41 protein-coding genes (2 of these 41 cut by a window edge) are annotated in these 57,671 nt (G+C 52.6%); 28 read left to right on the forward strand and 13 right to left on the reverse strand.

Annotated features, from left to right (window positions below):
• The 3 genes from LQ777_RS11395 to LQ777_RS11405 all read left to right on the forward strand — a co-directional run.
• A protein-coding gene (locus LQ777_RS11395) for an FAD binding domain-containing protein (protein WP_232562645.1) crosses the window boundary here: on the forward strand, positions 1 to 693 show its 3' portion. Its footprint begins 303 nt before the window's first position; only the last 693 of its 996 coding nucleotides appear in the window; its start codon lies beyond the left edge, outside the window; it ends in the stop codon at positions 691 to 693.
• Between the two features lie 10 nt (positions 694 to 703).
• Positions 704 to 2,935: a xanthine dehydrogenase family protein molybdopterin-binding subunit gene (locus tag LQ777_RS11400; RefSeq protein ID WP_232562646.1), complete on the forward strand. Its 2,232-nt coding sequence runs from the start codon at positions 704 to 706 to the stop codon at positions 2,933 to 2,935.
• 264 nt (positions 2,936 to 3,199) lie between these two features.
• Entirely contained in the window at positions 3,200 to 3,559 is a 360-nt protein-coding gene (locus LQ777_RS11405) for an SPW repeat domain-containing protein (RefSeq protein ID WP_232562647.1), read from the forward strand.
• A gap of 231 nt (positions 3,560 to 3,790) precedes the next feature.
• On the opposite strand, the gene LQ777_RS11410 is transcribed toward LQ777_RS11405, so the two are convergent.
• The 3 genes from LQ777_RS11410 to LQ777_RS11420 form a co-directional block, all read right to left on the reverse strand.
• On the reverse strand, positions 3,791 to 4,168 hold the full coding sequence (locus LQ777_RS11410) for a DUF983 domain-containing protein (RefSeq protein ID WP_232562648.1): 378 nt from the start codon (positions 4,166 to 4,168) through the stop codon (positions 3,791 to 3,793).
• Between the two features lie 114 nt (positions 4,169 to 4,282).
• Positions 4,283 to 5,152, reverse strand: a complete 870-nt coding sequence (locus LQ777_RS11415) for a helix-turn-helix domain-containing protein (protein ID WP_232562649.1) — start codon at positions 5,150 to 5,152, stop codon at positions 4,283 to 4,285.
• A gap of 874 nt (positions 5,153 to 6,026) precedes the next feature.
• Entirely contained in the window at positions 6,027 to 6,227 is a 201-nt protein-coding gene (locus tag LQ777_RS11420; RefSeq protein ID WP_232562650.1) for a hypothetical protein, read from the reverse strand.
• 494 nt (positions 6,228 to 6,721) lie between these two features.
• Between LQ777_RS11420 and LQ777_RS11425 the strand changes: the two genes are divergently transcribed.
• Complete coding sequence (locus LQ777_RS11425) at positions 6,722 to 7,957, forward strand: glycosyltransferase family 4 protein (RefSeq protein WP_232562651.1); 1,236 nt, start codon at positions 6,722 to 6,724, stop codon at positions 7,955 to 7,957.
• Positions 7,958 to 7,962: 5 nt separating this feature from the next.
• On the opposite strand, the gene LQ777_RS11430 is transcribed toward LQ777_RS11425, so the two are convergent.
• Both LQ777_RS11430 and LQ777_RS11435 read right to left on the reverse strand, forming a co-directional pair.
• Positions 7,963 to 9,801, reverse strand: coding sequence for an ABC transporter ATP-binding protein (locus LQ777_RS11430; protein WP_232562652.1), 1,839 nt, complete (start codon positions 9,799 to 9,801; stop codon positions 7,963 to 7,965).
• Between the two features lie 57 nt (positions 9,802 to 9,858).
• The gene (locus LQ777_RS11435) at positions 9,859 to 10,884 is read right to left on the reverse strand and encodes a glycosyltransferase family 4 protein (RefSeq protein WP_232562653.1); all 1,026 of its coding nucleotides are present in this window, start codon (positions 10,882 to 10,884) and stop codon (positions 9,859 to 9,861) included.
• Between the two features lie 283 nt (positions 10,885 to 11,167).
• Here LQ777_RS11435 and LQ777_RS11440 point away from each other — a divergent pair, with 283 nt between their 5' ends.
• Together LQ777_RS11440 and LQ777_RS11445 are read left to right on the forward strand one after the other, a co-directional pair.
• Positions 11,168 to 12,238, forward strand: coding sequence for a glycosyltransferase family 4 protein (locus LQ777_RS11440; RefSeq protein WP_232562654.1), 1,071 nt, complete (start codon positions 11,168 to 11,170; stop codon positions 12,236 to 12,238).
• Positions 12,239 to 12,871: 633 nt separating this feature from the next.
• Positions 12,872 to 13,129 carry a hypothetical protein gene (locus LQ777_RS11445; RefSeq protein WP_232562655.1) on the forward strand — a complete coding sequence of 86 codons (258 nt, stop codon included), beginning with the start codon at positions 12,872 to 12,874 and terminating at the stop codon, positions 13,127 to 13,129.
• 44 nt (positions 13,130 to 13,173) lie between these two features.
• Here the strand turns inward: LQ777_RS11445 and LQ777_RS11450 are convergent, their stop codons facing one another.
• Positions 13,174 to 15,972 carry a M14 family metallopeptidase gene (locus tag LQ777_RS11450; RefSeq protein ID WP_232562656.1) on the reverse strand — a complete coding sequence of 933 codons (2,799 nt, stop codon included), beginning with the start codon at positions 15,970 to 15,972 and terminating at the stop codon, positions 13,174 to 13,176.
• A 550-nt stretch (positions 15,973 to 16,522) separates the two neighbouring features.
• On the opposite strand from LQ777_RS11450, the gene LQ777_RS11455 reads away from it, so the two are divergent.
• From LQ777_RS11455 to LQ777_RS11530, 16 genes are all read left to right on the forward strand, one after another.
• A complete protein-coding gene (locus tag LQ777_RS11455) occupies positions 16,523 to 18,181 on the forward strand; it encodes a TldD/PmbA family protein (RefSeq protein ID WP_232562657.1) in 1,659 nt (552 codons plus the stop codon).
• Positions 18,182 to 18,286: 105 nt separating this feature from the next.
• Positions 18,287 to 19,648, forward strand: coding sequence for a TldD/PmbA family protein (locus tag LQ777_RS11460; RefSeq protein WP_232562658.1), 1,362 nt, complete (start codon positions 18,287 to 18,289; stop codon positions 19,646 to 19,648).
• A gap of 87 nt (positions 19,649 to 19,735) precedes the next feature.
• On the forward strand, positions 19,736 to 21,376 hold the full coding sequence (locus LQ777_RS11465; RefSeq protein ID WP_232562659.1) for a TldD/PmbA family protein: 1,641 nt from the start codon (positions 19,736 to 19,738) through the stop codon (positions 21,374 to 21,376).
• A gap of 19 nt (positions 21,377 to 21,395) precedes the next feature.
• Positions 21,396 to 22,745 carry a TldD/PmbA family protein gene (locus tag LQ777_RS11470; RefSeq protein WP_232562660.1) on the forward strand — a complete coding sequence of 450 codons (1,350 nt, stop codon included), beginning with the start codon at positions 21,396 to 21,398 and terminating at the stop codon, positions 22,743 to 22,745.
• 87 nt (positions 22,746 to 22,832) lie between these two features.
• Positions 22,833 to 24,473: a TldD/PmbA family protein gene (locus tag LQ777_RS11475; RefSeq protein WP_232562661.1), complete on the forward strand. Its 1,641-nt coding sequence runs from the start codon at positions 22,833 to 22,835 to the stop codon at positions 24,471 to 24,473.
• A gap of 15 nt (positions 24,474 to 24,488) precedes the next feature.
• Positions 24,489 to 25,826: a TldD/PmbA family protein gene (locus tag LQ777_RS11480; protein ID WP_232562662.1), complete on the forward strand. Its 1,338-nt coding sequence runs from the start codon at positions 24,489 to 24,491 to the stop codon at positions 25,824 to 25,826.
• A gap of 282 nt (positions 25,827 to 26,108) precedes the next feature.
• Positions 26,109 to 26,780, forward strand: a complete 672-nt coding sequence (locus LQ777_RS11485) for a Uma2 family endonuclease (RefSeq protein ID WP_232562663.1) — start codon at positions 26,109 to 26,111, stop codon at positions 26,778 to 26,780.
• Between the two features lie 37 nt (positions 26,781 to 26,817).
• Positions 26,818 to 27,435: a DUF4159 domain-containing protein gene (locus tag LQ777_RS11490; RefSeq protein WP_232562664.1), complete on the forward strand. Its 618-nt coding sequence runs from the start codon at positions 26,818 to 26,820 to the stop codon at positions 27,433 to 27,435.
• 201 nt (positions 27,436 to 27,636) lie between these two features.
• On the forward strand, positions 27,637 to 28,620 hold the full coding sequence (locus tag LQ777_RS11495; RefSeq protein ID WP_232562665.1) for an AAA family ATPase: 984 nt from the start codon (positions 27,637 to 27,639) through the stop codon (positions 28,618 to 28,620).
• Positions 28,621 to 28,767: 147 nt separating this feature from the next.
• Positions 28,768 to 29,634: a DUF58 domain-containing protein gene (locus tag LQ777_RS11500; RefSeq protein WP_232562666.1), complete on the forward strand. Its 867-nt coding sequence runs from the start codon at positions 28,768 to 28,770 to the stop codon at positions 29,632 to 29,634.
• A gap of 97 nt (positions 29,635 to 29,731) precedes the next feature.
• Positions 29,732 to 30,922 carry a BatA domain-containing protein gene (locus tag LQ777_RS11505; protein ID WP_232562667.1) on the forward strand — a complete coding sequence of 397 codons (1,191 nt, stop codon included), beginning with the start codon at positions 29,732 to 29,734 and terminating at the stop codon, positions 30,920 to 30,922.
• Entirely contained in the window at positions 30,919 to 33,174 is a 2,256-nt protein-coding gene (locus LQ777_RS11510) for a hypothetical protein (RefSeq protein ID WP_232562668.1), read from the forward strand. Before LQ777_RS11505 ends, LQ777_RS11510 begins: the two co-directional genes overlap by 4 nt.
• Complete coding sequence (locus tag LQ777_RS11515) at positions 33,171 to 34,799, forward strand: hypothetical protein (protein WP_232562669.1); 1,629 nt, start codon at positions 33,171 to 33,173, stop codon at positions 34,797 to 34,799. Before LQ777_RS11510 ends, LQ777_RS11515 begins: the two co-directional genes overlap by 4 nt.
• A 160-nt stretch (positions 34,800 to 34,959) precedes the next feature.
• The gene (locus tag LQ777_RS11520) at positions 34,960 to 35,205 is read left to right on the forward strand and encodes a 4a-hydroxytetrahydrobiopterin dehydratase (protein WP_232562670.1); all 246 of its coding nucleotides are present in this window, start codon (positions 34,960 to 34,962) and stop codon (positions 35,203 to 35,205) included.
• Entirely contained in the window at positions 35,199 to 35,762 is a 564-nt protein-coding gene (locus tag LQ777_RS11525) for a hypothetical protein (protein ID WP_232562671.1), read from the forward strand. Before LQ777_RS11520 ends, LQ777_RS11525 begins: the two co-directional genes overlap by 7 nt.
• Before the next feature lie 26 nt (positions 35,763 to 35,788).
• The gene (locus LQ777_RS11530; protein WP_232562672.1) at positions 35,789 to 37,189 is read left to right on the forward strand and encodes a hypothetical protein; all 1,401 of its coding nucleotides are present in this window, start codon (positions 35,789 to 35,791) and stop codon (positions 37,187 to 37,189) included.
• Positions 37,190 to 37,265: 76 nt separating this feature from the next.
• Here the strand turns inward: LQ777_RS11530 and LQ777_RS11535 are convergent, their stop codons facing one another.
• The 7 genes from LQ777_RS11535 to LQ777_RS11565 form a co-directional block, all read right to left on the reverse strand.
• Entirely contained in the window at positions 37,266 to 38,330 is a 1,065-nt protein-coding gene (locus tag LQ777_RS11535) for a glycoside hydrolase family 43 protein (RefSeq protein ID WP_232562673.1), read from the reverse strand.
• A 69-nt stretch (positions 38,331 to 38,399) separates the two neighbouring features.
• Positions 38,400 to 39,923: a RagB/SusD family nutrient uptake outer membrane protein gene (locus LQ777_RS11540; protein WP_232562674.1), complete on the reverse strand. Its 1,524-nt coding sequence runs from the start codon at positions 39,921 to 39,923 to the stop codon at positions 38,400 to 38,402.
• Positions 39,924 to 39,941: 18 nt separating this feature from the next.
• Positions 39,942 to 43,391: a SusC/RagA family TonB-linked outer membrane protein gene (locus LQ777_RS11545; protein WP_232562675.1), complete on the reverse strand. Its 3,450-nt coding sequence runs from the start codon at positions 43,389 to 43,391 to the stop codon at positions 39,942 to 39,944.
• A gap of 57 nt (positions 43,392 to 43,448) precedes the next feature.
• The gene (locus LQ777_RS11550; RefSeq protein ID WP_232562676.1) at positions 43,449 to 44,504 is read right to left on the reverse strand and encodes a FecR family protein; all 1,056 of its coding nucleotides are present in this window, start codon (positions 44,502 to 44,504) and stop codon (positions 43,449 to 43,451) included.
• A gap of 81 nt (positions 44,505 to 44,585) precedes the next feature.
• On the reverse strand, positions 44,586 to 45,179 hold the full coding sequence (locus tag LQ777_RS11555) for an RNA polymerase sigma factor (protein ID WP_232562677.1): 594 nt from the start codon (positions 45,177 to 45,179) through the stop codon (positions 44,586 to 44,588).
• Positions 45,180 to 45,440: 261 nt separating this feature from the next.
• Positions 45,441 to 48,179 carry a glycoside hydrolase family 78 protein gene (locus LQ777_RS11560; RefSeq protein WP_232562678.1) on the reverse strand — a complete coding sequence of 913 codons (2,739 nt, stop codon included), beginning with the start codon at positions 48,177 to 48,179 and terminating at the stop codon, positions 45,441 to 45,443.
• Positions 48,180 to 48,323: 144 nt separating this feature from the next.
• Positions 48,324 to 49,391 (reverse strand): cellulase family glycosylhydrolase, encoded by a 1,068-nt coding sequence (locus LQ777_RS11565; protein ID WP_232562679.1) that lies wholly within the window; start codon positions 49,389 to 49,391, stop codon positions 48,324 to 48,326.
• A 90-nt stretch (positions 49,392 to 49,481) separates the two neighbouring features.
• Here LQ777_RS11565 and rsmI point away from each other — a divergent pair, with 90 nt between their 5' ends.
• From rsmI to LQ777_RS11595, 6 genes are all read left to right on the forward strand, one after another.
• Positions 49,482 to 50,219, forward strand: a complete 738-nt coding sequence (gene rsmI, locus LQ777_RS11570; protein ID WP_232562680.1) for a 16S rRNA (cytidine(1402)-2'-O)-methyltransferase — start codon at positions 49,482 to 49,484, stop codon at positions 50,217 to 50,219.
• A complete protein-coding gene (locus LQ777_RS11575; RefSeq protein ID WP_232562681.1) occupies positions 50,212 to 51,465 on the forward strand; it encodes a lipoprotein N-acyltransferase Lnb domain-containing protein in 1,254 nt (417 codons plus the stop codon). Before rsmI ends, LQ777_RS11575 begins: the two co-directional genes overlap by 8 nt.
• A gap of 103 nt (positions 51,466 to 51,568) precedes the next feature.
• The gene (locus tag LQ777_RS11580; protein WP_232562682.1) at positions 51,569 to 52,861 is read left to right on the forward strand and encodes an acetylxylan esterase; all 1,293 of its coding nucleotides are present in this window, start codon (positions 51,569 to 51,571) and stop codon (positions 52,859 to 52,861) included.
• Positions 52,862 to 52,952: 91 nt separating this feature from the next.
• Positions 52,953 to 53,885, forward strand: coding sequence for a D-2-hydroxyacid dehydrogenase (locus tag LQ777_RS11585; RefSeq protein ID WP_232562683.1), 933 nt, complete (start codon positions 52,953 to 52,955; stop codon positions 53,883 to 53,885).
• A 157-nt stretch (positions 53,886 to 54,042) separates the two neighbouring features.
• Complete coding sequence (locus LQ777_RS11590; protein ID WP_232562684.1) at positions 54,043 to 56,766, forward strand: DNA gyrase/topoisomerase IV subunit A; 2,724 nt, start codon at positions 54,043 to 54,045, stop codon at positions 56,764 to 56,766.
• Between the two features lie 211 nt (positions 56,767 to 56,977).
• Positions 56,978 to 57,671, forward strand: the 5' portion of a protein-coding gene (locus LQ777_RS11595) for a SanA/YdcF family protein (protein ID WP_232562685.1). It continues 2 nt past the right edge of the window; only the first 694 of its 696 coding nucleotides appear in the window; it begins with the start codon at positions 56,978 to 56,980; only part of the stop codon is in view: it crosses the right edge, with 1 base visible at position 57,671.

The following is a 57,671-nucleotide window of genomic DNA, read 5'->3' on the forward strand; positions in this document are numbered from 1 at the left end:
CAGCTGCGCAATATGGCTACGAATGGTGGCAATTTGTTCCAGCGTACGCGCTGCTACTATTTCTATGATGTAGCCATGCCGTGTAATAAGCGTGAGCCGGGTTCAGGATGCGGTGCTATCGGAGGCTACAACCGCATCCACGCAATTCTAGGAACGAGCGATGCGTGCATTGCGACCCACCCTTCGGATATGTGCGTAGCACTGGCTGCTCTTGACGCAACCATACGCATCAAAGGGCCAAACGGCGAACGTACCGTTCCCATTGCTGACTTTCACCGGTTGCCCGGCGACGAACCGCAGTACGATAATACGTTGAAGTCTGGTGAAATCGTAACGGCGATTGATCTACCCGCCAAAGGATTCTCGGAAAACCACGCCTACCTTAAATTACGGGACCGGGCGTCGTATGCATTTGCGCTTGTATCGGTAGCGGCAGCGCTGGAAATGGATGGCGATACAATCACAGATGCTCGGATAGCGTTGGGAGGAGTAGCCCACAAGCCCTGGCGCAAACCCGAAGCCGAAGCCTTACTGATTGGCAAGTCCGCAACGAAAGAAAACTACCACCTGGTGGCCGAAGCGTTGCTGGAAGGAGCGAAAGGGTTCGGCCACAATACCTTCAAGATCGAAATGGCGAAACGAGCGATTGTCCGAGCGCTCGGTATTGCCGCCAAACAGGAACCAACCGACTGAACATAATCCTATGAGCAATGCAATTGGAAAGCCCCTCAGCCGTGTTGATGGTCGGGCAAAAGTAACAGGAAGTGCCAAATATGCTGCCGAATATAATGTGCCGGAGTTGACCTACGGTTATGTTATCTCGAGTGCTATAGCCAAAGGTAAAATCACCAGTATTGACGATAGCGAAGCACTAAAGCTGGACGGTGTTTTAAAGGTGTTTACGCACGAGAACCGACCACATACCGCCTGGTTCGATATCAGTTACAAAGATCAGGACGCGCCACCGGGCTCACCGTTTCGCCCTCTGGAAGATGCGACCATCAAGTACAGCGGTCAGCCGATAGCGCTGGTCGTGGCTGAGACGTTTGAATTAGCGCGCTATGCGGCTGGCCTGATCCAGGTTCAATACGAAACAGAAGAACACAACACCGATCTAGAGGCTCATTTGTCCAAAGCACACAAGCCATCTGTTGGTGTTGCGTCCTTGTTGAAACCACCACCGCCAAAACCACGGGGCGACTTTGATGGTGCTTACAGCAGTTCCGACGCAAAAGTTGCCGAGAGCTACGTCCACGCCGTTGAGCACCACAACCCGATGGAGCTGTTTGGCTCGACGGTTGTCTACGAAAAAGACGGAAAGCTGACCATCTATGACAAAACCCAGGGAGCGACGAACAGCAAGATGTACGTAACCCAGGTATTTGGTCTTTCTTCGGATGATGTACGAGTCATTTCTCCGTTCATGGGCGGGGGCTTTGGGTCGGGGTTGCGGCCCCAGTATCAGTTGTTTTTTGCGGTTATGGCCGCGCGTGACTTGCAGCGTTCAGTACGCGTTTCGTTGACGCGCCAGCAAATGTTTACGTTTGGTCACCGTCCGGCAACGGTTCAGAACATCGCGCTTGGTGGTTCGAAAGATGGTAAGCTCAATGCGTTATACCATCAGGCCTTCGGCGAAACATCGCAGTTTGAAGACTATACGGAAGTGGTCGTTAACTGGGGTGGTATGTTGTACCCGGTCGAGAATGTCACGCTTGACTACAAACTGGTTTCGCTTGATTTCAATAGCCCCCTCGATATGCGGGCACCCGGTGGTGTGACAGGCATGGCAGCCCTTGAAGTAGCTATCGATGAATTAGCCTATAAGATCGGGATCGATCCGCTGGAGTTTCGGTTAAAAAACTATACCGAAAAAGACATGAACGAGGATCGGCCTTATTCCAGTAAGGAACTACGGGCCTGCTTTCTGCAAGGTGCCGAACGGTTTGGCTGGTCCGACCGCAATCCACAACCCCGCTCCATGCGCAAGGGACATAACCTGATCGGGTGGGGAATGGCTACGGGGATTTGGGATTCTAACCAGATGCCCGCTCGTGCGGAAGCAGTACTAACGGTCAACGGCAGACTACGCGTCAGCAGTGCTTCGGCGGATATCGGTACCGGAACGTACACGATCATGACGCAAATTGCAGCCGAAACGTTAGGGATGCCCGTGGAGGATGTGTTTTTCAAACTGGGTGATTCCGAGATGCCGTTTGCTCCGATTTCGGGAGGGTCCTGGACCGCTGCCACTGTAGGCTCTGCCGTGAAGAACGTCTGCGAAGAACTAGGCAAGAAGCTGTTTAAGCTAGCGAAAAAAATGCCCAATTCGCCGTTTGCCGATGTGAAGCACGAGCAAATCGAATTTGCGGACAAACACCTTCGGTTGAAAAGCGACCCGTCGGTAGCGGTTTCGTTGCAGGCTATTGTCGATCAGAACAATGGTCGGGCCGTCTCAGAAACGGCCACATCACTGCCTAATTTGCTAGAACAACGTAAATACACCCGTAGCACTCACTCGGCGGTGTTCGTTGAGGTGCAGGTGGACGAAGACCTCGGAGCCGTGAAAGTTACCAGAGCCGTAACCGCTGTGGCTGGGGGACGTATCCTGAATCCGAAAACGGCGCGTAGTCAGATTATCGGTGGTATGGTGTGGGGTATCAGTAAGGCTTTGGAAGAAGAAAGCGCTGTTGATCATCGGTTTGGGCGCTTTATGAATCATAACCTCGCCGAATACCACGTAGCGGTCAACGCCGATATTCACGACCTGGACGTAATTTTCGTCGATGAAGTGGATACGATTGTTAACCCATTAGGCGTCAAAGGGTTGGGGGAGATCGGTATTGTTGGTATGCCAGCCGCCGTTGCCAATGCCATCTACCACGCTACCGGCAAGCGCGTGCGGGATTTGCCAATCCAGATTGACAAACTCTTGTAGCGGAGTTGGCAATAGCTAGCCTAAAAGCGGACTCCTATCTGTGTTTTCCGGTAGTCGTATCAGGTTTACGAGGAAGCGCAGACAGGAGTTCGCTTTTGTATTGATGAAACCCCATAAAGTTACGTCATCAGCGACTTCTTAGGCTTACCCACAGCCTTACTTGTTCAAACTGCTTAGGTAGCCATCGGTTTACCAATATGGTAAATCATCGTCTAAGAGCGTTTCATCAGATGTTCGTGGAACGCTTCGTAAAGCTAAAATTGTATGGAAAAACCAATCACCCGCAAGCAACACGGCTTCACGGATTATAGCTACATACCACTGGTAGCAGCTGCCCCCGTGCTGGCTAGCTTCGAGAACGAACCAACGGCCGTTACATTAACTCGGGTTTTAAGCGGCAGTATTCTCGCGTCGAGCTTGTTCACACGTGCTGAATGGGGTCTTGTCAAAGCATTACCCTTTAAGGCGCATCTGGCTGCTGATACGGCTGTTGGCGTACTGGCGGCATCGGCTCCCTGGCTATTTGGCTTTGCAAACAATACGCGCGCGCGAAACACATTCCTAGCGATAGGCGCTTTTGGGATAATGGCCGGGTTACTGTCAAAACCTGAAGAAATGCCTTAGGTAGTCAAGAATAGAGCTGACTACACAAGAGCCAATTTATCATTAATCAATCGATGCGCTAATGCATGATCGTGCCGATGAAAAATAGATAGCGTGGATGTAAGGTCTGCTCAATCTTCTTTATCTGGCAAGACAGGCGGCTATTAAAACAAACTAGGTACCCGCTTCGCGAAGCGGGTACCTAGTTTGTTTTTGATCGATTATCAACCAGATCGGTAGATTATTTCCTTATTATATAGGTTTGTGAACAGGTTTGGGGGATACGAACAGAGCTAGCCAGGTTCGGCGCGCCAATCGGAAGAAATAGGGTGTGAGCAAAATGATGGAAGGAATCAGTCCCATCAAATAGTAATCAAGATCAACGTTAAGCCAGCTCACCGCTACAAAGAAGGTCAGTAGGATCCAGAGGGTGAAAAGCGCATAACTAACGAACATGGACGCCCAATAAAATCCGGGTTCAGGCATAAAGTTCTCGCCACAGTGGGGGCAACGCTCGTGCATCTGGTCGAAATGACGGCTAAAGGCGCTTTTTGTGACAAAGAAGTCACCCTCCTGGCAGCGAGGACATTTATTGAATAAGATGCTGTATATACGACTATGAGTTGACATGACATGGAACGTTTAGGGTTCGATAAACCTGTTTTTTAAACGGGTTTCTATGTCACAAAGGTAGGTACAGGCCCGGTTTACTAAAAAGACAAACCAAGCCAAGTATGGTACAAATCAACGATGGATCGATGCGTTTTGGCGAAACTCGGCGGGCGTTTGCCGCGTGTGTTTTTTGAAAAACCGGACGAAGTAGGAAGGGTCTTCAAAGCCTAATCGGAAAGCAATCTCCTTGACCGATTGATTGGTATGCGTTAACAAGCGTTGAGCTTCAACGATCAGGCGTTCGTACAACAACTGGCTGGCCGTCTTACCAAGTACACTTTTGCAGATGTGATTCAGGTAATTAGGCGACAAATTCATCTGGGCTGCGTACTCGTTGACTTCACGAACCGTCAGAAATTGATGTTCCAGCAAATCTTCGTATTGACGGATGTGGTCATAAAACAATGTATCGGCTCCCGGCCACTGCTGGTTGTAAATTCGATTAGCCGTTTCTAGCATCAGATGCAGATAGGACAAAAACACATCGGACCGGTTTGCCTGATGCTGGTCATACTCGTCCCAGGCATGCGTAAACAAATCACCCACCAGCTTTCGTTGGTCCGTTACGTTCAGGAGCGGCTGATGTTGGTGGGAGTGGTAAAAAGGGTACTCGTGCAGTCGGTTGCCAAAGCGGCTACGCAGGAAATTAGCTTCAAAAAACAGGTCATAGCCTTGAATATCGGCTGATAACTGCCAACTGTGCACTTGCCCCGGCGTGAGAAAATAAAGCTGGAAAGGTTTGACTTCGTGGGTCTTGAAGTCGATGGTATGAGTTCCGCTTCCGTGCGTGATCCACATCATCAGGTAAAACGTGTGCGAATGCGAATCGCCAATCCGTTTGAATTCCTGGACCAGCTTCTCCAGCCGGGTCATGTAAAACGGTGCGTTAGGTTCGTGGCGGGGAAATGACGCTAGTTTATAGACCGGGACAGATTTTGCCATACAGATTACGCGAATTAAACGGGGCTATTTAGTCATGCATGGTAAGCTTGTCTCGTTTGAAACGTCTTGAGTGCATTGCCGCTCTTACCAAGTTGGCTTGACAAGATAAGGCATTACCTTGTTCAGAAGCATAGCGACGATTTTCCCAGTCCTATAACGCTGTACAATCCGTGCTTGGATGGCTGTTAGTCCGGCCAGTCGATACAGCGTAAAGACTCGTTCTAGAGGCTAAGGTTCATAAAAACAACCGCTCCTTACAAAGTCGTTTATCAACAATAAACGACTTTGTAAGGAGCGGCCAACTACTGGTTTCGTAACGACGTGTATAGGACTTATCCGCGAAATTGTTGAAAAGAACTAGCGAAGTGCGAGCAAGGCTACTAAGCGGTTATCTTTACCGAGAGCGCACTAGAAGAACGTTGACTGATTGCTTTATCAAGAAGCGGAACAAGGGTTATTTAGCGCCTTAATGATCTTTCCTGTCAAATGGCCGGAGTCATCATACTCCGCCTGATACACAAACTTCTTAGAGCAAAATAACTTTCCACCTATTGATTTGACCTGGACAGGTTGTCCGTCTACGACAATACGAATAGGATATTTTCTTGGGGCTGGCATGCAGTAAAGTCTTTATGTCAATAGTACACAAAGACTCCAACGGATATGCTTTCTAAATCGTGCGTGGATCACCGCATAAACGTTGAGTAATCCTAGCTTTTCCTGCTATCTATCAATTACGACCGGTGTTGATAGCGCAGAAAGATTCTTCAACGACGGTTTGAGCGTTGTGATTAAACGGCTACTGGTAGGAAAATTTTAGAGCCGCACAGGCGTGATTGAAACGCCCTGACCGAAAGATAAGGGTAAATAAACGTCATTCCCGCACTGGTAAGCCGTATAGCATTAGACCAGCTACGAGAGCTACGGCTAGTCCACCGTACGAGCAGGCTATTAGCGCGTGGTGAATACGGTCGCGTCGGGTCGTCTGGTTGCCGAACGCGTGCTGGATGTTGACCAGACTCATACCCAGTTGACTGATGGCTGCTAAACCAATGAAGTAGAACCGTATATCCATGAATGGCGTGTATAAACGACTAGCCAACAAATCATCCTGTTCGGCTCTGCAATATCATCGTATAAAGCGATCCGTACGTTTGTACTTAATGCCTTTTTCCTTATTTGTGATCCACTATTTTTTATACGGCTACGGTGTTTGATAAATAGCTATGCTGTCGATTTAAACATAGCATCATAACGTTTCGGCGTTAGCAATGTTGACGGCTTACTCAGGATAGATGGTCGATCTCAGGCAGAGGATCTGGGCTTGACTTAGATCAGGAGTAATTCAGCGGCTAATTTCGTTCAAAATGAAATTTCGAATCACGGATGACGTACTTTTGAGACAGATTAGACAGTGGCGGTCCTCGTAAAAAGTAAGGCAAATAACGTGTTCAAGGCTGTTTGGATAGCCGTTCAACCGCCCGTTATACTAGGGTGTCGTTTGTTTCTCCCTATACACCGACTGCTCCAGGAGGCCGTACGGTTTTTAGAATTCGTTATAATCAATATATGAAAAAAATTGCATTTATTGTTCAGCGTTATGGAGTCGAAGTTAATGGTGGTGCCGAATATTACTGCCGTATAATGGCCGAACGGCTGGCCAAAACGTATGAAGTCGATGTGTTGACCAGCTGCGCATTAGAATACGTCACCTGGGCCAACTGGTATCAGCCGGAAACCGTCATGATCAATGATGTTCGCGTTCACCGGTTTGCTACGGAGTACGAGCGGCAGGTGAAACAATCATCACGCATCGAGCACAAACTCAAAAAGTGGTCGCGACCCGAGGAGTGGGAGGGATTCGGTTGGCTAAAAATGTGGGCTCGTGCGCTCGTTGGGAAAACGGTTCGTCGCTATAGCCGGTTGTGGCCAAAATACCAGGGGCCGTACACGCCTGACCTGATTGACTATCTGAAGAAAAACCATCAGCAGTACGATGCAATGATCTTCATTACCTACCTGTATTATCCTACGATTGCCGGGCTGAATGTAGCCCCCAAGAAATCAATTTTTATTCCGACCGCGCACGATGAACCGCCAATCTATTTGCCGCTCTTTCGTCCGCTATTTAAGAAGCCGCGCGCTATCCTGTTCCTGACCCCCGCCGAGAAAACGTTCGTCAACCGGCAGTTTCAGAACGACGCGATCTACAACGATGTCGTTGGCGTCGGTATCGAACCGGCTACGGTTGTCTCGGACAAATCCGTAGCGGAACTGCTAGGGACAGCAGCCGACTACGTACTGTACATTGGCCGGATCGATGTGGCGAAAGGCTGTGATGCCTTGTTCGAGATGTTTATGCGGTACAAACAAGCAAATCCCTCGTCGCTAAAGCTGGTGCTGGTTGGTCAGTCGTTTATGCCCATACCCGAACATCCTGATTTCATCGCTGCCGGATTCGTGGACGAACCGACGAAAGCATCCTTGTTAGCAGGGGCAAAAGCGTTGATTATGCCATCGCCTTACGAAAGCTTGTCGATGGTCACGCTGGAAAGCTTCGCGGTGGGCATTCCTGTCATTGCCAATGCCGATTGTGCCGTACTTCGTGATCACATTGAAGGCAGTCAGGCTGGCTATTCGTACCAGAATTACGATCAGTTCGAACAGGCTATTAACCAGGTCCTGACGCAGGACACAACCGCAATGGCTGATAACGCCCGTTCTTACGTCCAGCAATATTACACCTGGAGTGCCGTGCTTGCTAAGTTTGATAAAGCCGTAAATTACGTAGCGAACGGGCGGTAGTACCGTTATTGAAGTACTTCGTGCATGGTATTAAGCCGCCGGTAAATGCTGTCTTTGTTGCTGATGAGGTCGTAGTGATTACCACGTTCGATAATCTCGCCCCCTTCCATAATCAGGATCTCATCAGCTTCTTTGATGGTGCTGAGCCGGTGAGCAATGACCAGGGTCGTGCGTCCTTCCATCAGGTTGTCCAGTGCCTCCTGAACGGATTTTTCAGATTCAATATCCAAGGCTGACGTTGCTTCGTCGAGAATAAGAATCGACGGCTTTTTGAATACCGCACGGGCAATGCTCAGCCGTTGACGCTGACCGCCACTCAGTCGAATACCCCGGTCGCCGATATTGGTATTATAGCCATCTTCCGTATTCATGATGAAATCATGGGCATTGGCTATTTTGGCCGCTTCGATAACGTCTTCCAGACGGGCATCCGGTTTTCCGAGAGCGATGTTGTTGAAGATTGTGTCGTTGAACAGAATGATTTCCTGCGTGACAAAGCTCATCTGCGCCCGCAACGATTCCATCGTGTACTCGCGTACGTCGATGCCATCGATTTTGACGCTACCCTGCGTTGCTTCGTAAAACCGGGGGATCAGATCGGCAATGGTCGATTTTCCGACGCCTGACGGACCGACCAGTGCAATTTTCTTGCCTTTTGCAATGCGAAGATCAATGTTTTTCAGAACCGGTTTGTCGCCGTACTGGAAGCTAACGTTTTCAAAGATAATATCCCGACGAAAGGGTTCCATCGCCTGGGCATTGGGCTTATCCAGGATTTCGATTGGCTTGTCGAGAAGTTCAAGAATGCGTTCACCGGCGGCTTGTCCCTGCTGAATATTGGTCAGGGCAACAACGATGGCTTTGGCCGGACGGATGACCTGCGAAAAGATAGCGATAAACGCAATAAACGAACTAGCCTGTAAATTGCTTTCGCTGTTCAGGACCAGACTTCCCCCGTAGACGAGAATACAGGCTACCACAAATACGCCGGAAGCTTCAGAAAAGGCTGGAGCCAGTTCCCGGCGCTTAAACCCTTCTAAACTGGCTCTCCGGTAAAAATCGTTTTCGATACTGAACCGTTTCAGTACAAAGGACGTCGCGTTAAACGACCGGATGATGCGCATACCGAGCAACGTCTCATCCATGAGCGTGAGCATCCGCCCCATCGACGACTGCACGTCCTGCGCTTCTTTTTTAAGTTTCTTGGTTACAGCGGCTATACCAACGGCAGAAATCGGAATGATGATCAGCGTAAAAAACGTTAGCTGGGTCGAAATGGTAAACAGCGCTATAAAGTAACCGATAAACATGTACGGCTCTTTAAAGATAACTTCGATGGAGCTGCTTGCTACGCCTTCAATCGCGTATACGTCGCCGTTGAGCCGGGACAGTAGATCGCCTTTATGCTCTTTGGTAAAGTAACCCAGATGCAGGTGGTTAATTTTTTCGAACAGTGCTTCCCGAAGGCGCTTCACCAGCAAGGTTCGGGTGCTGAGCAGGCATCGTTGCGCCAGAAACCGGAACAGATTGGTCATCACCACCGCCACTACAATCATACCCGCCAGAAAATAAAGGGCATAAACCGGGTTGGTCGTCTTGAAATTGTAGATCAGGTGGTAAAACGCGTCTTTAAAGTAAGTAGGATCAAACCGAAACGCAGGCATCGACGCATATTTTGTGGCGTCGCCTGTGTTGATGGGGTCAAACAAAAAATTGAGCAGAGGTATGATCAACGCAAACTGAAAGACGTTGAAAAATACACTAATAATGGTGAAGATAAAGAAGGGGACAATGAACTTTCCATAAGGCTTGGCATACACCATTAGCCGTTTATAAATCTTCATTCGTTGACGTTAATGTGACATAACTGCTAAGATAGCAAGATTGACGCTAATTTCAGCTTATTCAGCCAACGAGCGGTATACGTCAATGTACTTCCGGGCCGAATCTTCCCAGTTAAACGTTGCACTGTATGCCTTCATGGCTTCTTTCATCTGGCTGCCCGCATTCTTGTACTGCCGCATACCAGCCGCGAAATCGTCGTGCATGTTTTCGAAATCGTGAAAGTAAAACGCCATGTCTTTTCCTATTTCGGGCAGGGCCGTATGCCGGGAAAGAAATACCGGCTTACCAACCGACATAGCTTCGGTCACGGGCAGGCCAAAACCTTCGGCCAGCGACGGCATTACTACCGCCTGACAGTTATGGTAATACCACGATTTTTCGCCTTCCGTGATCTCATCGACCAAGTGCATTCGGTCTTCTACGTTTAGGTCAGACGCGTGTTGTCGCAGAAAACGGGCGTAGTCTTTATCCTCATGCCGACCGGCCAGTACCAGTTCCAGGCGTGGGTTGGATTGCAGCAGCGGCAGAATGCGGTGCTGGTTCTTTTTCCGGGCGATCACCCCAATGTTAAACAGGAAAGGATCAGTGGGCCGGTACGATTTGGCCTCCAGTTCGGGCGTAGGCAAACCGTTGGTGCCATTATAGATCACATGAACTGGTTTTCCTTTGGTGTCGCAGTGCGTTAGTACGTCCTTTTTGCTGAACTCAGATATGCAGACTATCGCATCGCTCCGGTCAATGTTCTGTTGGAGATAAGCCAGACAGCGCGCTTTTTTCTGCTCGGTCTTATCTTCGTGCAGAAAGTTGAGATCATGAATCGTCAGCAGCACCTTTATCTTCTTGTTCCTGCGGGGCAGATACTGCGAACTCTGATACGTGCTGTGCCAGATGTCAAACTTGCTCAGCGAAGGCATAAAGAACTTCTGTAGCGAATGCTGAGCAATGTAGGGCAACGAAGGATCAAGCGTCGAGCGGACATGCTCAGGGATAAATAAGGATATATGCTCTTGGCTTTTGTTTTGCAGAATGGCTTTGCCCAGATTAAGGCAATAGTAGTACAGTCCTGTGTTAACGTACTTCATTCTCTCGCAATCGAATATAATACGAATCATAACACAATAGTCTCACAAGGTTGTATAATTGTTCCAGAAGAACTAAAACGCACCATCGATAAAAAAGTTAACCTCACACTACAACGGTTTCATGCGAACATGGACCCCTGTTTTTACTAGGATACCGAAAGCGAGGTAAAGGTTGGAGCGACTCGTTGCTCCGCCGTGAATAATACCTGCGAATGGTGACTAATGTTGCACAAAATCAAAAAATGCGATTCTGGGGTACTCCCCCTGCTTATTTCTCTGCTTTATGTCCCGAATTATTCTTGATTGCGAGTTAATGAAGTTCCCTCACTCCGGCCTGTTTCAGTACTGCCAAAACCTGGGAGAACACGTCAATAAACTACTCGCTGAAGAAAATCAGCCCTTTATGCAGATGTATATTCCGCCCAGGAAGAAACTTACCCTTCCCTGGGAACCCTATCATCTGGTAGAACAGAAGTGGCATAAACTCGTTAAACCGTTTCTGCGGGGCTGTCAGGTCTGGCACGCACCGTTCCAATCCGGACGGATTGTGCCCAACAAAAGGTTGTATCCCGCCATAAAGGTAGTGCTAACGATCCATGATTTAAACATGTTACACGAAGGTAAGTCCGATACTTACCAGCAGAAAAGCCTTGCTCGTACCCAATCATTGATCAATCGAAGCGATGCAATCGTCTGTATTTCAGAGTTTACGAAAGGTGATGTGCTGTCTCATTGCTCTGTCGGCAACAAACCTATTCATGTTATTTACAATGGCCTCAACAAGAAAACGGCGTCGGTAGATAAGCCCGTAGCGTATAAACCTGACCGGGCGTTTTTGCTGGGCATCGGATACCTGAACAGTAAGAAGAATTACCACGTTCTGTTGCCTTTGTTACAAGCCAATCCCGACCTGGAAATGATTATTCTGGGCCGCCACGATGACCCGCAGTACGTAACCATGATGCACGAAACGGCTCAGCAGATGGGGGTTGAGAATCGATTACACCTGCCCGGTACGGTTTCGGAAGACGATAAAATCTGGTACTTAAAGAACTGCAACGCTTTTCTGCATCCGTCGCTTGCCGAGGGTTTCGGTTTACCCGTGATCGAAGCGATGCAATTCGGAAAACCGGTGTTTCTTTCCCGGCTTACGTCGCTACCGGAAGTGGGCGGAGATGCGGCATTTTACTTTCCTGATTTCGACGCCAGCACCGTCCAGGCGGTGTACCAACAAGGGATGCAGGCTTACAAGCGATCGAACATGGCGAATTCCATCATAGAGCACGCCAACCGCTTTAGCTGGGATAAAACGGCAAGGCAGTATCTGGAGGTGTATCAGTCACTAATTAGGTAGTAGTGCTAGGCCTTCAGTGTAGGTTGATTACATGTTTTAAGGGAGTAAAGTCGTTTATTTTGTTTATATGAAGATTGTTTTAATAATAAAATGTTGATTTAGTATTTATTTGCGTAAATATGAAGGATTATCTAATTGGCATAAGTATTATATGCCAATTGTGCTTGGTCGCCAATTACGTTCACGAAGCAATTCAGGCTAGATCAGACATGCGCGAACGTATTCTGGCTAGTATCAAAGCACTGGTTTGCGGGTTTATCGCTGTGTTGCTGGCGATTGGATTAATCAAGTTCGGCTTTTCGCAAAGCGCTACTTAAACTCTCTCCGTTGCGGTTAGGAAATTACTGTGCACAACAACGGCTGTGTGCTATTCCTCACGAATGGTAGCCTGTCTTTTTTCTTTCTATAAAAGTTTAGCAGTATAAGCCTTTTTTGTACATTTGTATATACTTTGCGTGCAGATGGTCACCCAGCGTCTTTGGCTGCGTTGTCCGAAGCATTCCTAGTCGATTAGCTTCTTCTTTTGAGTCGTTTATACGACACTTCCTTGTAACCAATGTTCTGGTTTTTCAGAACGCCTACCACCTACACTATTCCTGAATTGGTCTTTGCTAAACCTTTTTGAATTAGGTCATGCACAACGCTGAATTGAATGGGACGCCCTGCCCGGTGTGTGGGCATGAGCAAACCTGGTGGCGACATTGTTCGAATTTATGCGACAATGGCTATATCGACGATGCGAGTGATTCGCTGCTTTACAGTTGGGTAGCCAGCCCGGTACCTTGCTCCGAATGTCGCGGAACAAGCATTGAGGTGTGGTGTCAGGGATGCGGAGTAAACATATCGGGTATCCGAATCCCTGAAGAAGATTTCTACAACGAAAAAGCCTGATTGACTCAATCAGGCTTTTTCGTTTTTAGAGCGGCTGGTCTTGCTTACTGACCAACGGATATCGCGTATAACTGGTTAAACAATAGTTTGAACGTTCCTTGTGCCTGAGCCCGGAAGGTAATTTCCGGACCAAAAGCGTAGAGCTTGCCCGACCCAACCGGGGCCATGAACGCGGCAACACCGTCCTGTAAATAGGACTGACCCCAGGCCCAGCCGCTACGCAGCGGCTTATTCGTGGAGAACCAGGCCAGCGGCTTCACAGTGCCTTTAGCAATAGCATCCGGGGCTAGTTTAAACACGGGACTAGCATCGAAATACACGTCCGTCTGAGAAGGCATACCCCAGGTAGCCTGTTGCGTCGAATCCAGTGTGACGCGTAAAATGCTGCCTGGGATGTAATATTTTTCAGCGGGTAGCGGACGCTCCTGGCCCGCATTGGTCATTTCAACCAACGCGTTTTTAACGGGTAAGCCCAAATGATAAGCCAGATTCGTGCTGGAACCGATGGTTACCACGCTACCGCCTGCTTCAAGAAACTTCTTTAGCTGAGGAATCGATTTGTCGGCGGTAATCCGGCCTACCCACGGGCGATACTCGGCGGGTAGCTCTTCCGTTTTTGGCTCCCGCATCTGGTATTCGCCTTCGCCACGGGTGCCACCACCTGAGTTGCTCACGGGTGGGATCGCCCGCGTAACAAACACAATGACATCGTACTTTTTGCGAAGATCACCGGCGTCGATGTCCTGTGCGCGAATAATGTTCATGGGAAAATGATACTGTTCCATCAGCCAGCGTACCCAGCCCGACGGCATCGAACCGCCGTACGTATCCCAGAGAGCGATTCGCATCGGCGAAACTTTGACCAGCGCCCCCGAAGGTCGCTTGGCGATTCCCGTTGCATCGACACCAAATTCTCTGGTCGCTTTTTCCAGAGCGGCTTTCGCTTTCGCCGACGCCGGAATAAAGAATGTCCCTGGTTCGACGGACGATTTGCCGGTGCTTCCCGACGGGAGCCGGTAAACGTCAACGCCCGATTTGAGCAGATCATTGACCGCAATAAACGAGTTGTTGGCTTGTGCATTCAAGACATAACCCGCGCCCGCCGACGCGTCCATACGGCCTTTTGGTGTTTGCAGTTCGCCGTAAGGCAGTTTTTTGAACGGACCATCAAACGCGTCCAGAATCCGGTCGAACTGAACGTTCATCTGGTAAGCCAGCGTCCAGCCAGCGGCATCGTACGGACGGATGGGCGGGCCACCTGGATACGGAAAATCATTGGGGTGATCCTGCGGTTCGAACATATCGAGTATGTGCGGACGGAACGCCTGGTCGGTCTTGACAACGTATGAACCCGCTGGGTACTTCTTGCCCGCTACGGTAAAATCGGCGGTTGCCTGCTGGATAAGAATACCTGTCTTGATCAGGGCATTCACAAAGTTAACGGTGGTTGCCGGATCGGTTTGATTCGCTGTAATGATGAAACCACGCGGATCGCGCAGCTTCGGATCTTTCAGGACTGCATCGTAGTATTTGATTGGCATACCACCCCCGCGCGAGCCTTCGCTGGCTGCCGGGCGTGCTGAGGAGTCGGAACGGGGCTTCTTCAGATCCGTCTGATAGGCTTGCGTGATGGCATCAACCCGTTTTGGGGAAAGTGTCCAATAATCGCTGCTGCCGCGCTCAATGGAATTTTTGCCCATCCGGTAAATGTTGAGCAGCAGTTCATCACGATGGCGGGCTGCATAATCGAGCGTTGCGTAGTTGAGCGAGAGCGAGTAATCAATCGACTGTTTGAAGTGCCACTTTTGCGGAGTCACCGGAAACGGGGTGTTGCCGTTCGGGATCAGCCGTTGTGGAACCAAAGGCACGGTTTCGGGGGTCGGGTTGCCAATAATCTCGGTTAGTAGGCCGATCATGTTGTGGAAGTGCGTTGTTGTGCGCAAACCGCCGTTGTACCAGGTTGAGAAAACAGAGCCGCCCAGCCGCGTAAAACCGGGTTTATCTTCCGCGTTCAACCGGTTGATCATGGCCGCGCCCAAGGCGTCGATACCCGTAATCATCAGCGGGTCGAAGACGTAGTTGAACGGATCGCGGTACGGCGGACCAGCCAGTACCGAACCTGCCGGGCCGCGCTGGTGGTGGTTGTACATGATCTGCGGAATCCACTCGACAAACAACTGCCGTCCGATATTCTGCGATTCTTTCATGTTCATAATAAAGAAGTCGCGGTTGTTGTCGTGCCCAACGTATTTCTGGTACAGCCGGGGCAAATAATCCAGCGTACGCTTTTCGGGTTTTGGCTCACGCATGTACCAGTTGCTGACAATTTCCTGCCCATCGGGGTTGGCGTGGGTCAGCAGAATCACGACATTATCCAGAATGCGAAGCGTTTCGGGGTCTTTCCGGCTGACCAGCTGCCAGGCTGTTTCGATCAGCTGATGCGTACCAACCGTTTCGGTAGCGTGAAGACCCCCGTCAATCCAGACGATTGCTTTGCCTTCGGTCGCCATCGCCATCGCCTGTTCCTTGGTAATGCCTTCTGCCCGGGCTAATTTCTGTGAGATCTCTTTGTAGCGGTCCAGTTTCTTGATATTCTCCGGTGACGATACAATCAGCATGTACTGGTGACGACCTTCTTCGGTCATGCCGATATCAACCAGTTTCGTGCGGTCCGACGTAGCCAGCTTTTTAAAATACGCTTCGGTCTGCGTGTAGGTTGCCAATTGATAGTCATCGCCGATGGTAAAGCCAAAATGCTCTTTGGGTGATGGAAGTGTTTGTGACCATCCCGTTGTCTGAACAAACAACAGTAGGACAGTAACCAATCGGAAAAATTGGAACATAATAAACGAAGTTAGTTGAGGGGGTTATCGATAGCGGTAGCCGTTACGGGTCCGTGTGGAAGTCATACGAAGCAGACTGCCCAATTCCGTCGTATATCTTCTTTTTAGAGTCCAATAACTGCTAATCAGCGGGTTATTGCGTATAAACTTAGTTAAGAAAAGGGGAGCTTACTCTATCTTTTAGAAATAGATTCCTGAATTTTTTTTGTTGATGGTCCCGCTGAAATAGATCTTTTGGCCAGCCGGGTGGACCAACCGTATAAGTATAATTCCGGGGCGGTCGTTTCAGTAAATTATTAGTAATTTCCTTTAAAACAATCACTTACTCGAAAAGCGGATTTTCCTCTTCTCCGACTTATTACTCATAACAAAGAAGACTACTGTTTAAAGTCGAAAAGGGCCATAAACTCAGATGAATATTTGGTAAGTGTATTGCCGTTCATCATAAAAGTTTGGTAATTGATCGTATTTTTGACCATATTCGCGTTTCTGATGCCCGTAAGCCCGACGGAATGCGATCAGAGAAAGCCAGTTTTTTATTATTCATCACATGAACAGAAGAGATTTCATTCAATTGTCTGGCATGGGTATGGGAGCTTTACTGACCGCCGGAATTCCGGCCAGTGGGGTGCCTATATTGGGCCATTCCGTGCCGTCCGAGTACTTGCTCGAACCGGGTGTGGATGTGGCCACCAAAAAACGGTTTGCCGACATCGCACTGAATGCGGCCAAAAGCAAAGGCGCCACCTACACCGACGTGCGCATTGGACGGTACTTGCAACAGTACATGTTTACGCGCGAAAAAAAGGTGCAGAACATTGTCAATGCCGAATCCTACGGCATCGGTATCCGGGTGATTGCCAATGGAACCTGGGGCTTTGCCGCTACCAGCGACGTGACTCCGGATGCCATTGCCCGCTGTGCGGAGACCGCTGTCGCCATTGCCAAGGCCAACGCCAAACTGCAAACCGAACCGGTTGTGCTGGCTCCGCAGAAAGGGGTAGGGGAAGTAAGCTGGAAGACGCCGATCAAAAAAAATGCGTTTGAAATCCCGGTACAACAGAAGATCGATCTGTTGATGAAAGTCAACGGGGCAGCTATCGATAACGGGGCGGCTTTTGTTACTTCGAATTTGTTTTTGGTCAACGAACAGAAATATTTTGCCTCGACCGATGGATCGTATATCGATCAGGATATTCACCGCATCTGGCCGACGTTCACGGTGACTGCTCTGGACAAAGGGGCGGGTAAGTTCAAAACGCGCGACGCGCTCAGTTCGCCAATGGGCATGGGCTACGAATACCTTGATGGGGTAGCGTCCGAAAAAATAGCGGCTCCCAATGGCCTGGTCGGCTATCGGTACTCGTACGACATGGTCGAAGACGCGGTGCTGGCGGCCAAGCAGGCGAAGCAGAAACTGACGGCCAAATCGGTTCAGCCCGGTAAATACGATCTGGTTCTCGATCCAAACCATTTAGGGCTTACCATTCACGAGTCGGTTGGTCACCCGCTGGAACTGGACCGCGTACTAGGTTATGAAGCCAACTACGCCGGTACCAGCTTTGCCACCCTCGACAAGTGGAAAACAAAAAGCTTTAACTACGGTAGCAAGCTGGTTAATATCGTTGCTGACAAACAACAGCCGTACACCCTCGGAACCGTCGGGTACGATGACGAAGGGGTTCCTAGCAAAGAATGGGATTTGATCAAAGACGGTATTCTGGTAAACTATCAGGCCATTCGTGATCAGGCGGCTATTCTGGGCGAAAAAGAATCGAACGGCTGTTGCTATGCCGATAACTGGAGTTCGGTGCAGTTTCAGCGGATGCCAAACGTCTCACTGAAGCACGGCGATGAAAAACGCTCTGTTTTCGATATGATCAAAGGCGTCGAAAAAGGTATTTATATCATTGGTCGCGGGTCCTATTCGATTGATCAGCAGCGTTACAACTTCCAGTTTGGCGGTCAGCTATTCTACGAAATCAAGAACGGTCAGATTGCCGGAATGCTCGACGATGTGGCATACCAGTCGAACACCCAGGAATTCTGGAACTCCTGCGCTCAGCTTTGCGACAAAGACGATTACCGCACATTCGGCTCGTTCTTCGACGGGAAAGGCCAGCCTTCTCAGGTAAGTGCCGTCTCCCACGGTAGCGCAACGACTCGCTTCAACGGCGTTAATGTGATCAATACAGCTCGGAAAATATAGGCATTACCTTGTCATTAATGGGCGTTGGCTGTCGTTTGCTGCCTGAATAAAGAAGGACGACAAATGACGATCAATAGCAATTGATGACACTTGAATGACACTAAAATGGCGATCTTAACCAAAGACGAAGCAAAGACGATCATTGATAAAGTGCTGTCCTACTCGAAGGCTGACGAGATGAGCGTCAACCTGTCGGGCGGACGGACGGGAAACATTCGCTACGCGCGGAATGCCGTCTCTACCAGTGGCGAAAGTACCAACCTGTCGCTGGCCGTTACGGCGGTTTTCGGCAAACGGTCGGGTACGGCAACGGTCAACGAGTTTGACGATGCCTCGCTCGAAAAAACGGTTCGCCGGGCCGAGGAGATTGCCCGACTGGCTCCCGAAAACCCGGAATACGTGCCCATGCTGGGGCCTCAAACGTATCTGTCGGCAGACCCTTACGCGGAAAGTACCGCTAAGATTGACCCTGCTTTCCGGTCGCAGGCGACCTTTGATAGTCTCGACCCCTGCCGAAAAAATAACCTGACGGCGGCTGGCTACATGGAAGATTCGACCCGGTTTACGGCACTGGGCAACACGAAAGGCTTATCGGCCTACAACCGCGAAACATCGGTTGAGTTTTCGGTTACGGTACGTACTGCCGATGGACTAGGCTCCGGATACGCGACCCGCGACGTAACGGATGTGTCGAAGCTCAGTACCAAAGACGCTACCGAAGTCGCCATGCAAAAAGCAAAAGCGTCGGCGAGTGCGCGGGCGTTAGAGCCGGGGAAATATACCGTTATTCTGGAACCCGCTGCTCTTTTGGCAAACGTAGACGCTTCGCTGCTGGCCGCGATGATGGGTTCGCTCGATGCACGCAGCGCCGAAGAAGGCCGTAGCTTCCTGAGTAAAAAAGGGGGCGGTACGCGCTTGGGCGAAAAGCTGTTTGATGAGCGCATCACCATTTATTCCGATCCGACCAATCCCGAAGTACCGGCGTCGCCGTTCGGTGGGGGCGGTGGTGGCCGCTTTGGGGGTGGCAGCGATGGACGTCCGCAGGAAAAAGTAACCTGGATCGAGAAAGGCGTCGTTAAAAACCTTTCGTATTCGCGCTACTGGGCCGAGAAGAAAGGCGTGAAAGCCATTCCGGCACCCGCCAATTTCATCATGGAAGGCGGTACGCAGTCGCTGGCCGACATGATAAAAAGTACGGAGAAAGGTATTCTGGTGACGAGGTTTTGGTACATCCGCCCCGTCGATCCGCAGACACTGCTTTACACCGGCCTGACCCGCGACGGAACATTTTACATCGAAAATGGGCAGATCAAGTTTCCGGTCAAGAATTTCCGCTTCAACGAAAGCCCCGTCATTATGCTCAACAACCTTGAAGCCTTGGGCAAACCCGTTCGGATGGGTGGTAATCTTGTACCACCGATGAAAATTCGGGACTTTACGTTCACGAGCCTGTCCGATGCTGTATAATTTTCACACGCAGAACACCGCGCTTTCTACCAGAAAACGCCGGGTGTTCTCTGTGCCATCTTCCTTCGTGTCTAAAACACTTTTTCAATGAACCGTCGAGATTTTAATCAGCTTCTGGGTATGGGGGCTGCTGGTATTTTGATGCCATCTTTGCCCGCCTTCTCGCGTACCGTCGCCCCCGAAGCATTGCTGGAGCCCGGTCTGGATATAGCCGTGAAAAAACGGCTGGCCGATGCCGCCCTGAATGCGGCCAAAGCGAAAGGAGCCACCTACGCCGACGTACGGATTGGTCGCTACCTGAACCAGTTTGTCCTCACGCGTGAAAACAAAGTGCAGGGAATCGTCAACTCCGAATCCTTCGGGGTGGGCGTCCGCGTGATTGCCGACGGTTGCTGGGGCTTTGCGTCGGTCGGTGATGCCCGCGACGAGTCCGTTGTGGCCAAAGCCGCCGAAACCGCCGTAACGATTGCGAAGGCCAACGCCCGGCTCCTGACCGAACCCGTACAACTGGCCCCCCAGAAAGGATTCGGGGAAGTAAGCTGGAAAGCGCCGATCAAGAAAAATGCCTTCGAAGTACCCATCAAAGAAAAGGTCGATCTGCTGCTGTCGTGCAATGCTGCGGCCATGAAAAACGGTGCCAACTTCGTCAACAACGTGATGTTTCAGGTCAACGAGCAGAAATACTTCGCATCGACCGATGGGACGTACGCCGACCAGGACATTCACCGGATTGGACCCAGCTTTACCGTAACTGCCGTTGACCCGGCCAATGGCCGCTTTGCGACCCGCAATTCGCTCAGCGCCCCAATGGGAATGGGCTACGAATACCTGCAAGTCAACCCGTCGGATAAGGTTACGGGCGTTACGACCCGCTACAACAAAGGGTACGATATGCTCGAAGACATCACGGCAGCCGCTAAACAAGCCAAAGAAAAATTATCGGCGAAATCGGTTGAAGCGGGTAAGTATGACCTTGTCCTCGATCCGTCGCACACCTGGCTGACCATCCACGAATCGGTCGGTCACCCGCTGGAACTGGACCGGGTGCTGGGCTATGAAGCCAACTACGCCGGTACCAGCTTTGCCACCCTCGATAAGTGGCAAAGCAAAAACTTTCAGTACGGTAGCCCCGCCGTCAATTTCTTCGCCGACAAAACGCAGGTTGGGTCCTTGGGTGCTGTGGGCTGGGACGACGAAGGGGTCAAAACCAAACAGTGGGATTTGATCAAGGACGGTGTGCTGGTCAACTACCAGGCCATTCGCGACCAGGCGCACATCATCGGCGAAAAAGAATCGCAGGGCTGCTGCTACGCCGATAACTGGAGTTCGGTGCAGTTTCAACGCATGGCCAACGTATCGCTGGCGGCTGGCAAAACACCCCTGTCGGTGCAGCAAATGATCAAGGATGTCAAGCGCGGTGTCTACATCATCGGCGACGGCTCGTTCTCGATTGATCAGCAGCGCTACAACTTCCAGTTTGGCGGTCAATTGTTCTACGAAATCAAAAACGGTGAAATCGTGGGAATGCTCAAAGATGTCGCTTATCAGGCCAACACCCGCGAATTCTGGAACTCCTGCGTAGCCGTCTGCGACGAAAGCGATTACCGGCTGGGTGGAGCGTTCAACGATGGGAAAGGACAACCCTCCCAATCCAGCGCCGTTTCGCACGGCAGCGCAACGGCCCGTTTCAACGGAGTAAACGTCATCAATACCGCTCGAAAAATCTAGTCATCGACAATAACGAACTATGGCCATTCTAACCAAAGACGAAGCCAAAAAAATCATTGATAAAGTACTGTCCTACTCGAAAGCTGACGAAACCAGCGTTAGCGTCAGTGGCAGTCGAACGGGCAACATTCGATACGCTCGTAACTCCGTGTCAACCAGTGGTGAAACCAATAACCTCTCGGTTGCCGTTACGTCGGTTTTCGGCAAGCGGTCGGGAACGGCAACGATCAACGAGCTTGACGATGCCTCGCTCGAAAAAACGGTTCGCCGGGCGGAAGAAATCGCCCGCTTAGCGCCCGAAAATCCGGAATACATGGCCATGCTGGGACCCCAGACGTATCTGGAATCAAACACCTACGCCGAAAGCACCGCCAAGATTGACCCTGAATTCCGGGCGCAGGCGGCTTTCGACAGCATAGATCCTTGTCGCCAGAAAAACCTGACGGCGGCCGGTTACATGGAAGATAACACGGGTTTTACGGCTATCGGCAACAGCAAAGGGCTGTTTGGCTACAACCGTTCGACCGGCGTTGATTTTTCCATTACGGTCCGCACTGCGGATGGGAAAGGGTCGGGTTATGCCAACCCGGATGTCAACGATGTCAGTAAGCTCAGCACGAAAGCATCCACCGAAATCGCCATGCAGAAGGCGCTGGCGTCGGCAAGTGCGCGGGCGCTGGAACCGGGAAAGTACACGGTTATTCTGGAGCCAACGGCGTCGGTTGAATTGCTGCAAAACATGATGCGCAGCATGGACGCGCGCAGTGCTGACGAAGGCCGTAGCTTTCTAAGTAAAAAAGGAGGGGGAACCCGACTGAATGAAAAGCTTTTCGATGAGCGAGTTACCATTATTACCGATCCGCTGAATGCTGATCTGCCTCTTTCGCCCTTTGGCGGGGGCGGTGGTGGTCGCTTCGGTGGGGGCGGTGGCGAAGGCGTTCCTCAGGAAAAAGTAACCTGGATCGAGAAAGGCGTTGTCAAGAATATGTTCTACTCGCGGTACTGGGCCGACAAGAAAGGGGCTAAAGCCGTTCCGCCCCCGTCGGGATTTATTCTTCAGGGCGGTACGCAGTCGCTGGCCGATCTGATCAAGAGTACCGATAAAGGTATCCTGGTGACGCGGTTCTGGTACATCCGTGCCGTTGACCCGCAAACGCAGCTCTACACGGGTCTGACCCGCGACGGAACGTTCTACATCGAGAACGGGCAGATTAAGTTTCCGGTCAAGAATTTCCGCTTCAACGAAAGCCCCGTCATCATGCTTAATAACGTCGAAGCCCTGGGTAAACCCGTTCGGGCGGGTGGCAACCTGATTCCGCCGATGAAGATTCGTGACTTTACGTTTACCAGTTTGTCAGACGCGGTATAATGATTCTGGGACGCGGATTTGTGTGTAATCCGCGTCCCGATTATTTTCGTCCACACAAACAAATCCCAACCTATCTAATGTACTCGCATGAACCGCCGAAACTTTAATCAATTAATGGGCATGGGCACGGCCGGGATCTTGCTGCCCAAGCTCCCGGCTTTTTCCCGCAACGTTAGTCCGGAAGCCTTACTGGAGCCGGGCGTCGATGTGGCGACCAAGAAACGGCTGGCCGATGCCGCCCTCAATACGGCTAAAAGTAAAGGAGCCACCTATTCCGACGTGCGGATCGGTCGTTACCTGAATCAGTACGTGATCACCCGCGAGGACAAAGTACAGAACATCGTCAACACGGAATCGTACGGCGTTGGTGTTCGCGTTATTGCCGACGGTTGCTGGGGCTTTGCCGCCGTGGTTGATGCGAAAAATGAAGCCGATACTGCGAAAGCGGCCGAAAAAGCTGTGGCCATCGCCAAAGCGAATGCCAAGCTGATGAAACAACCGGTTCAACTGGCTCCCCAGAAAGGCTACGGCGAAGTAAGCTGGAAAGCACCCATCCAGAAAAACGCCTTTGAAGTACCCATCAAAGAAAAGGTCGATCTGCTGCTTGGGGTGAACAATGCCGCCCTGAAGAACGGGGCAAACTATGTTAACTCGGTGCTGTTCATGGTCAACGAGCAGAAATACTTCGCGTCAACCGACGGGACCTATGCCGATCAGGACATTCACCGCATCTGGCCGATATTCAATGTAACGGCTATCGACCCAAAAACGGGCAAATTTGAAACGCGCAACGCCCTAAGCGCTCCGGTCGGCATGGGCTACGAGTACCTGCAAGTCAACCCGTCGGACAAGGTTACGGGCATTACGACCCGCTACAGCAAGGGCTACGATATGCTCGAAGACGTGACGGCTGCGGCTAAACAGGCACGGGCGAAACACACCGCCAAATCGGTTGAAGCGGGCAAATACGATCTGGTTCTTGATCCGTCGCATCTCTGGCTTACCATCCACGAATCGGTGGGTCACCCGCTGGAGCTGGACCGCGTACTGGGTTACGAAGCCAACTTTGCCGGAACCAGTTTTGCTACCCTCGATAAGTGGCAAAGTAAGAACTTTAACTACGGCAGTAAGCAGGTTAACCTGTTTGCCGACAAAACGCAGGTCGGTTCGCTAGGCGCTGTGGGCTGGGACGACGAAGGCGTCAAAACTAAACAGTGGGATCTGGTAAAAGACGGAACGCTTGTCAACTACCAGGCCATCCGTGATCAGGTACACATTATCGGTGAAAACGAATCACAGGGCTGCTGCTACGCCGATAGCTGGGGTTCGGTGCAGTTTCAGCGGATGGCCAACGTATCGCTGGCGGCTGGTAAAACACCCCTGTCGGTGCAGCAGATGATTAAGGATGTCAAAAAAGGAATCTACATCATCGGTGACGGCTCGTTCTCGATTGATCAGCAGCGCTACAACTTTCAGTTTGGTGGTCAGCTGTTTTACGAAATCAAAAACGGCGAGATTGCGGGTATGCTCAAGGACGTGGCATACCAGTCGAACACCCAGGAATTCTGGAACTCCTGCGTAGCCGTTTGCGATGAGCGTGATTATCGGTTAGGCGGCTCATTCTTTGACGGAAAAGGGCAACCCCCGCAGTCGAGTGCGGTTTCGCACGGTAGTTCGACCGCTCGCTTCAACGGGGTCAATGTCATCAACACAGCTCGAAAAATCTAGTCATCGACCACAACTATGGCAATCATACTCACCGAAGCCGAAGCAAAGGCGCTACTCACCAAAGTACTAAGCTATTCGAAAGCCGACGAATGCGAAGTCAATCTGTTGGGCGAAGAGCGGGGTAACCTGCGTTACGCTCGTAACGAAGTATCCACCAGCGGCTCCACGACAAACCAGAACCTACAGGTCCAGTCCGCATTTGGTAAAAAAGTTGGTACCGCAACAATCGACGAATTCGACGATGCGTCGCTCGAAAAGGTCGTGCGTCGTGCTGAAGAATTAGCCCGGCTGGCTCCCGAAAACCCTGAATATGTGAGCGTTCTCGGTCCGCAACAGTACATGAAGACTAACGGGTTTGTGGAGGCTACGGCCAACATCACGCCCGACACGCGGGCTGATGCCGTGGCGAAAAGCTTACAGCTGGCGCGCGACCAGAAGCTGACGGCGGCTGGCTTTTTACAGGACTATCATGGGTATACGGCCATGATGAACTCCAAAGGACTTTTTGCGTATTACCCCAGCACCAACGTCAATTTTTCGCTGACCGTCCGCACCGACGATGGTAAAGGTTCCGGCTACGTAGCGCGCGGCTATAACGACATAACAAAACTGGATACGGTGGCCGCAACGCGCATTGCGATGCAGAAGGCGCAGGGGTCCGCTGAGGCACGGGCTATTGAGCCGGGTAAGTACACCGTTATCCTGGAGCCGACAGCCGCAGCCGTGTTGCTGGAAAACATCTATTTCAATATGGATGCCCGCAGCGCCGACGAAGGCCGGTCGTACTTTAGCAAGATGGGCGGCAAATCCCGGCTTGGTGATAAAATCGTCGATGAGCGCGTAACGATCTATTCCGATCCGGCCAATGCCGAACTGCCCGCGTCGCCCTGGTCGGGTGACGGGCGACCTCAGGAAAAAACGATGTGGATCGAGAAAGGTGTCGTCAAAAATCTTTCGTATTCGCGGTATTGGGCGCAGAAAACTGGTAAAAAGGCGATTCCTGGTCCCAACAATGTGATTATGATGGGCGGCAACGCGTCGCTGGAGGAGATGATCCGAACCACGCAGCGCGGTATTCTGGTAACCAAACTCTGGTACATCCGGGAGGTCGATCCGCAGACGATTCTGCTGACGGGCCTGACCCGCGACGGAACGTTCTATATCGAAAACGGAAAGATCAAGCATCCGGTCAAGAACTTCCGTTTCAACGAAAGCCCGATCATTATGCTCAACAACCTCGAAGCCCTGGGTAAACCGGAGCGGGTAGTCAGTACCGAGTCCGATCAGAATTACCTGGTGCCGCCGATGAAGATTCGGGAATTTACGTTCACGAGCTTATCTGATGCGGTGTAAAGAAGCGTCCGCTAGTGTGGTGTCAGGTTTGAGAACCGCGTGGGCGGCCCGTGCGGCTCTCAAATTAGCTTAGCATTGTCCGAAATCCGTAAAACGCATAACCTAGTCCTTCTAGAGTGATGTCGGCGGGGCCGCCCGCGCGGTTCTCAAAACCGACATCACTCTAGAAGGACATCGAATCAGGGTAAATCCAACATTTCGGACAATACTGTTTCTCAAATCTGACGATACCAAACGAGCAAAAATAATCGTAACTTCATAGGCTATTAACCGTATCGAAACATGCTTGAAAACCGCGTTGCTGACCTACTGGAAGCGCCTGATGCCAAATTGGTGATCGAGCGAGCGCAGGCTATTCTGGCCGACGAAGCCCAGCGTCGTCGTGCGTTTCGGGAGTGGCTGCGGGATGATGTGAAGGCCGAATTTATCAACGGCGAAGTGGTTATGCACTCGCCCGTCAAACGCCGTCATCTGGATGCAACGCAGAACTTGACAACATTGCTTCGGGTGTATGTACATCTGCATGACCTGGGCGCTGTTGATTCTGAAAAAGCGCTGGTTGGCCTCACGCGGAATGATTATGAACCGGATATTTGCTTCTGGAACCGCGAAACAGCCCGTTCGTTTACTGATGATCAGATGGAGCATCCTGCCCCGGATCTGGTTGTCGAGATTCTTTCCCGAAGCACCACCGGACGCGACCGGGGAATTAAGTTTGAGGACTACGCAGCCCACGGTGTTCTCGAATACTGGATTATCGACCCGGTTCGGAAGTCCGTTGAGCAATACCAGCTGGACGAACCGACAATGGCCTTTGCATCGGTGGCAACCGTGTACAGCGACGACACACTCGAAGCCTTGACTGTACCGGGCTTTCAGATTCCGGTACGGGCTATTTTTGACAGGCAAGCGAATATGGAAGCCTTGCAGCGAATTATGACCAAGGCCGACTGATGATTTTTGATTATAAAACACTTCGCAACAACCGCTTTTGAAACCATTTATTTTCACTCGACTCCAATACACCTCCGGCGACTGGGATACCGACCAGCGAATGCCCTCCAATCTGTTGCATTCCCTGATCGAATACACAACCATTCCGGTTGACCAGAAGGAAAAAGTGGTTCAGTTGAGCAGCCCCGACTTGTTTAAAAGCCCGTTTTGTTACCTGAGCGGGCATAAACTGGTTGAGTTTTCGGCGCAGGAACGCGATCACTTCAAACGATACGTGCAGAACGGGGGCTTTGTGTTCGTTGACGATTGCAATCACGACATCGACGCTTTGTTTGCCCGGTCGTTTGAGCAGGAAATGGCCCGCACGTTCGGACCGAAGGCGTTGCAGAAAATTCCGAATAATCACCCGCTCTACACCTGCTTTTTTACGTTTGAGGAGGGTCCGCCCACGACTTCGTTCGAGCTGAACGGCTGGGGCGACGATCTGGTACACGATTACCTGAAAGCCATCACTGTCAACGGTCGAATCGGGGTATTGTACAGCAACAAGGATTACGGCTGTGAGTGGGATTATGATTTTCGAAACAAACGGTTTCTGGCCGAGGACAACACGAAGTTTGGCGTAAACATCATCACCTATGCCTTAACCGCCTGATTGGTTGTAATCGCATTTTTGTCATCCCGACAACGGAGGAATCTCCGGTACTAGTAAACAAAGATTCCTCCGTTGTCGGGATGACAAAAACAGCTAATACGGCTTGAGAATGAAACGCTTAAATGAGTCTGTAGAATAGAATAGGCAACGATCAATTCTACATCACGTACCGTTTACCTCTTTATACAACCTGATAAAAACTTGGAATCAACAGACTTAACCCATTACAAAACACTGGTGGCCAGGCTGCCGCAGCTACGCAACGAAATCGGCAAAGTAATTATCGGACAACAGGAGGTCATCAGCGAGGTGCTGATTGCGCTTTTAGCGGGTGGTCACTGCCTGCTGGAAGGCGTACCCGGACTTGCCAAAACGCTGATGGTCAAGACGATGGCTGATGCGCTGGCCATGCGCTTCAAACGCATTCAGTTTACGCCCGACCTGATGCCCGGCGATATTGTCGGTACCGAGATTCTGGAAGAAGACCACGAGACCGGCAAGAAATTCTTCCAGTTCAACAAAGGCCCTTTGTTTGCCAACGTTGTGCTGGCCGATGAGATCAACCGGACACCCCCCAAAACGCAGGCCGCCATGCTGGAAGCCATGCAGGAATACAAGGTCACGTATGGGGGCAACGACTATGCCTTACCACGTCCGTTCCTGATCATTGCCACACAAAACCCCATCGAGCAGGCCGGTACCTACCCATTGCCCGAAGCCCAGCTCGACCGTTTTTTGCTGTACATCAAACTAAGCTATCCGTCGGAGCAGGAAGAGCTTACCGTATTGCAAAGCACAACGGGTACCAAACGCCCCGTGCTGAATACGATCCTCTCCGACGAGGATATTTTGAATCTACAAAGCCTAACCCGGCAGGTGCACATCAGCGATGAACTGATTGCATACATCAACCGGCTAGTACGGGCTACGCGTCCGCAGGATAGTCCTTCGGCGTTCGTGAAGCAGTGGTGCGAATGGGGGGCGGGTCCGCGTGCCGGACAGGCGCTGGTCTTGTGTGCCAAAGCCCGCGCAGTGCTCAATGAGCGTTTTTCTGTTATTCCCGACGATATTCAGACGCTGGCTTATCCGGTATTGCGCCATCGAATCGCCTTGAACTTTCGCGCCGATTCGGAGGGGATCACCACCGATAAGGTCATCAGCGAACTACTCAAAGGGGTAAAGTAAAACGAACGCTCGTAGGGTAGGGCATCGGTTTAACGCGTGCGTAGCTGATGCGCACCGGCTGCGGTTCAATCTCATTCCCATCAAAAGCTATAGAAACAGGATTTCCTGGAAATCCCTGCGTTCTTGCTGCTTCGGTATTCATCAACAATGGCTACACTGACTTCTGATCTGATCCGTTTAAACAACCTGCAACTGGCTAGCAAGCTTGTCAGCGATGAGCTGATGCTGGGTATTCAGACCAGCCGCCGGTCGGGAATAGGAACCGAGTTTGAACAGTATCGGCACTACGAACCGGGCGACGATCCCAAACGTATCGACTGGAAACTGTTTGCGCGGAGTGGCAATTACCTGGTTCGGGAATCGGCAACGGAGAGTAACCAGCAGGTCCGGTTTTTGCTGGATCTGTCGGGATCGATGAATTACGACGAGTCGGGAATTAGCCGGTTACACTACGCGAAAATTCTTCTGGCGTCACTGGCGTACCTGGGCTATCGGCAAAACGATCAACTCAGTTTGTATGGGTTGCAAAATGGCGACGTTCAGGCGCTGGTTCCACCGGGCAAGCAATCGTTTCTGAAGATTGTGGGTACGCTGGAAACGGCGCAGGCATCCGGAGCGTGGGTGGTCAAGCAGCCCTCGTTTCCGGAGTTCAGCCGCAAGCAAAGCGAACTGCTGATTATTGCGTCCGACTTTTTGCAGGTGGGCGACGAGTGGTTGCACCTGATTCAGAACGTGGCCGGGCCGCGTCGGGAAATCGTTATTTTTCAGATTCTTGGCGATCAGGAGCTGGACTTTAACCTGACGGGTTTCTACCGCTTTCAGGATCTGGAAACGGGACGCGAAATCGAACTACAGGCCGATGCGGTTCGGGACACCGTTCGGCAGACGGCTACGGCGTATCTGGCGAAGTTGGACGATGCGCTACGAATTCCGCACGTCCGGCTGATCCGCGTTCGGCTGAGCGATCCGATTGGCCGGGTCCTGAGCGGATTCCTGACCGGGAAGCAAGTGTGATCGTGCGAAACGTGACCTGCACAGCGAAGGGCAATCGGCCCTGTATTTACCTGTTGGATCTGATGGTTGATCGGTATCCAGTGTCTTTCTAGTATAAATGGCTTTTTTAGAACCGTTTTTGTTGTGGGGTGCGCTGGCGGTACTTAGTCCGATCATCATCCATTTCTGGCACCAGAAAAAAGGGAAACCATTGGCGTGGGCGGCTACGCAATGGCTTGTTGAAAAAAATCAGCAGCAACAGCGTGGATTGAAACTCGACAACATCGTTCTGCTGATTCTTCGGTGTTTGTTACTACTTGTGCTGGTCGCCCTGCTCAGTCAGCTCGTGCTGAACAATCTGAAAAGCAAGACCGACAATCAGCCCATCCATTTGGTTCAACCCAATGCGCTGCTTTCGTCGAACTACCGATTTGAACTGGAAGAGGCCCGCAAACGGGGCGAAAAGCTGTACTGGATGGATGAAAATACGGAGCCGGTCGATGAGCTTACCGAGCTGCCCGCGAAGCCGAATTTTTCGCCGTTGCTGCTTCAGGCGGCTATCGACAAACGGCGTCACGACGAGGCCGAGGTGCATCTGTACCTGCTGAATACCGACGGACTGGCAACCGTTCCGGCGGTGTACGTTCCCGCCCGGTTTCAACTGCATACGATGATCGATTCGAGTCAGAAACCACGGGCGTATCTGGCGACAAAAGGCGGACAAAAACTGTTTGTCAATCAGGCCGGACGCTTGACGACCAGTGCGGTGCTGGATCCGGCGCTGAAATTTCAATCGGCACCGGCCCATACGGGTCCCTTGCGGGTGTTGGTTCAGTACAGTAATCAACGTGAACAGCGTACGGTCGAAGCGGCCTTGAATGCCCTGGCTGAGGTCTACGATCTTGACTTGTCGATTGACCATACACCGACGACGGCCACACCCTACGACTGGGTACTGACGGATCAAATAAACCAGAATTCAAACCCGCAAACGTTATATATCGTGTCGGGTCAATCGGCTGCTTCGGAGGCACCGAACGTACGGTTTCATGCGTACGCCTTTACCCCGCAAACGGATGAACGGGTCGCCAGTGGTCAGCTGCCCGAGTGGTTGGGCGAACGCTTGATTGAACACTACGGCCTGCGGGTTAGCTCGGAGCCACTGAGTCAGCAGGAATTAAAATCGCTGTTCGTCGTAGCGAGCCGGTCGGACCGGAAGCCGCAAACATTAGTTCATAACGTACTCGTACTGCTGTTCGTCGTTTTGCTTATCGCAGAACGCTGGATCGCCTTAACAAAAAACGCATGACGGATCCCAAGCAAATCATATCGTCGGTCAGCAATCAACTTTACGCCAACGCGCTACTGCGGTGTCTGGTCCTCGCTGCTTCGGCCTTTCTCCTGACGTTTACCTTCACCCACTCGCTGCTGATCGCGGGCCTGGCTGGACTGGCTGGCCTAGTAGCCGGTATGGTGCTAGGTAAGCTGTTTGAGGACAAGAAACCGCAGGCCGTTCGGCTTATTCACCAGACCGTCGGCGATGCGGAATACAGTTTGCCGCTCTTGGAAAAAACGCAGCTGAACGTAGCCGAACAGCTTCAACTCGAACGACTGCACGAGCGTATCCGCGACGCGAAAATTCCGACCGTTCTATTCGCGCAGCTAAAAGTCTACGCGCTTATCCTGCTGGCTGCGCTGGCTGTTTACGTCGCTTATCCGCTTCTTCAACGGTCTTCGGCCATGAGCCCAAAGCCGGGAGAAAGCCGTCGGGCGGCATTAGTAGCCGAAGAAAAGCCAGTTGCACCCTCGTTCGAGTCGGCGCAGCTACGGATTCAGCCCCCCGCTTACACCCAACTGCCGGAGCGGGTATCGTCGGATCTGAACGCGTCGTCCATCAACGGCTCGATGCTTACTTGGCGCATTGCGTTCAGCGATAGCCGTAACGTGTCGGTTCGGCTGGTGAGCAACCGGGGGGTCGAGGTTCGCTTCAAACCGTCCGACGATGGGTTTGTGTACCAGGATCGGCTCATCAATTCGGGCTTGTACGCCATCAAAGCCTACTGGTCCGGGCTGGGTAAGGATTCGTTGGTTTACCAGTCGGATTTTTACCGGCTCGAAGCGCAACCCGATTTAGCGCCCAAGATCGTTCCCGAATCCAAAGAACTGTACCGCTACCATTACCTGAAAGACCCCAAAAATATCGCTCTGTCCGCCACAATGTCCGACGATTTCAAGGTTACACAGGCATTTATCGTAGCTACTGTAGCGCGCGGATCGGGCGAGAATGTGAAGTTTCGGGAGGTGAAAATGCCGTTGGACCGGAGTAATTTCAAGGAAGCCAAGCTGACAAAACAGATTGATCTGAAAGCGCTCAACTTTGCGCCCGGCGATGAGCTGTACTACTACTGGGCCGCGTTCGACAATCGGCAACCCGAACCGAATTTTACGAAGTCAGATACGTATTTTCTCGTTTACAAAGACACGACCAAGCTGGAAGAAAGCGAACTGGCTACGATGGCCGTGAACATCATGCCGGAGTATTTTCGGAGTCAGCGACAGATCATTATCGATACCGAAAAGCTGATCGCCAAACGCAAAACGATGGCCGACAAGGCGAATCCGAATCATGCGTTCAAAAGCGCGTCGAACGAAATCGGCTTCGATCAGAAAGCACTGCGCCTACGCTATGGTCAGTTTCTGGGCGAAGAATTCGAAAAATCCATCGGGGGGGATGGCGCTCCGCCCATACCGACTAACAGCGAAGGGGTAGTCGTGGCGGGCATGGCGGCTATTCAGGCGTACATGCACAAGCACGACGAGGGGGAAGGCGAACAGACGGCGGCTCCGCAACGCCCGGTGCACTCGGCCGATGATGGGCACAACCACGGGGGCGGTGGCGGATCGTCCGACGACGGTAAAGATCCCGTGGCCGCCTTGATGGAACAGTACGTGCACAATCACGACGATGCCGAAACAAACACCTTCCACGAGCAATCGACCCGGAGCCTGTTGAAAATGGCGCTGGAACAGATGTGGGAATCAGAATTGCATCTGCGGATGTACGAGCCCGAAAAAGCCTTGCCGTACGAGAAAAAAGCGCTTGAATATCTGAAGCTGTCGCAGCAGAAAGCGCGCTCGTTCGTCAAAAAAACCGGCTTCGACCCGCCCCCGATCAAAGAACAGGAAACGCGGCTAACCGGCGAACTGAAAAACGTGAACGCCAATACAAGCCAACAGCGGATGTACGATCAGCCCCGGCTGGAATCGCTGGTAGGACAGGTGCTCGGCTTTTTGTCACTGGATCAACTCAATGCTACACAGCGGCAGACCGTACAGCAATTGGGCAATACCCTGGCCGACCGGGTTGTCAACAGCGGCCTGACGAACTGGTCGGTGCTAACGGGACTACAGAAACTGGCGGGTGGTAAACCGCTTGCCGATGCCGAGAAAAAACAGCTGAAAACCAAACTGTATGAACTGGCCGGAACGTCGCAGCAAACCAACCGTTCCTACACCAGCGAACGTAAACTCGAACGGTCATTCTGGCGCCATTTACAATGATTTCTTTCCAATTCGACCGATCACAGCCCATCAGTTGGCTTACTATGGGGCTTGTTGCGCTGCTGCTCGCGGTACAGCTCTGGCTTACCCTCCGCAACGAGACGATTACTGGACAACGGAAAACGGTTCGGCTGGTGTTGAACGGGCTGCTGTGGCTGGTGGTACTCGGCTACGTCCTGCAACCGACCTGGACCGTTACGGCCAGTACCCGACACGCGCTGCTGGCCGGTGAGGACGTTCCCGACAACTTTCGGCAAAAAATCGGCGATAGCCTGCATATCCGGGAGGTGCTTACCCGGCAGACGTTTAAGCCCGAACGCTATGATTCCGTCACGTTGGTTGGGCAGGATTTTTCGCCCGAATTGCTTAGCCGGTTGAGTCGGCAGGTAATTCGCTGGATTCCGTATACCGCTCCCGATCAGGTACAAACCATCAACTGGAAAGGAATTGTCCAGAAAGGCGAGATGCAGCAGGTAACGGGCAACATTCAGTCGTCGAAGAAGCAACGCATCAAGCTGATGTACGGGGGGCGCACACTCGACAGTCTGGACATACCGAAAGGAGCCGCGTCGTTTACGCTTCAATTTCCGGTATTTACGCTGGGTCGAACCGAAACCGAGTTGGTTCTGGACAATACTCCGCTGGATACGATTCGTTTTTTTGCCCGTCCACTAAAGCCGCTGGCCTTTCAGTTTGTGCTCGGAACGCCCGATTTTGAAAGCAGAGCGCTGGCCGACTGGTTAGGGAAAAATGGTCATTCGGTACAGGTTACGTCTACGCTGTCGAAAGATATTACCAACAAGCTGACGATCAACCGGACTTCCGCCAAACCCGACGTGATCGTTACGGACCCGAGCAATGCAGGTAGCGCTGTGGTTAAGAGAGCCGTAGCCGACGGCAAATCGGTGCTGTTTATCAACCTGACCAGTCCCGAGGCTGATTTTCGATTGATCAATCAGGCGTTGGGAAGCCGCTGGCAAGCGAAGAAAGTATCCAACGAGCCGTTGGTTCCGGTTGGTAGTGGCCTAAACGCCTTGCCCTATACCTTCGTGACGAATGCCGCTCAGACGATTGTTCCGGGGTACCCGGTTGGGGTTCAGCGGACGACCGGTACGATTGGCGTCAGTCTCCTGGGCGAAACCTTTCCGCTCAAACTGAGTGGCGATAGCATGGCGTATAACCGGGTCTGGAATGCCGTTCTGGCCCGGCTTCAACCGGCAACTATAAACAGCGTCGATCTGGACGCGCCCGTTTTTGCCCGGTTCCGGGAAGCGATTCGGGTCAACAATCTGCCGACACGCCCAAGTGCGGTTCGGCTCGGCAGCGATACGGTTGCCTTGACGTATTCAGCCATCAATCCCTTGTCGGCGGATGGGTATTTTCGGGTAAGTCAGGCGGGGTGGTTGCCGATAGGCGATTCGCTGGCGACCTACGCGGAAGGATCAGGCTTACCCACGCTGGCCAAAAGTCGGATGGTCAACGCCTATGCACTGGCGCACGCCAACGATCAGACGAATCGCGTAGTGGCGGATCGGGTAACTGAAACCCGGCTGCCGGGCTGGGCGTGGCTACTGCTTTTTGTCGTCTGCCTGACGAGCCTGTGGGTCGAACCAAAGCTAGGTTGATTTAGGCCGCTTTACTGCCTACGTAGTGTCGGCGGGGCGCCCACGTGGTGTCGGTTTTGAGAAACCGACACCACGTGGGCGCCCCGCCGACACCATTCTGTCTGCGTTATCGTTAAACTTGCGGGACCATTCGGAGGTTATAGGCCAAAACGCAAATCGTATGTGGGAGGAAAAAGACAATCAACTGACGCGTGAGTTTATGTTCACCGATTTTTCGGAAGCGTTCGCTTTCATGACCCGCGTGGCGCTTATCGCCGAGAAAATGGATCACCATCCGTGGTGGTCGAACGTGTACAACAAGGTAACGATCCGGCTTTCTACGCATGATGCGGGCAATACCGTGACGGAAAAGGATCAGAAGATGGCGGCTGCTATCGATAAATTGATTGTTGGCGAAGTGTGGTAAAACAAAGGTCTCCTCGTCTGGCGCTGGTACAACTGGTGTACCTGCTGGTGAGCTGTCTCGTACTCGGAGCGATGCTGGCGTTACCCCGAAATTATGATTGGCTAACGACCACTGTCCGGCATTTTTACGAACAACGGCAAACGTTGGGCGAGCAGATGGGCAAGGAAAGCCGAATGCGGAAAGGCTACGGCACGGCGTACACGTACACTACGCTGATCAAACAACAGGGCAAGCCCAACGATTACCTATTGATTCCTCCGCAACGGTATCTCATTCGAAACGCCTACAAACAGGGAGCCGCTGACGGGTTTGTCTGGCTGTATCCAAGCGTACTCTATTATCACCTCGGTCAATCAATTCACCTGCGCGAAATGACCGCGCCGGATACTATGCGCCAACGCGCTACGTACACCCTTTGGGTAACAAACGGTCGGTTGGAACTGCTCCGACTTACGAACCAGAACCGGGCGGCAGTGCTGGATACGTTCGGTAAGTATGATCCTCACTTTTTTGCGTACACACCCGCTCAGGCTAAACGATATTATTCAAAGCGATGATTTGGCCCGTAGTGTTGGTAGTTTGTATGCAATGGCTGCTCGGCTTTGGCATGGTCACGCGGCTGAAAGCGGTCCGTAATGGGATGAGCCTTTCAGGACTTTCTATGCTGGTTGGTCTGGGCGTAAGTTCGCTGGTGCCGTTTATCGTTGAGTTCGCGCAGCTACCGATTACGGCTACTCCGGTATTCGTGGGGCTGGGTGTACTCACCGGGTTTTCGGCCCTCCTGCTGCAGGGGCAGGGCGAGTATCTGCGAGCGGTATTTTCGGGTCAACGAACTGCTATCCGACTGTATGAGCTACCGTTTCTGGGGTTCTGGGCTTATCTGCTGTTCATCAGCGCCTGGAAATGTGCGTGGTTTCCGAATACCCCTTTCGATACGATTGTCGGTCCTGATCTGGTGGCAACGGCTGCCGTACGGGAGCAAACGCTGGCGTCGTCGGTGTTTACCGAGCATCTGCCGTTGGTGTCGGTCTTTAGCAACCAACCGTTCTACGCGCCTTTTACGGCCATGCAGCAGGTGATCTACTTGCTGGCGGCTCAGAACGACGGCCCATTTGTGTTCGGGAAAATCTGGCTTACGGTGCTGGTCGTTGGTTTCGGGTTGTGGCTCTACGCGGAACTACGCGAGCGCATTCATCCGCTGCTGGCTGGCGTGTTGATAACGGTACTGGCCTGTACACCCGAACTGTTTTCGTACACCTTTCTGGTGCAGACCGATTGGGCGAATGCCGCGTTCTTCGTGGTGGGGGTTATGCTGCTTCAGCGCTATCTGGCATCGGGCGGGCGGGGCGTACTGGCGGGGAGCGCCTTGCTGATGGCACTGGCCTGCTGGACCCGTACGGAAACTATATTCTTTGCCGCGATTGGATCGTTACTCCTGTTCGTTCGATTGGTTAGAAGACATCCCGTAAGGGCAGTTGTTCTTGCGGCTGGTTATTCGCTGGCGGGTTTACTGCCGGTGCTGTTCTGGAATTACGGATTTCTGCGGGGGTATGTGCCGCTGCCACCCCAGGCTCATTTGGGTGTCATTCATGGCGTGACGGATGGGTATGTCGGCAAACTACTGGCGGTCTTTTCGGCCATGAATAAAACCGTGGTCTTCGATGCGGACTACTGGAATTATACGGTTTATATTTTCGTCGGGCTTGCCCTGCTAAATCTCGTACTCTTTCGGGACAAACGCGGCTGGATAACTCTGGTCTGGCTTATCGGTATCTACGGACTGTTTGGTTTGATTATTCAGCATGTAGACGGTGCCAACGTTGCCTATACCTTTCGGCGGGGTTTTTTCAAACTGCTGTTCTTGATGTACGTCTACCTCGCGGACACGACGTTAGTCAACCGGCTGTCCGAATGGTTGTATCGGTGGGAAGACCGGGCAATTCCGTTGTCTGACGAAACACCGGCTCCGCCAGGAATCGTTTAGTAGTGTTCGGGGTGGTGTCGGTTTTGAGAAACCGACACCACCCCGAACGAATAGAGTGATCAACAACGGTGCCGATCTATTCGCCACTCGGTCGCTTTATCCATTCCGTCAGGGGCGTGGGCGAGCCAAAATCAGGCGCTCCGTCGGCTTTCCAGCCGAACGGCTGCATGCGTAACGAACGCTGGTCCCCGCAACCCTGGCCGGGGGCCGCGTTGGCGTGGTAGACAAGCCAGTTCTGGGTGCCATCGGCTGACGTGAAAAAGCCGTTATGGCCTACGCTGTAAGCGCCATTGCCCGAATACGGACCAAAGACCGGCGTTGCTGATTTCGTCCAGGAGGAAGGCGTCAGCAGGTTGGCGTTGGTAGGGGCGGAGAGCTGGCCTAAAGCGTAGAAGTCGGTGCCGCAGAAACTAGCCGAGTAAATCAAATAAACCGTGTTGTTGTGCACCAGAAACTCCGGGCCTTCGTTGACACCGAACCCTTGTTTTTCCCAGGTATAATCAGGTGTTGATACGCGAATCCGTGGCCCTTCGGCAGTGTACGGATTGGTTAGCTTGCAGAGGTACAGGTTCTGCTGACCACCCAGATCGTTTTCCCAGCCCGACCACGCGAAATAAAGCTGGTTGTCCAGTTGCAAGACGGTTCCGTCGATGGCCCATTTGTTGTCGGGCAGGTTCAATTGACCTTTATCAACCCAGGTGCCTTGTGTGGGGTCCGCCGATTCGTTTTCGAGCACAAACATCCGGTGGGTAGCATCGACACCGTTGTTGTCGGCGGCATAATAGATGTACCACTTGTTGTTAATATTGAACAGCTCAGGAGCCCAGATGTCCCGCGAGTTAGGACCCGTAGCCGGTGGAGTCCAGACGGTAACGGGCCGGGCCTGATTCAGTCGGCTCATCGAGCGGGTTTTGTAGATGCGGAGGCTGTTGCCGGTGGTGTGCATCACGTAATAAAACCCGTCTTTGCTGGTCACCCACGGATCGGGGGCCGCCGTTAACTGGGGGTTCTGAAACCTGCCGACGGTATCGACCGCTGCTACCGGTGGGTTAGGGGTGGGGTTAGGCTTATCGCCAGATTTGCAGCCGCCAAATTCGGTCAGCGACAGCGTTACGAGTACATAAAGAAACCAGTTTTTCATGCTTTGTTAACAAAAAAACACGGTAACGAATTCTCCGTAGAGAAACACGTTACCGTGTTGGTCGATGGCTTAGTAATTCGGGTTCTGGATCAGGTTTGGATTCAGGTCACGATCCAGCTGCGGAATGGGAAGCAATTCGCTTTTCCCTTTTACGAACGTCGAAAAAGCCGGGTCACGGCTAGCCAGTTGCGGCCCCAGATCGCCCCAGCGGGCCAGGTCATTCCAGCGGTGGCCTTCACCCGATAATTCCGTCACGCGTTCGTGCTTGAGCTGAGCCAGAAACTGATCCTGCGTTAACCCCGGTCTTGCCGCCGTAAGCGTTGGCAATCCAGCCCGGCGTCGTACCTGATCGACATACGCATAGGCCTGGGTGGTCTTGCCCGTCGCGTTCAAGGCTTCGGCGTACATCAGCAGCACGTCGGCATAGCGGATATAACGCCAGTTGTTGGGCGAGCGGTAGCCTTCCTCGTTTTTCCAATGGTCGTTCTGAAACTTCCGGAACCACACCCGCTTGTTGTCCCGACCGTAACGTTGGGTAAACGTCTGGCCGTAGATCAGCGTGGAATCTGGTCCTTTCACATTAGTTGAATCAAACAGAAACGAAGCTTCCAGGCGCGGGTCGCGGGCACCCGTAGTCGTTGGTTCGTAGAACTCGCGGGTTGGCCAGCGGTTCGCTTCGCCGTCGGACCAGCCAATGCTTGGAGGGCCGAAGAACTGGGCCAGCGACGTGCCGTAGTTCTGATTGGGGGTTTCCGTATCGTCATCCGTCGTTTCCGCCGGGTTGATCTGAAACTGCCATTCAAAGATAGACTCCCGGTTGTTTTCTGTCGAGATCAAAAAGTTGTCGCGGTAGTTCGCTGTCAAGGCGTAGATACCCTTGCCTTCGCCATCCGCCAGCCATTGTAGGGGCGTAAGCGACTCGGTGTATTTGCGCTGCTGCATGTACGAACGTGCCAGCAAGGCATAAGCCGCTCCTCGGGTGGCCCGGCCCAGCTCCGCCGAAGCGTAGGTTGTTGGCAGGACAGGAGCCGCTTCGGTCAGATCCTTTTCGATCTGCGCCCAAACCTGCGCACTGGTTGCCGAGCTAGGTCTGTCGCCTACCACCGATACCTGCAAAACAAGCGGCACATTGCCCCACAACGTAACCAGGTGAAAGTAGTACATGGCCCGCAAAAACTTCGCTTCGCCGATATAGCGTTGCTTCAGCGTTTCGTCCATCTGAATGGCAGGCAGGTAGTTGATCACCTGATTGGCCCGGTTGATGCCGATGTAGTTATCGTTCCAGACGCCGTAGGCATTGCCGTAGTTGTAATCCGTGATCAGGAACTGATCCATGTTGTTGACGATGTCGGTCGCTGGACTTTGGCTGCGGCCCTCGTCGGAACGGATAATGTAATAAAACGGCATCCACCGCGAAATGCCACCCCGGTGCATGGTGCTGTAGACAGAATTGACCCCCGCCAGGGCATCGTCGGACGTTTTCCAGAACGACTCGGTCGTTACCTGGTTGGGGTTTACAATGGTTAAGCTTCGGTCGCAGCTCGTCAGTCCCAGAACGGTAACCAGACTCAAAGCGCTCAGTATGTTTTTCATAAGGAAAATGAGTTGTCGTTAAAAATCACCCGTCAAACCGACCGAAATGACGCGGGGCGAGGGCCAGTTGCCGTTATCGACACCACGCTCCTGGATGCCAGCAGTACCTCCTGCACCCGTTACGTCGGGATCAAGGCCCGTGTATTTCGTGATGGTGAACAGGTTCTGACCGCTTACAAACACCCGCCCGTTCCGGACCGCGATTTTGCTCAACAGTGCTTTGGGAAGCGTATAGCCGATCTCCACGTTTCGCACCCGCAAGTACGAAGCGTCTTCCAGCCAGCGGTCCGTGTACCCAAAGTTGTTTGAAATGATCCCCTGCGGATTGTACACATTCGCGTTGGGGGTTGCCTGCAACGCAATGCGTGGGTCGTTGGTGTTCGTGTTCGTCGGCGACCACGGGTTGACGTCCCGGCGGAAATTGGTGTTCTGGTAGCTGTCCAGCGACCGGCGAACATCGTTGTACACGGTGTAGCCAAACACACCCACCAGCTGCACGTTCAAACTAAACTGCTTGTAGCTGCCGTTGAACTGCGCACCGGTCTGTAATTTGGGCCAGGGCGAACTAACAAACTGGCGGTCGTCATTTTGTGTAATCTGACCGTCGCCGTTGGTGTCTACGTAGCGGATATCACCGGGCCGGGCATCGGGCTGGATGAGGTTGCCATTCGGTCCCCGGTAGTTGTTGACTTCTTCCTGCGTCTGGAAAATACCGGCTGTTTTCAGGACGTACCACTGACCAACGGGTTGGCCAACCTGCGAGCGGGTGTTGCCACTCTGAATGTAATTTACGTTTTGTCCCTGATTGCCGACGTTTTCGATCCGGTTCTTGATCGTGGTGAAGTTAGCCGATACATCCCACTTGACGGCGTGTTCATTGTTGCGGTACGTAGCCGAAAACTCAACACCCCGGTTGCGGATCGACGCCGTATTCACGTACGGATTACCGCGCAGATTACCCAGATAGCCCGGTACGGCCAGGTTCAGAATCGCATCCGACGACAGGGAGTTGTAATAGTTGATCTCCGCCGAAAGCCGGTTGTTGAGGAAGCTGGCGGTTACCCCGTAGTTCTGCGAAATCCGCTGTTCCCAGCGCAGATCCGGGTTTGCCAACTGAGCCTGGTAAGCCCCCACGCTGGCGTTCTGGTCGATCCCGAAAATGGCTCTTGGGTTGTTGTTGATAAAGGCCGTGTACGGAAACGAACCAAGGGTTGGCACCACAATACCCAATTTGCCGTACGAGGCATTCAGCTTCAGATCCGAGATCCAGTCGACGTGGAAAAACTTTTCCTGACTGATACGCCAGGCACCGGCCACCGATGGGAAGAAACCCGTCCGGTAGTTCTCCCCAAAGCGCGAATCCTGGTCAACGCGACCCGTCAGCGTCAGCAGGTATTTGTCGTTGTAGGTATAGTTCACCCGGCCGATGTACCCAAGAATCCGGTAGTTGTCGGGCGTGCCACCGGCGGAGTTCGAGATGCCCGTAGCCGCATTGATGGTCGTGAAATACTGACCACCGGCGTACCCCAGATTGGTGCGAGAACCCGACGTAACGTCACGCTGGGCCGTTTGCTGGCTGATCCCGACCACGCCGTTGATGTTGTGGACGCCAACCGTTTTGTTAAAGTTCAGCGTATGCTCGAACAGCAGACTCAGGTAGCGGGACCGGTCTTCGCCGACGGAACTGGGCACCACAGCCGCGCTGTACTGATAAATGCCGATCCGGCGCAGGTTCTGGGTGTAATCGAAACTTACTTCCAGACCCGCGTTGGCGCGGTAATTCAACCAGTCGGTCAGCTTGACATCGAGGTAAGCGTTTCCAACCAGTTTGGCGAAGTTGCTTTTGTTCGATACCAGATTACGCGCGGCCACCGGGTTGTAGGCGTAGGTTACTGCACCGGGATTGGTACCGATCCCGTAGCCTTCCGGGTTGCTGGCGTTGATAAAACTAGGGTCCTGCACCGGGATAACGGGCAGCATACTGGCCATGTCGTAGATCGGGTTGCCCGCCGGGAAATTCCGAATGTTGGAGTTGGTCAGCACGGCATTCTCGCCAAACGTAAAGCGACCGATGGTGCTCCGGGTATTGATCCGCAGGCTGGCCCGGTCGAAGTTGCTACCGATCACATAGCCCACGTTATTAAAGTAGCTGCCCGAAATCAGATACGAACCGGTCTTCGAGCCGCCCGACAAGGTCAGGTTGTAGTCTTGTAAACTACCCGTACGGAGAACTTCGTCCTGCCAGTTGGTATTGATGGCCGGGTTAAACGTTGCTTCGGCTACACTGGAGGGGGGCGTCTGGCTGGAGTTCTGGTATTGCTGCCGTTGCAGAGCCGCAAAACCCGACGCGTCGGTAAGATCCCAGCGTTTGTAAGTCTGTTGCACGCCGTATTTGGCCGCGAACGACACGCGCACCGGACCTTCTTTCCCTTGTTTCGTCGTGATGATGATCACGCCGTTGGCCGCTCTTGATCCGTAGATAGCCGCTGCGGACGCATCTTTCAACACTTGAATGGACTCGATGTCGTCGTTGTTGATGGTCGGGTTCGCGTCGGCAATCATCCCGTCGATGATGTACAGCGGATCGGTGTTCAGGAAGCTGGCAACCCCGCGAATCTGGATTGAAGCCTGCTGCCCTGGTACCCCCGTATTCCGAACCGTGACGCCGGGCGAAAGACCCTGGATGGATTCGGCGACGGAGTTAGCCGTTACCCGGTTCGACTGCGCTACGCTGATCACGTCGTTGGCCCCCGTAACGTCCCGCTTACGAACGGTCTGGTACCCAATAACCACGACTTCTTCGAGGGTGCGGTTGTCGGGGACCAGCTTCACATTGATCGTCGACTGGTTGTTGATAGCTACGTCCTGGTTCACGTAGCCGACGCTCGACACGGTGAGCGTTGTTGCCGCATCACTGGCGTTCAGGGTAAAGTTGCCGTTCGCGTCGGTGGTGGTACCGTTGGTGGTGCCTTTTTCCAGGACGTTGGCCCCCGGTAAACCCGCATTGGTTTCGTCGGTAATCTGACCGGTGATGCGCCGGACGGCGGTGACTTCCCGCAGCTCGACCGGACGGGCTTCGTCGGGTGCGACGGGAGCGTTTACCGAAACGGGTTCCTTTTTGGGAATAGGCTGGATAACGTACAGATTATCCTTGATTTTCCGGTAACGTAGTCCCTGTTCGTTAAGCAGCTGATTCAGCGACTGTTCCAGCGTGCTGCCATCCGGTTCGGTTTCGGTCAGGCGGTTGGCCAGCAGCGACTCATCATACGCAAAGCTGACTTTGTAGCGCTTTTCCAACTCGCTCAACACTTTCTTTAAGGAGCGAGCCCGACTCGGCTTATTTTCGGGAAACGTGTGTTCTGTCCTGCTTTGAGCCCGGGTCAGCAACTGGGCCGCAGCTACAGACGGTAGACTGAGTACCACCGTTCCTGCCATCCAGAGCGAAAGGGGTAAAACCATTCTTTTCATACCACGAAGAGTTAATTGATTGCAATTGATTATTTACTTGTGCGTGTAGCGCCTGAATTACTGTCGGTGCAGGTAGATCCGGTCCTTGTCCCGGACAACCTGTAAGTCGAACGTAGCTGCCAGCGTTGTTAACAGCGTCTCTACATCCTGACTGGATAAATTGCCCGTAAACCGTCGTTCGGCCAGCGCGTCATCATCGAAAACAAGCGTCAGGCCCCAACCATCATTCAGCTGTTGGGCAATGGCGCGCAGCGGGGTGTTTTCGAAGGCGAATTCCTGCTTAGTCCAGGCCGTATACAGTTGCGGTTTGGCCCGTTTGATCGCGACCGGTAGGGCTTCCGACTGGGCCGTGGCTAGTTCGCCGGGCTTCATCAGCATCACACGAGCTGCCGGACCGTTCGGTTGTGACAACTGAATTTTTCCTTCCGACAGTACGACCTGCGTTTGTCCCCGGCGGGTGTTGACATTAAACCGGGTTCCTAGCACCGATATGTCCAGGTTAGGCGTGTGGGTAATGAATTTGAGCCGCCCCGACGATGTGCGCTGTTTGGTGACGGTAAAAAAAGCTTCGCCTTCGAGCCATACCTCGCGGTCGCGGGCGTTTGTCCAGTCGGTTGGGTAGGAAAGCGTTGAGTTCCCGTTCAGCCGCACCTGCGACCCGTCGGGAAGCGTAACGGTCAGCAACTGGCCGTAATTCGTATGCACCTCCTGCCGTTGCCCGTAGTGCCAGTAGGCCCAGCCACCGCCCGCCAGCACCAGCAAACCCGTTAGCGAGGCCGCCAATTGCCAACGCCGGAATGGATTGACCCAACGTTGCCAGCGTGTTTTGACTTCGCCCAATGGCTGCATCTGCTGCTCGTAGGCCGTATCCAGCACCTGCCAGATGCGTTCCTGGCGGCTATCCGTCAAATCGTCCTGCCGAATGCGAAGGTGCAGTAAAATGGCACTGGCTTCCTCAATGACGGGCTGCTGTTCGGGATGCCTGAGCATAAACGAATGCCAGAACGACATCGTCTCTTCGTCGGGCTGTAGCACCCACCGACGAAATGATTCGTCCAGAACAAACTCGTTTATGGAGTAATGACTATAATCCGGTAGATCTGAGGCATTCATGCGATGAGGGTAGCAGATGACAAAAAACAAAGGCGTTCATCGGCTTTATTATCCCTCGCAGTCGCGATTATTTTACAAAATTTATCGGATCAGTGCCAGGACGGCGAGAATAGTGTGCAGGGCCATCCGCTTTTGGAGCGAGGCAATGGCTTTATAAACAATCTTGTAAACGGAGCTTTGCTCGATGCCCATGACGCCCGCTATCTCCTCGTAGCTCAGATTGTCGAAATACTTCAAAAAAAGGGCTTCCTTCTGGCGGGCGGGTAGGCTATTCAGCTCATGCAGTAATAGCGTCGATTGTTCCTGAGAAATCTGGGCGTCCAGCCAGGTGGGTTCGTAGTAGAATTCGATCTTAAAATCGAGCGTGTCCAGTTCGTGATCGAATCGTTGTTCGCGGGTAAGCTTGCGGACGATATCCCGACGAAGCGCCCGCATCAGGTAAAATTTAATCGAATCGGTGCGGCCTAACCGCTCGCGTGTTTCGAGGATGGTCAGGAAGAGGTCTTGCAGACAGTCCTCGGTCATTTCCCGATTCTGAGCGATCTTGTATCCGTAGTTATAGAGTGTTTTGGCGTACTTACCGTAGAGATAGGCATAGGCCGCTTTATTGCCGTTTAAAAAATCATCCCAGAGTACGGTATCCGTTGAGTAAGAGTAACTTAAGGAGGCATCCAACTGAATAAGTGTTTAGCACATACTAAATGTAAAGAATTAACGGGAATAGTCATAATTGTTCCACAAAAAAGGATGTTTGGCTGTGGTCGTGGTGTCGGCGTGTCCGCCCGCGTGGTGTCGGTTTCTCAAAACCGACCCTTTGCGTCAGCAATCCGTGTCGGTTTTGAGAAACCGACACCACTACAAAAACAAGCAAGCCGAAAGCGTTAGATCTCGGCTTGCAAACCGGAATGGATGGTCAACCGGTCACCGTGGCGCGAATCAGTTAGTCGGATACGAGAACTCATAATCGCCGGAGCCTACTTCCAGGGTAAGATCGTTCTGACCCGCTTTGATGTTGCGGAAATTGGCACCCTGCGCGAGAGCTTTTCCGCCTTCGGTCACACGCGATGCGTCTGCTTTGGGGAGTCGGATGGTGGCCGTCGTGTTGGTCGGAACACTCACCCGGACGATCATCTGCCCGTTTTTGCGCTCCCAGCCCGATTTGATATCACCGTACGAACTCTTCAGCGACGATTTGGCGTACGTCAACCGGTCGGTCGGCTGAGGCTGAATCAGCACATGTTTGTAGCCCGGCTTGCCAATTTCGATGCCGCTCACGACCCGGTACATCCAATCGCCAATGGCCCCGTACGCATAGTGGTTGAACGAGTTCATGCCCGCATCCTGGAAGGTACTGTCGGGACGAATACCATCCCAGCGCTCCCAGATCGTTGTTGCCCCCATCTTGACGGGGTACAACCACGACGGGAAAGATTCTTGCAGCAGCAGATCATATCCTACATCCGTAAATCCGTTGTCGGAGAGCACCTGACACAGGTAAGGCGTGCCAAGGAAACCCGTCGACAGGTGATTTTTGCGGCTCTTAATGTCATCGACCAGGTGCTGGGCCGCCAGCGGACGAAGTTCGTCGGGGAGTAGATTGAACATCAGGGCCAGCACGTACGCCGTTTGTGAATCCGAAGCAATTCGTCCGGTCGGGGTGATGTATTCACGCTGGAACGTCGCCTTGATTTTGTTGAACAAGTCCGCGTACTGTCGGGCGTCGTCCGTTTTGCCCAGTACGGTAGCGGCTTGTCGTAAAAGGTCCGTCGAGTACGCGTAGAACGCCGTCGCAATCATGTCGTTGTTGGTGTAGCCATCAGGTTCGGCGTGGCTGTACATGTGCGGCTTGTAGAACAGCCAGTCGCCGAAAACGCTGCCGCCTTTCCAGATGTAGCGATCTCCGGCTTTCTTGTGAATGTACTCGACGTACGCTTTCATACTTGGGTACTGCGTTTCGAGAATGCGCTGGTCGCCATACAGTTGATAGATGGTCCAGGGGGCAATCGTGGCGACATCGCCCCAGCCCGCCGACGTCGCTGCGTCTTTGCCAAGGGGATTCAGAATATCGGGAACGACGAACGGTACGGCTCCGTCCGCCCGTTGGTCGGCGGCAACGTCGGCCAGCCAGCGCGTGAAGAGAGCTGCCACATCGCGGTTAAAGCCAGCGGTCCGGCAGAAGGCCTGCGCGTCGCCGGTCCAGCCGAGCCGTTCGTCGCGTTGCGGACAGTCGGTCGGTACGTCTACGAAGTTTCCTTTTTGCCCCCACTGGATGTTGTGCTGCAACTGGTTGACGAGCGGATTTGAACAGTCGAACTGACCCGTCTGCGGCATGTCGGTATGAATCACAACACCCGCCAGATTGTCCGGTTTAAGATCGCCGGGGAAACCGTCAACGGCGACGTACCGAAAGCCCATAAACGTAAACCGAGGCTCATAAACTTCTGTGCCGTTGCCTTTCAGCGTGTAATGCAGTTCCTGTTTCGCTCTGCGCAGGTTGGTCGTGTAAAATTCGCCTTGTTTGTCCAGTACTTCGGCATGACGAATCTTGATGGTCGTACCCGCCGGGCCGCTTACGTTTAGTCGAACCCAACCCGTCATGTTCTGACCGAAATCGGCGACGAGTGTTCCCGATGGCGTTTTGAAAATACGGATCGGCTTGATCGTCTCTTGCCGACGTACCGGCTGACTGACGGTTGAAACAAGCGTATGGGTCGGATAGTTGGCTACCTGAACCGCCGACCAGTTGGTACCCGTAAAGTTGGGCGTATCCCAACCGGCCCGCTCCATCCGGGCGTCGTAAATCTCGCCGTTGTACAGTTCCGACTTGCGAATGGGGCCATCCGTGCTGGCTTGCCAGCTACCGTCCGTACCAATCACGTCGGTTGTTCCATCGGTGTATTGGATCACCAGTTGGGCCAGTAACGCGGTGTTGTTCCCGTAAAACGCCGAATTGTCTTCATAGCCGAGAGCGCCTTTGTACCAGCCTTCGCCCAGCATCGCGCCGATGACATTCGCCCCCGATTTCAGTTGGTCGGTTATGTCGTACACTTGGTACTGAAGCCGTTTCGGGTAAACCGTCCAGCCCGGTGTGAGCAGATCTTCGCCGACGCGCTGGCCGTTCAGGTGCAATTCGTATAAACCATGCGCCGTAGCGTACGCCCGTGCCGACGCCACTTTTTTGTTGATCGAAAAGGGTTTCCGCAACATCGCTACCGGACCCGCTGCTTTAGGATTGGCACTGACCGGCAGTTCAACCCACTTCGCCTTTTGCCAGTCAGCGGGTTGCAGCAGGCCCATTTCCCAGTACGCCGGACTGCTCCACGACCCTTCTTTACCGGAGCCATCCCAAACCTTGACCCGCCAGTAGACCCGCTGGCCCGATGTGAGCGCTGGCCCCGAATATGGGCGGAGCACCGATTCATCGGAGGCTACTTTTTGGGAATTCCAGACCTGACTTTTACCCGCAAACGTTGGCGTGGTGGCTGCCTGAATCTGGTAAGCGGTCTGGTGGAGGTTACGGCCTTTGCCGGACAATTTCCAGCTCAGTCGGGGCTTGGTTTCGGCAATACCCAGCGGGTTGGTACGGTGTTCGCAGGTCAGCTCGCCGGGCGTGAGCTGGGCCAATGCCGTCCGGGTCAGCAGCAGACTCGTCAGCAGAAATAAGGAGGGTTTCATGAAAATGGGTTTAGAAAGGCTCTTAAAACAAGCATTCACGCCTGAAACGAGTAGGTACGTAAAGAACAGATCAAAATAAAAGCAATTCCAAATCGCCACTGTTCTGTGGTGTCATGGTCAAGCCGCATCTGTATGGTCATACACTTATTTACCGGTGGTTAGCTGCTTGATGACTGCCGTTTCCTTCGGGTTGAAAACAGAACCGTCGGGGCGGAACACGTCGTGAAACCAGACTTTTGGTTCTTCACCATTGGGCATGGGGGCATCCCAGGCGTAGATCGTGTTTGTTTTGCCTTTGACCAAGCCCCAGTTGATGGCTCCCACTTTATACTTTTTGAAGACGGGCAGGCAGGTTTCAAAGGTGCTGTTGCGCGTACGGGCCATGTATTCGGTGCAGATAAGCGGGCGGCCTTGCTTCTGCAAGTCAAGAATTTGCGCTTCCAGCTTGGGCGCTTCGGCGTAGTTGTGAAAGCTGATGATGTCCGACTGGGCGTACATAAGGTCGTTTGATAGGGGATGGTCGTGCCAGCTACCGACCGTAATGGGCTGCGACGGACGAACGGCCTGCGCCCAGACAAACGTTTTGGTCAACAAGGGCAACACGGCATCGTTGTAGCCGCTGTTGGTTGGTTCATTGAACAAATCCCAGGCGACAACCCGCTTGTCATTGGCGAAAGCCGAAAGGACGCCCTTGGTATACTGTTCTAATCCTTCCCACGTCCGTGAATCGAACAGCCGTTTGGTACCGGGACCACGCACCCAACCCGAATTGTGCTTGCCGACAACCGGATCGGGCTGTTTGCCGAGTTTAGGCTCGTCGTTCCAGCAGGAGTCGAACAGCACAAACATGATTTTGATGTGGTGCTTATCGGCAATCTGCAAAAATTGATCGATGCGCTTTTTGTATCCATCGGCGTCCTGCTCCCAGACCAGATTGTGCAGAAATACCCGCATAACATTCATGCCGATGCTTTCGGCGTAGCCCAGTTCACGGTCGATGGTAGCCGGATCGAACGATTCAGCCTGCCACATTTCCAATTGATTGATGGCGGTGCTCGGAATAAAATTAGCGCCAACCAGGAATGGCTGCGTCTTGTACCAATCGTTAGCCTGCTGGGCTGTCCAGCGTTGAGCAATAGCTGAAAACCAGCTCATGTGGCCGATCAGCAGCAGAAAAAGAAACCGGGAAAACCGCAATGACGGACGTTGCATAAATAGTGGAGAGGTTTATAGCTACAAAGACGATTTCTCGCTAATCTATTCGACTGCACGAAGTTTTTGTGATTGAGGTTAACTTGCAGCATGAAACTGTACCTCGTACCGACGCCCATCGGTAACCTCGACGATATTACGCTTCGGGCCATCAAAGTCCTGCAACAGGCCGACGCCATTCTGGCCGAAGATACCCGTACCTCGGGTGTACTACTGCGTCACCTGAACATTAGCAAGCCCCTGCATAGTTACCACATTTTCAACGAACACCAGACCGTACAGCGACTGGTGAATCAGTTGAAGGAAGGAAAAACCCTGGCGCTGGTATCTGATGCCGGAACGCCGGGTATCTCGGACCCTGGATTTTTGCTGGTACGGGAGTGCATCAAAAATGACATTCCGGTCGAATGCCTGCCGGGGCCAACGGCTTTCGTTCCGGCGCTGGTCAATTCGGGTCTGCCCAACGACCGCTTTACGTTCGAAGGGTTTTTGCCCCACAAAAAAGGACGGCAAACGCGGTTGACTGAGCTGGCGGAGGAAGAGCGGACGATGGTGTTTTACGAGTCGCCCCACCGCTTGTTGAAAACCTTACAGCAGTTTGCGGACGTGTTTGGCGCGGACCGTCCGGCCAGCGTATCGCGTGAGCTGACGAAGGTATTTGAAGAAAATCAGCGCGGGCCTTTGTCCGAACTAATTGCGTATTTTGCCCAAAAAACCATAAAAGGTGAGATTGTTATCTGCGTACAGGGAAGAGAGCCTAAAAAATCGGGCCGGCGTTCGGATCAGCGGGAAGGAAGAGAAATCGACAATGACGACGAAGATGAATAAGCTAGTCGAGAAAAGTAGGGGGAGGGTACCGCGTGTAGCGTGGCTTTGCGGCTTGCTGACGGGTCTTTTATTGCTGACCCATCAGGCTTCGGTCGCGCAGGTACCTACGTTGTCGCCCGCTTCGCGCGTGAGCCTGGTTACCTACGGACCGGGGGATGACGACATTTCATCGGCCTTCGGGCATACCGAGATCCGAATCGTTGACCCGGCGCTTGGTCTTGACCGGAATTACAGCTACGGTGGCTTCGACTATCGGACGGACTCATTCATCATCAAGTTTCTGCGGGGTACCTTGCCGTACCTGCTGGATGTTCATAATCTGTACCAGGTGATGTTCTATTACCAGCAGACCAACCGGAGCATTCGCGAACAGCAGCTTAATCTGTCGACCACGCAGCAGCAACGGTTGCTGGCCGCGCTGGAGAAAAATTATCTACCCGAAAATCGGCAATACCAGTACCAGTTTTATTACGACAACTGCGCCACCCGGCCCCGCGATATGATTGCCGAAGCCTGTGGCGATAGCCTGACAATCCCATCGCGGTCGCGCATGACGGGTAAATCGTACCGCGACCTGATGAACGATTACCTGAACGAAAAGCCCTGGTATCAATTAGGCATGAACCTCGCCATTGGGCATCCCGCCGATGAGCAGACCGATGGCTGGCACGCCATGTACCTGCCCAATCAGGTGTACGACCAGTTTGCGCACGCAACGCTGGTTCGGGCGAACGGTCAGACGGTGCCGTTGGTACAGGGAGAGCAAACGATTTTTGCCGCGCAGAAGCTGTTCCGGCAGCAGCTCCCTTTTCTCCTGGACCCCGATGTAGTCTTTACTATTTTCGGCGTTGTTATCGCTTTGTTTACGATCCGGCGGTATAGGACGGCCGGGAAAGTTGATCGCTGGCTTGACCGGCTGCTGTTCGGGACAGTAGGCTTTCTCGGCTGGTTTCTGCTTACCCTATGGCTGATTCGTGATGACGGCGTAACGGCCTGGAACCCAACATTGCTGTACCTGATGCCTTTTCACCTCCCGCTGATCTACTGGGCGACAAGCGCAAAAGCTACCGCCCGACGTCGGACAACGTATTTCACCGTTACGTCTATTCTAATCGTACTGGGCATCTTCCTGTCTAACATACCGGGTGGGTTCGATGTGATTTTTCCATTAACGCTGCTTATTCGCTGTATCGTCAACATACAGCGGGTTCGGCGGGGCTACGAGACGCCCGCGCGGGTGGCCTGAACAAAAACGAGACTAAGAGAAGGGAACGACAAGGGTTCGTCGGTAGAAATGAGTAGGCCGAAATCGTACCTAGCTTCTACCGTAAACTACGTTCCCATCTTTCATGAAACGACTACTCCTTGTCCTTTGTCTTTTTCGTTGTCTTGATCTCGTTGCTCAACCGTCTGAGCGGTTTGTAAAAATCGTTGTCTCTCCCGATCACGCCGACTGGCAGTATAAGATCGGGGAACCCGTCAGGTTTACCATATCGGTCTACCGAAACAATGTCCTGCTGAAAGGAGCGAAGCTTCGCTACGAGATTGGCCCCGAGAAGATGGAGCCCACCAAAAAGGAAACCGTTACCCTGCGGGACGGAACCTTGGCGCTGGATGGGGGGACGATGCGAACGGGCGGTTTTCTGCGGTGCATCGCTACGGTTGAGGTTGACGGGAAAGAGTATCGCGGCCTGACAACGGCTGGCTTTGACCCGCAGACCATCAAACCTACGGTCGAAAATCCCGCCGATTTCCGGGCGTTCTGGGATAAGGCCAAGGCCGATCTGGCGGCTGTTCCGGTTGATGCCCGCATGACCCTGCTGCCGGAGCGGTGTACGGAACGGACAAACGTGTATCACCTGAATCTACAGAATATCAACAATTCGCGCTTTTACGGTATTCTGTGCGTCCCGAAAAAAGAAGGAAAGTATCCCGCCATTTTGCGCGTTCCCGGCGCGGGGGTTCGTCCGTACAATGGCATGATCGCCGAAGCCGATAAAGGGTTTATAACCCTCGAAGTAGGCATTCACGGGGTGCCGGTTACGATGGAGCCGGTTGTGTACGAAAACCTCAGCCGGGGGCCGCTCAATGGTTACCCAGCCGCTAATCTGGACGACCGGGACCGGTATTACTACAAGCGTGTCTACCTGGGCTGCGTACGGGCGGTGGATTTTCTGACGAGTTTACCTCAGTACGACGGTCAGAATCTGGCCGTTACGGGTGGTAGTCAGGGGGGCGCTTTGTCCATTGTGACGGCGGGGCTCGATTCGCGCATCAAACGGCTGGCCGCTTTTTATCCGGCGTTGTGCGACGTAACCGGGTATCTGCACGGGCGAGCCGGTGGCTGGCCGCATCTGTTTACGGGGAACGATCTGGCCTACAACAACAAACCGGATCGCATCAAAACGACGGGCTACTACGATGTTGTCAATTTCGCCCGACTTGTCAACGTGCCCGGTCGGTACGCGTGGGGATTCAACGACGAAACCTGCCCGCCAACGTCCATGTACGCGGCTTACAATGTCATTCCCGGCCCCAAGACGCTGGACATTGAATCGCTTGATCCGGGACACTGGACCTATCCGGAACAGACCGAACGAATGACCAATTGGCTGTTAGCTCAGCTAAAAGGAGAAAAGTAGGGCACAATCTATCTTGTCCTGCCACGCTGATCCGAAAAGTTGTTTGTCCGCACGAACGCAACCAAATTGACCTGAATTACGTAAATCTAGTATGCAACTATTTGTCAATACCACGCTCAACGACACGTTAAAGACAACGCTCCGCCAGCAACTGCCCGGCGATATAACGCCTGTCTTTCGCCATGACTTACCGGCTGATCAACAACAGGACGCCTTCAAAGCCGCCAATATCGTACTAGGAAACCCGCCCCCTGCCTGGTTTGCTGAGCCGCTGACTAATCTGCAATTCTGGCAATTGGATTCGGCGGGATTCGATGGTTACCGCGACGCACAGGTAAACGCCCAGATCGCAAACATGGGTGATTACTTTGCCTGGCCCTGCGCCGAAACGATGGTCGCCGGAATTCTGGCGTTCTACCGGCGCATTCCTGAACTGGTGACCTTGCAAAACCAGAGCCAGTGGGTTGGTGCACCGATTCGGGAACGAACGGGTTTGCTACGCGACAAGCGCGTGATTATCCTGGGCACGGGAACCATCGGTCAGGCGGTACGCCAAATGCTGACGGGCTTCTTCTGCCAAACAAAAATGCTGGCTCGTACGGATCCACAGGCCGATTTGCACTCGGTTGATGAGCTGAAAGCCGCCTTGCCGGAGACGGATATTGTAGTCAACTGTCTGCCCGGTACGGCCAGGGGTTTTTTCTCGGCTGAACTGATTGCCGCTATGCACCCCAACAGCATTTATGCCAACGTTGGACGAGGTACGACAACCGACGAAACGGCATTGATCGACGCGTTGCAATCCGGTCAGATTGGGGGTGCTGTTCTCGACGTGACCGCCACGGAACCGCTGCCCGCCGATAGCCCGCTCTGGACGTTACCAAATGTGCTATTGACGCAACATACGGGCGGTGGACAGCCCAACGAAGACGACGGGAAAGTGCTCCAGTTCGTGCGAAATCTTGATCGGTTCCGAGCTGGTGAACCGCTGGAAAATGCCGTCGAACTGGGCCGGGGATACTAGCGGGAAATAGAAAGTTGGATTAGGGTATTTTGTGCATTTTTAGCCGTAAAAAGCCGTTTTTTCAACTTTTTTTAGTAAATTTAAGGAGTCGAACACAAGGTTTGCCGTTCGGCAGATCCCGCCTAATTATCCAGTGAAATAGTACCTATAACAATTCATGATGAACGAAGAAAATCAGGAACCGATAGACGACGAACAGGGCCTGCCCGAAGCAGCGTTTTCTGCCGATGACGCGGAGCCAGTAGAGGCTATCGGACCGGATGAGCAACCGATTGATACCGTCAACGAAGTGCTGCACGACCAAACGGTCGTTTCGGGACTTTACGAAAATTACTTTCTGGATTATGCCTCGTACGTCATTCTCGAACGCGCCGTTCCGGCTGTTGAGGACGGTCTGAAACCGGTTCAGCGCCGTATTCTGCACGCGCTTAAAGAGATGGACGATGGCCGCTTCAATAAAGTGGCCAATGTGATCGGGCAAACCATGCAATATCACCCCCACGGTGATGCGTCCATCGGCGAAGCGCTTGTCAACATCGGCCAGAAGGAACTGCTCTTCGATACGCAGGGCAGCTGGGGCGATGTCCGTACGGGCGATGGCGCAGCCGCTCCGCGTTACATCGAAGTTCGGCTTTCGAAGTTTGCGCTCGATGCCATCTACAATGATAAGACCACGGAATGGCAGCTTTCTTACGATGGTCGTAAGCGCGAACCCGTTACGTTGCCCGTAAAATTCCCGTTGCTGCTGGCGCAGGGTGTCGAAGGGATTGCCGTTGGGCTTTCGACCAAGATTCTGCCGCACAACTTCAACGAACTGATCGATGCGTCGATTCAGATTCTTAAAGACAAACCGGTTCAGTTGTTCCCCGACTTTCAGACGGGCGGCCTGATCGACGTTAGCAACTACAACGACGGGCACCGGGGCGGTAAAGTCCGGGTTCGGGCGCGTATCGAAGAGGTTGACAAGAAGACGCTGGCCATTCGCGATGTGCCGTTCGGCGTGACGACCCCCCAACTGATCGAATCCATCGTTAAAGCCGCTGAACTGGGAAAAATCAGGATTAAAGCGCCAAGCCGGAATGTGGCCGCTGTGGTGGATAACACGGCGAGGGACGTTGAGATTCTGGTTCACCTTCAACCCGGTGTATCGCCCGACGTGTCAATCGACGCGCTCTACGCCTTCACCGATTGCGAGGTTTCGATCTCGCCCAACGCCTGCGTGATCATTGGCGATAAACCCCATTTCGTCAGTGTCGCGGACATCCTGCGCGTCAACACGCACCAAACGGTCCAGTTGTTGCAACGCGAGCTTGAAATTCGGCGTAGTGAGTTAATGGAGCGGTTACTGTACAGCTCGCTCGAAAAGATCTTTATCGAAAACCGTATTTATCGTAAGATCGAGGAGTGCGAATCGTTCGAGGCTGTTCTGGCAACGATTGACAAGGCGCTGAAACCGTTCAAGAAGCAGTTTTACCGTGCGATTACGGAAGACGATCTGATTCGTCTGACGGAGATTAAAATCAAGCGTATTTCGAAATACGACGGATTCAAGGCGGAGGAACTGATGCGTAAGCTGGAGCAGGATCTGGCCGAAACCGAAGACAATCTGGCGAATATTACGCGTTATGCTATTGCGTATTTCAAGGACCTCCAAAAGAAATACGGGAAAGGACGGGAGCGTAAAACCGAAATCCGGGCGTTCAATACCATTGCGGCTAGTGTCGTAGCGGCTGCCAACCAGAAACTTTACGTTGATCGGGAGGGTGGCTTTATCGGATACGGCCTGAAGAAAGATGAGTACGTCAGCGACTGTTCGGACATTGACGACATAATCATTTTCCGGCGTGACGGAAAATGCCTGGTGACGAAAGTGCAGGACAAGGTATTCGTTGGCAAGGATATTGTTTACGTTTCGGTATTCAAAAAGAACGACGAGCGTAAAATTTATAACCTTATTTATCTCGATGGTAAGTCAGGCATTTCGATGGCGAAGCGATTTCCGGTAACGGGCGTCACGCGTGATCGGGAATACGATCTGACCATGGGTAATCCGAAATCGAAGATAACGTATTTCAGCGCGAACGATAATGGCGAAGCAGAGGTTATCTCCATTAATTTGACCGCGCAGTCTACGGCAAAGGTTAAACAGTTCGATTTTGACTTTGCTTCGGTGGGTATCAAAAACCGGGGAGCGCAGGGTAATATCCTGACCAAGTATAACGTGCGGAAGATTACCCAGAAAACGGGTGGTGTATCGACATTGGGTGGGGTAGATATCTGGTACGACGATCACCTCGGACGGTTGAATCGGGACGAGCGCGGACGAATGCTCGGTAATTTTGATGCGAAAGACAGCATTCTGGTCGTTTATAAAGACGGGCAGTATGAATTGACCAGCTTCGATCTGACCAATCGGTACGAGCCCAACGAAATCGCGGTGCTGATGAAGTTCGATCCCGAAACGGTACTCTCAGCGGTTTACTACGAAGCGAATCAGAAGGCCTGGTACGTAAAACGGTTTAAAGTCGAGACAACATCGCTCGATAAGAAATTCAGCTTTATCGGCGACGTTAAAGGCTCTAAAAACCTGGCTGTAACGGTTGATCAGTACCCGCGGATCGAGCTTGTTCATCAGGTGAAAGAGCGGGGACCACTCGAAAAAATGGTACTCGAACCCGAGGGATTCATCGAAGTACGGGGTTGGAAGGCATTGGGACAGAAATTACCGTTTGTCAAAGTGAAAGAGGTCAAGCTGCTCCCGCCCAAAGTTGTTACTGCCAATACGCCTAAAAGCGATGTACAGCCTGCTGCGGTACTGGAAGCGGGCAATACAACCGAAACCGAAGAAAAAGAGTCTATTCAGTTAGGGTTGTTTTCTTAGAAGGTGTCAAAACCTTATAGAACCCAGCATCGGGTTCTATAAGGTTTATCGATCAACCCAGCGGTCAGCAGGTAAAGCGGAAAGTATCAGTTCAGGTACGCTGCTTTCGCCGAAAATGCAGAACGTACGTGGCAAAATGCAACCGCAGTAAATAAAGATCCATTTGGTAATGTTGTTGGATTAACGAAAAATCCACATTTTAGCGAATAGAATGAACACGACGTTTGCCACCGACTATAGTGACGACACTCCGCGCGAAGCGGTTGGCATTCGTATGGTCAAATGGACGATTAAGATTGCTATTGCCCTTACTTTCAGTGGCTCCATCATCGTATTGATCTGCAACTGGTGGGTTGTGCAAAGCACAAAAGATCAGATTTTCTTCGACATTAGTGAATTACCGGCCAATGACGTTGGCCTTGTTCTCGGCACCAGTAAGTTCGTACGGTCGGGAAAAGAAAATCTGTTTTTTCGTTACCGCATGGAAGCAACTGCCCGATTATGGAAAGAAGGCAAAGTCAAGTACCTTATCCTGAGCGGTAATAACGACTCCGAGTATTACAACGAACCGGTCGATATGCAGCGGGCGCTGGTGAAGTTAGGCGTTCCGGCTTCTGTAATGACCCTCGATTACGCCGGTTACCGAACGTTCGATTCGGTCGTACGCTGCAAAGACGTGTTCAACCAGGAGAAGATCACGATTATCTCGCAAAACTTTCATAATGCCCGCGCCCTCTACATCGGCAATCACGAGGGTATGGAAGCCATTGCCTTTGCCGCGCAGGACGTTCCAGACGGCTATTCTCTCCGGACACTCATCCGCGAGTACCTCGCCCGGCCCAACGCGATCCTTGACGTGTATATCCTGCGCCCGCAGACCGAAAAAGGGAACTGGGAGCGAAAAT

The organism is Spirosoma oryzicola (genome assembly GCF_021233055.1).
In the GTDB taxonomy this organism is placed as follows: domain Bacteria; phylum Bacteroidota; class Bacteroidia; order Cytophagales; family Spirosomataceae; genus Spirosoma; species Spirosoma oryzicola.

Excerpts from the sequence above, each read along its gene's own strand:
- LQ777_RS11400 (WP_232562646.1), top strand. The coding sequence starts at position 704 with ATGAGCAATGCAATTGGAAAGCCCCTCAGCCGTGTTGATGGTCGGGCA.
- LQ777_RS11405 (WP_232562647.1), top strand. The coding sequence starts at position 3,200 with ATGGAAAAACCAATCACCCGCAAGCAACACGGCTTCACGGATTATAGC.
- LQ777_RS11530 (WP_232562672.1), top strand. The coding sequence starts at position 35,789 with ATGCAATGGCTGCTCGGCTTTGGCATGGTCACGCGGCTGAAAGCGGTC.
- LQ777_RS11505 (WP_232562667.1), top strand. The coding sequence starts at position 29,732 with ATGGCTTTTTTAGAACCGTTTTTGTTGTGGGGTGCGCTGGCGGTACTT.
- LQ777_RS11580 (WP_232562682.1), top strand. The coding sequence starts at position 51,569 with ATGAAACGACTACTCCTTGTCCTTTGTCTTTTTCGTTGTCTTGATCTC.
- LQ777_RS11425 (WP_232562651.1), top strand. The coding sequence starts at position 6,722 with ATGAAAAAAATTGCATTTATTGTTCAGCGTTATGGAGTCGAAGTTAAT.
- LQ777_RS11485 (WP_232562663.1), top strand. The coding sequence starts at position 26,109 with ATGCTTGAAAACCGCGTTGCTGACCTACTGGAAGCGCCTGATGCCAAA.
- LQ777_RS11410 (WP_232562648.1), bottom strand. The coding sequence starts at position 4,168 with ATGTCAACTCATAGTCGTATATACAGCATCTTATTCAATAAATGTCCT.
- LQ777_RS11560 (WP_232562678.1), bottom strand. The coding sequence starts at position 48,179 with ATGAAACCCTCCTTATTTCTGCTGACGAGTCTGCTGCTGACCCGGACG.
- LQ777_RS11585 (WP_232562683.1), top strand. The coding sequence starts at position 52,953 with ATGCAACTATTTGTCAATACCACGCTCAACGACACGTTAAAGACAACG.
- rsmI (WP_232562680.1), top strand. The coding sequence starts at position 49,482 with ATGAAACTGTACCTCGTACCGACGCCCATCGGTAACCTCGACGATATT.
- LQ777_RS11590 (WP_232562684.1), top strand. The coding sequence starts at position 54,043 with ATGATGAACGAAGAAAATCAGGAACCGATAGACGACGAACAGGGCCTG.
- LQ777_RS11550 (WP_232562676.1), bottom strand. The coding sequence starts at position 44,504 with ATGAATGCCTCAGATCTACCGGATTATAGTCATTACTCCATAAACGAG.
- LQ777_RS11455 (WP_232562657.1), top strand. The coding sequence starts at position 16,523 with ATGAACAGAAGAGATTTCATTCAATTGTCTGGCATGGGTATGGGAGCT.
- LQ777_RS11470 (WP_232562660.1), top strand. The coding sequence starts at position 21,396 with ATGGCCATTCTAACCAAAGACGAAGCCAAAAAAATCATTGATAAAGTA.
- LQ777_RS11440 (WP_232562654.1), top strand. The coding sequence starts at position 11,168 with ATGTCCCGAATTATTCTTGATTGCGAGTTAATGAAGTTCCCTCACTCC.
- LQ777_RS11515 (WP_232562669.1), top strand. The coding sequence starts at position 33,171 with ATGATTTCTTTCCAATTCGACCGATCACAGCCCATCAGTTGGCTTACT.
- LQ777_RS11445 (WP_232562655.1), top strand. The coding sequence starts at position 12,872 with ATGCACAACGCTGAATTGAATGGGACGCCCTGCCCGGTGTGTGGGCAT.
- LQ777_RS11535 (WP_232562673.1), bottom strand. The coding sequence starts at position 38,330 with ATGAAAAACTGGTTTCTTTATGTACTCGTAACGCTGTCGCTGACCGAA.
- LQ777_RS11500 (WP_232562666.1), top strand. The coding sequence starts at position 28,768 with ATGGCTACACTGACTTCTGATCTGATCCGTTTAAACAACCTGCAACTG.
- LQ777_RS11430 (WP_232562652.1), bottom strand. The coding sequence starts at position 9,801 with ATGAAGATTTATAAACGGCTAATGGTGTATGCCAAGCCTTATGGAAAG.
- LQ777_RS11480 (WP_232562662.1), top strand. The coding sequence starts at position 24,489 with ATGGCAATCATACTCACCGAAGCCGAAGCAAAGGCGCTACTCACCAAA.
- LQ777_RS11465 (WP_232562659.1), top strand. The coding sequence starts at position 19,736 with ATGAACCGTCGAGATTTTAATCAGCTTCTGGGTATGGGGGCTGCTGGT.
- LQ777_RS11510 (WP_232562668.1), top strand. The coding sequence starts at position 30,919 with ATGACGGATCCCAAGCAAATCATATCGTCGGTCAGCAATCAACTTTAC.
- LQ777_RS11520 (WP_232562670.1), top strand. The coding sequence starts at position 34,960 with ATGTGGGAGGAAAAAGACAATCAACTGACGCGTGAGTTTATGTTCACC.
- LQ777_RS11420 (WP_232562650.1), bottom strand. The coding sequence starts at position 6,227 with ATGGATATACGGTTCTACTTCATTGGTTTAGCAGCCATCAGTCAACTG.
- LQ777_RS11460 (WP_232562658.1), top strand. The coding sequence starts at position 18,287 with ATGGCGATCTTAACCAAAGACGAAGCAAAGACGATCATTGATAAAGTG.
- LQ777_RS11565 (WP_232562679.1), bottom strand. The coding sequence starts at position 49,391 with ATGCAACGTCCGTCATTGCGGTTTTCCCGGTTTCTTTTTCTGCTGCTG.
- LQ777_RS11475 (WP_232562661.1), top strand. The coding sequence starts at position 22,833 with ATGAACCGCCGAAACTTTAATCAATTAATGGGCATGGGCACGGCCGGG.
- LQ777_RS11575 (WP_232562681.1), top strand. The coding sequence starts at position 50,212 with ATGAATAAGCTAGTCGAGAAAAGTAGGGGGAGGGTACCGCGTGTAGCG.
- LQ777_RS11435 (WP_232562653.1), bottom strand. The coding sequence starts at position 10,884 with ATGAAGTACGTTAACACAGGACTGTACTACTATTGCCTTAATCTGGGC.
- LQ777_RS11545 (WP_232562675.1), bottom strand. The coding sequence starts at position 43,391 with ATGAAAAGAATGGTTTTACCCCTTTCGCTCTGGATGGCAGGAACGGTG.
- LQ777_RS11450 (WP_232562656.1), bottom strand. The coding sequence starts at position 15,972 with ATGTTCCAATTTTTCCGATTGGTTACTGTCCTACTGTTGTTTGTTCAG.
- LQ777_RS11540 (WP_232562674.1), bottom strand. The coding sequence starts at position 39,923 with ATGAAAAACATACTGAGCGCTTTGAGTCTGGTTACCGTTCTGGGACTG.
- LQ777_RS11415 (WP_232562649.1), bottom strand. The coding sequence starts at position 5,152 with ATGGCAAAATCTGTCCCGGTCTATAAACTAGCGTCATTTCCCCGCCAC.